The organism is Paraburkholderia sp. 40 (assembly GCF_050434105.1).
GTDB classification, from domain to species: Bacteria; Pseudomonadota; Gammaproteobacteria; order Burkholderiales; family Burkholderiaceae; genus Paraburkholderia; species Paraburkholderia tuberum.
Map to the genome: position 1 here is coordinate 113,257 of NZ_JBNPVY010000001.1, position 55,240 is coordinate 168,496.

The following is a 55,240-nucleotide window of genomic DNA, read 5'->3' on the forward strand; positions in this document are numbered from 1 at the left end:
GACAGTTGGTCGCAGCCATCTGAAATCCCCGCGCGGATTGCACAGTTGATGGAAGAGGGGCCGTTCCGGGATTTTGCTTACCTGTTTATCAGCCGCTCGGTGAACGGCGAGCTGTACATCGGTGACAAGCCGAATTTGCGCTCGATCCTGAAGTACGCGCAGGGTGGTATCGCCCCATTGCTCGAAAAGGCGCTGCGGCGGTTTTTCGTGGAAAAGGGATTGACGGACTGGGAACAGCAGGTTGCTACAGAAGCAACCCGCCAAAGTCAGCGCAACAATGCCGCGACGCTGGTCGACGGCATGATCGGGCTCTACAGCGCACGATTCGCTTCGCAGGAGCAGGGTCACGAAGCGATTGACGGCCTGATAGCGACCCACACGCATGACCGGGAGCACTACATGCGGATTATCGCGTCCGCGCTGCCGTTGCTTCAGATGCTGGCGACGGGCGAGACGGGTCTTATGCTCGCGCCGAAGGTCGATGACTTCGATGATGAGCGCGAAGTGTGGACCATCGAAAAGGTGATCCGCCAGAAAGCGATTCTGCATATTGGCCTTGATTCGCTGTCTAACAGCATTGTGGCCAAGGCTATTGCGTCGATGCTGCTCGCAGACGTGTCTGCGGTCTGCGGTTCGATCTACAACTTTTACGAGACGCCGCCCGACGTGGTGTTGATCATCGACGAGGTGGCTGAGGCGATCAACGAACAGGTGATCCAGATCCTTAACAAGGGGCGCGGGGCGGGCTTCAAGGCATTCGTTGCTTTCCAGACGCGCGCTGACCTTGAGGCAAAGCTTGGAAACGCCGCCAAAATGCTGCAGGTTTTGGGCAATTTGAATAATCAGATCATCCTTAGACTCGAAGATACCGATACGGCACAGTGGTTCTCGGACAAGGTCGGGGAGACAGCAATTCGCAACATCACGATCACCGGCAGTACGAGTACCGGCACCGAAGCCCATATCGGCGAATTCACCGGAGGCGTCTCGCGTTCGCTTCAACTGGAGAAAGCGCCGCTGATTCCAACCCGCCTGATTCACAGCCTGCCCAACCTGCAATATTTCATGCGCATATCGGGCGCCGCCGTGTACCAGGGCCGCATTCCAATCCTTCAAGGCTGAAAACCTACGCATGTCTGCCGTATTCAAAAAAATTATCCGCGAACACAAGCTGTCGTCCCGCCTGATTCCCGTTTTCACGCTGGCGCCGGAGCTTGAGCTTGCCTGCGCGCGGGTGGCCGATTTTATTGGGGAGAAGTTCATGGGTGAGGCTGAGCCACTCGTGAAAGAGATGCTCGACACAGCGATCGCCGAGTTCAAGCGCACGAGAAAGACGGGCAATCCGCACATTGCGTTCATGCAGGGACTGTTCAGTCACGCGCACCGGCTGTATGCACGGCGCTATATTGCGCGCGATGGCGAGCGCTATCACGTGTGGCCTACGATGCTCGAACCGGTCACTGATTTCGAGGCGCGCCATGCGGGCCGAGCGACGGAGATGGTCGAGGAGCGGTGTCCCGAGGTGGTCACGCAGCGCTCTGTTGCCTTCCAGCTAGCCGCGCGCGCGCTGACTGGCGAAAACTTCCGGCTCTATTTCGAGGACTACGATGTCGCTCACGCCTTTCCTGATAGCGAAGCTGTCGAGAGTTGATCCGGATCTCGCGCGACGCGCTCTATCGACGGCGCGCGCACAGGACGTGATGGATGAGTCGCGTCCCGACGAGTTTTCTCGTGGCGACGGCGCGAGAGCATACGGGATGGCGCTCTACATTGCCCGTATGCCAGTCCATTTCTACGTTGGAATGTTCGGGCTGATCCTTTTCCCGCTGTACATGCTGTCCCGAGTGGTGCCGGTGCTGATTGAATGGGGGATGCAAGCCTATGGCCGGTAGTCGCTTCGCTTCCCACGTCAAGTGGTGGTTTTTTCTCGTGCCGCTGCTGGCGCTCTTCGTCATGCCCGCGTTTCCGGACAGGTCGCTATTTTCGGTGCCGCCCGAAGAAGTGGACTCGGTACAGGCCGTCGTCGGGGTCGAACACGCTGACAAGGTGGTTACGCTGACCAATGCGCGGTTTCGTCGCTGGTTTGTGGACTCTGGCATTATCCGCGCAACACTCAATGCGTCAGGTTCGGGCGAAATCGGTGAGGCGGGTGTCTCGGAGTTCGCACACGCCTGGGTGCACAACTTCTGGCTCGAGGTCTACCGCATAATCTATCGCGCGAGCGTCATGAAGCTGTGGCTCACCGGGACTTTCGTCTTCTGTGTTGCGGCGTTCGTTGACGGCTCCGTGAGGCGCAAGATCAAGGCGTCCGCTGCCGGCTTCGCCAGCCCGCTCTCGTTCCACCTTGCCGGACACGGCATCCTGCTCGTGTTCGGGGTCGCCTTCGCGGTTCTGGCTGCCCCAATCCCTGTTCTCGCACAGTACTGGATCGCGGTGGCGGCGATTCTGGGTGCGCTGCTGTGGAAGGCTGCTTCCTCATTTCAGTAACATATTCCCCGGAAAGCTGCGGCAAACCACATAGCTTTCCGGGTTAGCACCCTGAGCCGGCTCCCGGCACTTTCGCGAATCTTCTCGCGCTATGCTGGTCCCAACTTCTCCCGTTCCTCCATACGCGCCACCTTCAGTGCGCGTGCGCGACGCCTATTCCTACTCTCTCGACGTCCGCCGACGGAAGTTGGTCGAACCGGATCAGTCTTACCCCCAAAAGCAGATTGAAATCGTCCATGTTTTGGATGCATCTCGCTCTGCGGCCCTCGTGACAATAAGGTCGTACCGCGCACGTTCGCGCGTGCTTTCCACAGGGACCCACTATGACGACCATCACGGAAGAGACGAACCTCGACGCTGCAAGTAATTCTGCGACCGCCCATCCCAACGCAGCCATTGGCGCTGCGGAGACGCCCCCCACTGCCGATGGCCCGGCTACGACCGACGGAGCGGATGGTGGGGAGATCGAGCTCGAGCTACAACAGATGGAAGATGCCGCGAACACCCTTCAGAAAGAAGGGATGATCAGCGAGGCGGAAGCGACAGAAAAGCGTGAGCAAGTGGCTCGCACGCGCAAGATGTTCCGTGAACTGTCGCCGGCGGAACGCTCAGCGATCGTGCAGCGTCGCCGCGAGATCGGCCGCGAACTCATGAACCGCCAATTGTCGGGCGCGGCCGTCGTCCAGGCTGCGGTCCGCCTGAATCACACTCGCCTCAAACCGCTGTTCGAGCAATGGTGGCCGTACCTGAACCGGATGAGCATCAACATGCAGCGCTTCGGACGCTCAACATTCGGCGCGGAGGATCAGGGCGCCGTCACAGCGTTCTTCGAGAAACAGGTCGGCGAACTCGAAGCGTATGTCGAAGAGCAGCTGAGCGTCGCTCAGGGTTTCCGTGAAAAGACCGAGACACGCCTGCGCGAGCAGGGCGATATCGTCTTTGCCCCAAGCGTCACCAAACCTTCGTTGGAAATCGGCGTAGAGGCATACTCGCGGTTCTCGATGCGCCTTCTGTCACTGCTGATGAAGTTCGACAAGGTGATGGATCACTTTGACTTTCTGGTGTGGAACGGCGTGCGCGACCAGTCCGACGTCGACGAGGAGACGACCCGCTTCCTGCGCAAATTCCATCCTGTCGGCGTGCGGGGCTACATGACCCACCTGCGCCTGATGACGACCGTCCGCGGCCGCTAACAGGGCCTTTTACCATGCTCGACGGGCTGAATCCGCAGCAGCGTGAGGTCGCAGAACTGCGCCACCACTGTGTCGCGATCGCGTGCCCAGGTGCAGGCAAGACGAAAACCATAGCGGCGAAGGCTGCGCTGTTGCTGTCCAACCCGACCGCGATCGTCGGCGCCGTCACGTTCAGCAAGGACGCGGCGCTTGAGTTGCGGGACCGAATCCTTGCGCTCGCGGGCGACAGCGCTAAAAAGCGCCTGATTGCTGGGACATTTCACTCGCTCGCGTTCAAGCAACTCGGGAAGCGGGATATTGCGACGGATGGCGATCGTCTGGGGCTGATTACGCGCGTTATCGCGGAGCTCGGACTGAACTGGAAGCCCGAGGAGGTGGTACCCGTCGTCGAGCGCATCAAGACTAATTTCGGTCGGGTCGAGGCGGGCACGCCTGACGCGCAGATCTACGCGGCCTATCAGGCAGCGCTGGAGCGCAACGGAAAAATCGACTTTCAGGACATGCTCCGTCTTGCCGTTGCCGGCATGGAAACGGGCAAGATCGCACCGTATCAGTTCACCGATCTGCTCGTTGATGAGTTCCAGGACACCGACCCATTGCAATACCGATGGGTCGAACTGCATGCGAACGCTGGCGCGCAGGTCACGGTTGTCGGCGACGACGATCAGAGCATCTACGGCTTTCGCGCTGCGCTCGGCGTCAGGGGAATGGAAAGCTTCGCGGAGACGTTTAACGCGCAACGTGTCGTGCTCGGCAGCAACTACCGTTGCCGCGGCGAGATCCTTTCCGCCGCCGATCGGGTGATCCGCAATAACACCGATCGGATCGCCAAGATTCTGCTGGCAGAGCGTGGCCCCGGCGGCACAGTTGCGACAAAGCGGTCCGACGACGAATACGCGGACGCTGTCGCCGCCGTTGAGACACTGCATCCGCTCCTCAGTGCAGGGAAGTCGTGCGCGATCCTCGCGCGCACGAACCGGATTCTCGACCCTATCGAGGCTGTACTTCGCTCACACGGGGTATTGTATTTCCGCGCCTCGGGTAGTTCTGTCCTGAACCGGCCTCAAGGGGCGCTGATGTGCAACCTGCTGCAAGTCGCGGAAGGGCGCAAGCAGAACGGTCTAGACGCAGTGCTTGGATACATGGGCATGAGCACACCGCTGCTCGGCGCCCTTCATCGCGACATGGGGCCGGTGCTTGTTCAGCGCCTGAAAAAGGATCTCGTCGACATTGGTCTGCCAGAAGACACGGCGACGGCATACCGCAGTTTCATGAAGCGTCTGTCTGAATGGCAGGAGATGTGTGAGCGACGCTTCTACTCGCTCGTACTGGACGGCGTACACGAGCTGATGATGACCTATGCAAAGAATGATCAGGCAATCCGCGCGATACAGGGCACCTACGATGTGCTGTCGCGGTTGAGCGGAACCTTTGCGGAGCGCATCGAATACCTCAAGCGCGATAACAACAAACCGGCCGATGGTGCGCTGGTGCTTACGACGATGCACAGTTCGAAGGGGCTGGAATGGGACCACGTGTGGATTTCACGCGCCGAAGAGGGCGTCGTACCTGACGAGAAGAGCACGGAGTCCGAGGAACGCCGCCTCTTTTACGTGGCGATGACCCGCGCGCGGGACGGTTTGACCATCGCGACAATCAAAAAAAATCCCGTTTCCCGCTTTCTTATCGAATCCTCCATCCAGTAGAGGCTCGCGCTCTAAGGTGAACCGAAAAGAGAATACGGGCTATCTGCCCGGCTACCGGGCGCTTTACTATCGATAACAGTGCAAACGGAAAAGAAACGGGGCGCTGAGCGCCCCTTTTTTCGTACGCACGCGAGCGTGTCAAGCGGTCCCGGCCGTGCGGGACAACTGCTGGACGTTGCTCGTGGCGTTTTCGATGGTCATATCGCTCTTACGCTTGATCTGACCTTCGAGGGAGGCACGCGGGCCAAGACGGATCGTCCCGTAATAGTAGACGTTGCCTTTTACGCGGCCGTTGATTTCCAGGACGCCACGTGCGTGCACGTCGCCTTCCACCGTTCCATCGACGCGCACATGTTCTCCCTCCACCTGGCCTTTTACCATGCCACTCTGTCCGATGTGCACGAGACCGGCATTCGAAACGATGTTGCCGTCCACAATCCCAAAGCTGCTGACGCCGTGGTCCAGGATGACATTGCCGTGGATCGAGAGACCTGCTGCCAGCAGAGTAACGTTAAGCGGTTGGGGCTTCATTGGTAGAGCCTCATCAGAAGAGTTGCACGTCGCCGGTCTTGCCGGGCTGCGCTTTGGGTTGTGTGGGAGCTGCTGGTTCGGGCGACGCCTCATTGCTTGGCGTCGTCACCTGGTGACGTGTGACATGATGCAGAGGACGCAACGCGGGACGTGTCTCTGGCTTTGCCGCTTCCTGTACGGGTGTCGCGACGGGCGCCTTCGACTGGACGGGCGACTGTTGTGGTACCGGCGCTGGCGCCGGTAGCGATCGCACTTGCGCGTCCGCCGTAGGGACGGCTTGCGGCGCCGGCGCTGCTGAGGCCACTGTCGCGGGCGAGACGGCCGCTGCCGGCCGCTGGATGCGGATCGGTGACGCCGCCGCGACATTCTCCGCGGCAGGCCGTGTCGTCGGTACCGTCCGGTCCACTACGGGAGCGGAGGTCGTTGAAGCCAGCGAGCGTGCGTCGACGTTCGAAAGTGCCGAATGGGTGACGGGCGCAACGGAGTCGAGGTCTTTCGAAGTGAGCGGGTGCGCCGGGTTGACGTCGATCGGTCTGTCGCGGGTTGGTTCGCTGGCCGATACCGGCGCTTGAGTTGCTGCCGAAGATGTCGGCGCTGCCACCGTCTCATGCATGGCGTGCCAGATGCGCGCGATGCTCATGCCGCCGACTGCGGCTACCGCCGCAATTGCGAGCGCAACAAGCGTCGGCTTCCCGACCTTGCTCAGTTTGCCGACGAATTTATCGATTCGAGCGCCGGCCGCCCCGCCGCGGTCGGGGGCGGGCAGGGCGGGCATGGCCGCTGTATGGCTGGCGAGGTCGATAATCACCGGTTGCGCGGAATATTGCGCGTGCAATGCCTGAATTTCCCTGAGGTCCATAGTCTCTCCTTTGACAGTTCGAGCGTAACCATCACGGGGCGATGTCAAGTAGCGCGGGGAACTGTCGTCGTGTGCCGAAAACGGCGAGGCGTTATTGCTCGCGTCGCTCGCCGTCAAAGTCGTACTGATCGTTGTCCGGCATGCAGATCTGTACGACCTGCTTCAATCGGCGTTCAGCGTTGTCGAGGATGCGCGCGCGGTCTTCGCCCGTGATCTTGCCTGTCATCATGCGTTCCGTCGCGCGAGCGTAGACACGGTCGTATTGCGTGAGACAGCGAACGAGCAATCCCGCCAGGGGACGGGTGATGGTCAGTTCGATCAGATCGTGCGGTAATTCAATCGGACGGACCTGATGACGCAGTAACCACTGCTCGGTCTTGCGCAGCCAATCGGAGGTCTCGCGCAATGCCGTTTCCAGCGCGCGAACCTTACCGCCGCGTGCGACGGCAATTTTTGCGGCGCAGAAGTTGTAGTCCGAGCGGATGTAGTTGCGCGCGAACTGCGACGAATAACGCAGGACGGTCTTTGCGTCTGATTCCGGGTTGATCCGCGATAGTCGCGAATCGCTGGTCAGACGATCAATGGGTTTCAGGCCACTGCCCGCTGTTGCGGCAATGGACTGTTCAGGTTGTGGAGCGACGCCTGGCGCTGGATGCGGGTCCGGCTCCGGTGTCTGTTCAAGAACGGCGGCCATATGATTATTTCGGGTGGTCTCTCTCACCGGCCATTTTGCTCGCGCACGTCAGACGATTTGTGGGTAAAAGCTGCGCTGTTTTCGTCACCTTTCTGACGTACACGGCCTGCGATTTGCGCAATACTGACTCTACTTCTCGCGTCTCTGACGCATCGACATGACCCCGGCTAGCCCGGAGTCCATCTTCTGTACAAGCCGTGCCCTGTGCATGCTCCGACCGGTTGGCCACTGGTGTGGAATTTTCTTCTGATGAGCGCCTAGCCCGCGCTCCCCATTCATTCAGTCATAAAACTCGTTGCCGGCCGCATTCATTTGCGCCGCGACATCGTTCGGACCCGGACATCGGGTGTTCTCTCTCCAGAGCCTAGTCTGGGTAGAACGATCGTAGTCGACTGAACCGTGATCCTGCGGCGGAATTGATTTTCCGACAATGGGCTGTTGCGCAGCGTGACCATGCTGCGCGAGGGCGACTTACGCCCTCGTATCTGAGCCTTGCGGCTCCCTGAGCGCCACGACCCCGGAAGGGTTGTGGCGCTCGGGTCATTTTCATCGAATCCCGAAACGCGTTCCTCACTCCGAGGGACGCGTTTTTTTTCGTCCTGTCGTTCCTGTCCCGAAGGAGGTCATCTTGCTTCCAGACCGTCTTGATGAGCGCATTGCCGAAGCGATCAGCCACACGATTGCAGAGGAGCGCACCACTGCAGATACCGCGTCGCCCGCATGGCGGGCACGGTGCGAGGTTGCCCAGATCGCGAAGTACAGCGATCCGGATCGCCGCGTCTTTCTTTCCCACATTGCCGAACGCCGCGGAGAGGCGGCAGCACACGAACTGGAGCATTCAGCCAGCGAGTTGCGCACCACGGCCATTTTCTTTCTAGCAAGGAAACCCTCATGAACGCAGTAGTCAATCTGGTCAACGGCCCTGTTCGCAGCGTCGTTGAAGAGCGGGCGTTGCGTCCGCCGGTGATCGGGCACATTCGCCCGGGCATTAAAGTCCTCACATCGAAAGCCCGTGGCAACGCGCGTGCGGTCGATCTGTACAACACGATGGTCGCAGCAGGTGATTCGTTCGATACGATCGCTTCCGTGCTCGAATCGAAATGCAACCTGAAAAACGCGCTCGTGCCGAAGAACACCGCATATTTCACCTGCCGCCGCTCGGACTTCAATAATCCGGACGTGGCCGACGAAATCCTCCGGCTCTACGGCGAGGACCGCGGTGACGGCGTGAAGCTCTACCGGTTTCCCGTACTGTTCGCGTTCAATGACTGGATGCAGAACCTGCCGAACCAGATGACCGTATACGGCACAAATGGTCGGAAGTTCTTCTCCCAGTACGAGCGCGACGGAATCCGCTATTGCATGACATATGCAAAGATCGAGCGCGATCCGCGTGCGCAACGTGCCGTCCGGCACTTCGGCGGACGCACCGTCATCCGTCGTCAGGACGAGGCGATTCCGGACGGCATCTGCGATCCGGAACAGTGCCCGCAGTATCAGGCGCGACACTGCAACCTGTCTGCGAGTTTCGTGTTCGCAGTGCCGGACATCAAAGGGCTCGGCCTTATTGAATTGCCGACGAACTCAATCTACGTTCTGCAGAAGGCCTACTCGGCGATGCAGACCGTGCAGCTTGCTCGGGGCAAACTGACAGGCACGCGATTCTGGATCACAAAGCGTGAGTTCGATATTACGCGGATCAACGAGCACGGCGAGGCAGTGAGAGCGAGCCAGATGCTCACGGTACTCGATGCAGACATCGATATCGGTGCGTTGCTCGACGCAGCCGATGATGCGCCTTCCGCGCTGGAAACGGCGAGCCGGGCGGTAGCGCTGATCGAAGCAGGCGGCAATGTCGTGCGGCTCGGCGGCGAAGTCGATGCGGCGATTTGTAACGCGGTTGCTGAAGGTGCCGTGATGGACGCGTCGGGCGAGCCGGGAACGGAAGCGGGTGCTGCTGTCGGTGCGACGGACGCTGGCGCAGCCGAAGCTGCAGCGGCGGTTTCCACCGCGTCTCCTGTAGCGGGGCAAGACACTGCGGCTACCACCGGTCCGTTGCTGCAACACGTGCTTGCCGCACAGCCGGCAACTGCCGGATCGACGGAAACGCTTGCAGACAAGCGCGACCGGATGTCCGACCTGCTGCAACGGCTTGGCCTGAGCGCCGAGGATCGCAAACAGGAGTTCCGCATCTACGCCCATACGAGGTTCGGGCGCGGCTGGACCGAGCGCGAGCAGGACGTCGACCAGATGAACGAGCGACTCGTGCAGGCACTGACCGACCGTGAAGCGTTCGATCGCGAGATCGGCGCGGCCAGACAGCCGACGTTTCTCGACTGACCTGACGTTTCTTCAATCCTTGCCAGCCCTTCGGGGCTGGCTTCCTTCCTGCTTCTTTCCTGTTTCGATTGCGAGAACATTTCAGCAAGCCCGCGTTTGCTCAAATGCTTTCGACCGCGCAACTGCGCATCGAAAAGAGCCCGCCCCGGCGGCCCATTTCCTGTCTGGTTTTCAAGGAGTCGTCCTGTGCGCAAGATCGGCAATTTCACCGCGTTTTTTGGCGCGGACGATGTGTTCAGCAACTGGCATCCCTGCCGTTTCACCTATCACGACGTTGCGTTCACGAGCGTTGAACAGTTCATGATGTTCTCCAAGGCGAAGCTCTTCAGCGACGAGAAGTCGACTGCAAGGATTCTCGCCGCTCGCGATCCGATGACCCAGAAGATGATAGGCCGCAAGGTGGCCGGCTTTGATCAGCAAATCTGGGTAGCGAAGCGCGAGTCGATTGTCTTCGTGGGATGTCGCGAGAAGTTCGCGCAGAACCCGGGGCTCAGATCCATCCTGCTTGCCACGGCGCCGACCGAACTTGTCGAAGCCAGTCCCTACGATCTGATCTGGGGCATCGGCATAGGCGAGCGCGACCCACGGCTGACTGACCGGTCGCAATGGCGTGGACAGAACCTGCTCGGCATCACGCTGATGCGGGTTCGCGATGCGCTCGCTATGAACTGATCTTCCTTTCTTCACACCCTCGCGGGTGTTCATCCATGAGGCTGCCTTCGGGTGGCCTTTGTGCTTTTTACGGAGGCGAATTTGAAACTCGCTCATTTTTCTGACCTGCATTACGCTCCGGACAATCTGGCCGAATCGGAACGCTGCTTCAGCTTTGCGGTGGGCGACGCGATCGCGGGCGGCGCACAGGTGGGTGTTATTTCCGGCGATTCGACCGATCATCGGCTCGACGCTCATGCACCGTCCCTGCACGCGCTTGCTACCCAGGTGCACCGGCTCGCTAACGCGATGCCAGTGCTGATGCTGCAAGGCACGTTCTCTCACGAACCTCCGGGCACGCTCGACAACTTTGCGTTGATGGGCGGCGCTCATCAGGTGCACGTTGCCGACCGCGTTTCCCAGGTCGCGCTGATCGACGGCCGCTTCTGGCCCTCGACAGGTCCGGTCTTTTCGGATGTCGAGTTGAAGCAGTTCATCGCCGTGAAGCCTGAAATCGTGTTCACGTGCCTTCCGACGGTCAACAAAGGCCAACTGGCCGCGAGCGTTGGCGCGCTCGCTGCCGGTACGGAACTTGGCGATGTGCTTGCCGCATATCTGGCGGCGGCAGGCCGCGTGAACACGCAGCTTCGGGCGGCGGGTATCCCGACGGTCGGTGTCTCGCACGGCACCGTCAATGGCTGCACGACGGAGCATGGCGTGGTGATGGCGGGCTTCGATCATGAATTCTCGCTCACTGCGCTCTTCGAGGCCGAATGCGATGGGTTCATGCTCGGCCATATCCACAAGGCGCAGCAGTGGGCGCGCGAGGGAAGACTGGTTGCGTATCCCGGCTCGATCGGCCGGTTTCATTACGGCGAAGAGGGCGAAAAAGGCTATCTAGCGTGGGACGTGCAACCCGGTCTGGCGAGCGCAACGCTCATCGCGACGCCATCGCGTCAGACGGTCTGTATCGATTTCGACGGTCCGCCCGATATGGCGCGCCTTGCTGAAATCGCCGCTGACGCCACCGACAAGTTCGTGCGTGTGCGCTGGCAGGTCGACGAGGAGCATCGGCAGGCCGTCGATCGCGAAGCCATCAAGGCGCTGTTTTCCGGCGCTGCGGGCCTCAAGGTCGAATCGCGAGTCCTTCCCATCGTGCGTAGTCGCGCCGAGGGCATCAGTCTCGAGACGACGGTGGAGGGAAAGCTCGCACGCTGGGCCGAACTGACTGTCGTTGATGTCGGTCCGCTTCAGGAGCGCTTGCAGTTGCTGGTCTCGTCAGAGGTGGAGGCGATCGCATCAGATGTTCTGGCGCGCATCGACTCACAACCGGACGAGCGGTCTGATCCGCAGACGCTTGCAACCGTGCTGCCGTACCCAGCGGTCGGTGCCATCGCGGCAGATGCGCCGGCAGCTTCCGCGGTGCCGTCGGCGCCCGCTGGCACTGAGCCTTCAACGCTGGACTGGCTGAATGACGATCTTTTTGCGGCATAGCCGCCATCTAGCGGGAGTGGCCTGTAAGGCGCTCCCGCGCGGGACACGAGTCGTGTTCCGGTAGCACGTCATCCGCGTGTTACCGGAACCGGATTTACCCGCGTCTCTGACGCATCGATCGCAGTTCGCTGCATCCATTTTTTTCTTTTAACCCTGGCGGGGAATCATCCCTCCAGGGGATGCACTCCGCCGATTTTTCTTCGGAGTGTCCTCATGTTTGGTCTTTATCCAGCCGGCGCCAGATGGGTCCGGCACTTTTCGGCAGCACGTGCGCCTCGCGACATCCAGAAGGTCCTCACGGTCCACGCCGGATTCAGCGCAGGCATTTTCCATCAGCCCTTCGGTGAGAGCCGCGGCGCGGTAATCGCGCAGAAGGGTCGTTTGCTGGTACTCGCGGAACGCATTGACTCAGTCAGTGCCGATCTTGCGCTGGTGCCGGACGTGCAGATGCAGAACCTGCTGTGGTCGTTCAACAGCGGTTATGCGAATCAGTGGGGCTCGCGCGAGCTCCGCGTGCTGACAGGTTGCGACAATTGGGATGCATTGCTGCGGCAGGCGAGCGCCGATTACGCACACGCCTGCAACCTCGTTGAGGAAGCTGTCTCAGGCACTCTCGAGGCGAAGGTGGACGAGAAGGTGGCCGCTGAAAAGCTCGCCGCTGAGAAGGCGGCTGCGGTAGAAGTGGCTGACGCACGTCGCCCAGCAGATCCCGTTGCCGGCACGATGTACGCCAACGACGACGATGTGCCGTGGCTGCCGTCGGACTATCTCTTCGATGCACCGCATCCGGAGGTCGCCTCATGCGCCCACTAAAGCTGACCCTGACGGGTTTCATCGGTGTGCGCGACGGTATGAAACGCGAGAGCGTCTCACTTGATCTCGCGTCGCTGCCGACGGGCCTCATCGCGTTGACAGGTCCGAACGGCGCGGGGAAATCCACAATCATGGATAACCTGCATCCGTACCGGATCATGCCTTCGCGGGCGACCAAGCTTTCTGTCGACGGATTCTCGTACTGGGACCACCTGTACGGAACGCACGCGCTCAAGGAGTTTGAATGGGAGCACGGCGGCGTCCACTACCGCTCGTCGTTCGCATTCCGCAAACCGGGGAAAACCGGCAAGGCTGAGTATTTCCTTGCATGGTGCGACCCGAGCGGCACATGGCAACCGATGCAGACCGGAGACGGCACTGTGTCTGACGGGAAAGCCGAAACCTACGATGCGTGCGTCGAGTCGGTGTGCGGCTCGCTGGAGTCTTTTTTCACCAGCGTATTTTCCGCACAGAACCGCCGACCACTCGCGTCCTATGGCGCAAGTGAAATCAAAGGGCTGCTCGCGGAGCTTCTGCATATCGACCATCTGCGCGCGCTGTCGGCGAAAGCCGGCGACGTCGTGAAGGTTCTCGGTCGCGCGCTCGATGCTACACACCAGCAGCTTGTTGCACTCGGGGCGAAGCGCGACCGCGTTATGCAGATTGATCAGGCCATCGCTTCGGATGTCCAGTCAGTCGCCGCGGCTCGGGAGAGCCGGGAGGCACTCAATGCACGTGCGGCCGCGCTGACCGATCAGCGCGCAGTTCTGGTGGCAAAACAGACTGCGAACGCGGATGCGCAGGCCCGGTTGAGGGAACTGGCCGGACGACGCAGTCAGATCGCGTCGTCACTGCAGGCACTGGTGAATGACGGCGTGGCTGACGATGGCCGCTTTGCGCAGCGACTGTCGGCCTTACGCGAGTCGATTGCCGGTCACAACGCGGTGATTGCCCAGCGTGACGCCATCCTGGGTGCCGCCGCCGCGCGCGATCGTGCCCAGGCCCGTCTGGCGAGCCTCGAAGCGCGTGTGGAGCCCATCCAGCAGGCCATCGCAGCACTGGAGGCCAAGCAGCTGGAACTGACCGCGGCCACTTCGCGCATCAACGGGCTGACGTCCGAGGGTGAGTCGAAGGCGTCGTTGCTGAAGTCTCTGGAACTGCAGGCTAGCGTGGTCGCTGCCGTTCCCTGTGCGGGTCACGCGATGCACAACACGTGCCCTCTGCTTGCCCAGGCGCGTGAAGCCGATGGGAAGGTTCCCGAGCAGCGCATTTCGCTCAACAACCTTCGTGTGGCGTTTCGCACGAGCCGTGAAGCGGTGGATCGTCTGACGCCCGAAGTGCAGCAGCTTGCAACGCGACGGGCCGAACTCAAGACGCTGTCCGGGGAGATTGCAGCCTCGCGGCGTGATCTGCAAACGGCGCTCGATCTTGCGGCGCGCAAGCCATTGCTTGATGCAGCAACCGAAGGCGTCCGCAAGGCCAGTGAAGAACTGGACGCTGTGGAAGCCGAGGCGAAGTCTGTTCGCGAGCGACGACAGGTACAGCAGGAGAGCCTGTCGTTGCAGGCGAGCGAGCTCCACGCAGAGGTTGCGCGGCTCGGTGTCGAAGACGTGACGGCCGCCATTGCTGATCTGGACCGGCAACTGACGCAGTGTCGCGACGGCATCACCGCAGCCGATGCGCGGATCGAATCGCTGATCCGTTCACAGGCAACGCGTGAAGTGGAGCGGCAGGCAATCGCAAACGAGCTGGCGGGATTCGACGCGACGCAATCGCGTGCGAACCGCATCTCCGATGAGATCGCCAGCTGGAAGCTGCTAGCGAAGGGTCTGGGCAATGAAGGTGTGATTGCCCTGACGATCGACGATGCAGGCCCGGCGCTGACGAAGATGGTGAACGACCTGTTGCTTGCCTGTTATGGCATGCGCTTCACGGTCGAGATCCAGACTCAACGCGCACTGGCAAGCGGCGAACTGCGCGAGGGATTTGAAATCCTCGTGCACGACGCTGATATCGACAGCACCAAGGCAGTGACGGTGATGTCGGGTGGCCAGAAGGTCTGGATCAACGAATGTCTGACGCGCGGCATTGCGCTGTATCTGGCCAGTAATGCGGGCCAGCCGTATCAGACGTTGTTCAGCGATGAGTCCGATGGTCCGCTGGATCCGCAGCGCAAGCTGCAGTTCATGCGGATGAAGCGGGAGGTATTGCGGCAGGGCGGTTACGAGCGGGAGTTTTTCATCTCGCAAACGCCGGATCTGGTTGCCGAAGCTGACGCCGTTATCGACGTAGAGGCGCTTGCCGTCTGAGCGTCAATTTATCTTTCAACCCTGTGGGGATCGCTCCCCACAGGGGCGTTCCCTCGCTTTTTTTCAACGAGGAACGCCATGAAACAGAAGTACGACATGTATGCACGAGCCGGAGCAGTCACCGTCTCGGTTCGGCCTGCAATGCAGCGCACGGGCACTGTTCACACCTACGTCCTGAACGGCACGCTCCTGCGTGACGTCCTCGTCGACGGCAGGTGGGTAACGCACCACGCCAGCATCCCTTTCGAATCGCGGGCCGCGTAAGCGGCCTTCCTTTTCATACCGAGTTCACTAAATGCAAAACCTGATGATGCTGCTTCTGGCAGCAGGCAGTTCGACGCTGTGTGCCTGCACGATTCAACCGCAGGCCCAGCCTCAGCCGTCGAGGCACGTATCGACGATTGTCATCCAGCAGCCGCGAGATGAGCCGGGCGACTTCATTCTTTGCAACGATGGTCGCGTGCTGGTTTTTCCGGTCGCGCACCCGAAAACCTGTTCCTGATCCGCAAGGCCTCGACTTCGAAAGAGTGTCGGGGCCTTTCGCATGGGAGAGCCTTCATGAAAAAGCAGATCACTACCGCGGCTGCAATTGGCGCGTTGCTTGCCATTGCATGCCTGTTCTGGGAGCAGCAGTCGGCGGCCGCTTTGTCCGCAACTGCAGGCAAAGCGACACGCGCACCTGGCGTAAGCCAGTCGCCGTTCGACCGGCGACTGAAAGTAGCCGTGTCCACGGGCACGCGACGCGATTCGCGTCACGGCGACTGTGTGCCGACCTAACCTCTGACGCACCTTTTACTCACCCGCCGGGGCAAGCCTCCGGACGGGGAGCCTGCCCCAGCAATCCTCTTGTGGAGCAGGCCAAATGACTTACTCTTGCACCGATTTTTTCGACGACGTGATGCGGTGTCTCGCCGATTCTGGCGCAATCGCAACCGATGAAGTTCCGGAGAACAACCTGGGCGCCGCCGCGGATCTGGCGATGGCGGCTATCGTTACGATGCATCGCGCGAGCCTGTCTTCGAATTTCGTCCGTGAGCTTCTGGATGAAGTTGAAACCCCTGGCACCGTAGCCGAAGAACATGGCACCGGAGCGCTCGCGTTTCTGTTCTACCTCCAGGCCGCGATTCTTAACGACACATTTGTCGAGGCGCGGAATCACGATGACGCAGGTCTACTTGCGCTCATCAGGCGTCTTCCGACAGGCGTCACCTGGATGACGCATATCCGGGTCGTGGAGTCTTCCTGGCCTGCACGATTGCCCTAGGGGCTCGCTCCCGCAGGGGCGTGATCCCCACTCTTTTCACTATCCCTTGCGGGGCACGCCCGCGAGGAGCTGCTCCGCATTTTTTTTTGGAGTAGCAAATGACTATAGGGCCACGCATGCCCGGCATGCCGGCGCTGCAGAAAAACGCCAATGTAGATGACGGACTGATCGTTCGAGTGGGCATCCCTCATAGCGGCGGTCGGCTCACGTTTCACGCTTTCAACGAAGGGTACCCGGCGATGGTGTCGGCGTCTGCCTTCTGGAACCGGAAGACCGGCCGCTTTCGTATCCCGCGAGCGACCGATCTGACGGAAATCGACTTCGCCCTTGATAGCGCGGGGTTCTCGGCGATGAAGCTTTTTCAGTCAAAGGGTGGCCAAAGCGGGATTGCGGGCGTCTATCCCTGGACCATGGAGCAGTACGTCGAACTGGCGTCGTCTTCCGGGGCATCCTGGGTGGCACAGCCGGACATGTGCTGTGAACCGGAGCTTGCTGCGAATCAGGATGCGATCGACTATCGGGTGAATGCAACGGCGACGTTGCTGGAAGGCATGTTGCGAGTGGTTTATGCGTGGCAGGACCAGCTTGCGGCAACTTGCAGCGCGGAGGCCGTTCAGAACACCATCCGAATTCCGGTGCCCGTTGCGCAGGGGTGGGCAGTTGACGATTATCGGCGAAGCATCGACCTGCTGCTGCAGGTGTGGCAGCGGTGGATGCCGTGGGTTGCGGCGCCGGTTCTGATCGGCCTCGGTTCGGTCTGCCGACGGCACCTGACGGATCCCCGGCATGGGCTGTTCGCCGTCCTGGAAGGGCTGGAAGCGCACCTGCCGACCGGAGCCAAACTTCACCTGTTTGGCGTGAAAGGGCAGGCCCTGGAGCGCGTCAAGATGTACGACTGGGTCGCCAGCGTCGATTCCATGGCGCCGGACTTTGCTGCGCGGGTCAAGGCGCGGCAGGCAGGGACGTCGAACACCATCGCTCATCGTGCGGCCGAGATGGATCGCTGGATGAGAAGTGCGTCGCGGCGGGCCGCGCCAGGGGTCGGCGATCAGTTCCGCCTTGCTTTCAACAGGTGAGCGCCAATAGTGTCTTGATCAGCCCGTGGGTTCCTCTGGAACCCCGGGCTTTTTTTTCGTCTACGACAGGCAGCGTCGCATACCCTCGTTCGCATGCACTCGAACTCGATCGTCCACCTGGCTCGGGAGGCGTTAGCAATAAGCCAAGCCCGAGTCGGTGGAATCGCAGGTCGCGAACCCGCTGCGTTATCAATGCGCCCAGCATGACGTAGATTCTTTAGCGACAGAGACCGGCCAGGAACGTCAGTCGACATACGACCTTGCATTCTAGACAATCGCGATCCAGAGCGAAGGCAGCCGCTGGCTAACCTACGGATTGAAAGCCGTGGTGTGTCTCACAATCGCCTCCGATTTGCACCCTATCTACGAGCTAGAAGTAGGCCCTCCAGAAGTCAGTTCGCGGCTTAGCGCGCGTGACCGCATTGATCCAGTCAGCAAGCGCCTGCAGCTCCGCTTCTGCCTGTGCGGTGTCTATCTCGCCACCTCGCCAAGCCATCCAAACCCTCTGGAACATTCGCTGCGCGACGGCAGGCGGGTGGATGCTGTCATTCCCCATCATGCCCTCAACCGTCCAGCCGCTCCATGTAGGATCCGCGGTGCCCTGCCAATCAGCACGGGCGGTGTTCGCTCCCCTAGTGATCTCCATGTGGTCCCGTTCGAGTTCGATCTCGTACGTGTCGTCATGGCCCCAACGCGGGCTGAAAATCTGCAACTCAATTGTCGGCATGCTTATCTCTCGTATGGTTGTTGTACTGCCTAATTCGCGTGGCGGTTGTTCGGCTGCCCTGATCGTTTCCAATTTACGTAGGAAACAATCGCTCGCGCAATTCCTCGCAACTACCATCAAGTCCGGGAAACAACGCACCGGCAGTTATGCCCATCAGGGCCAATTCTCGCATCACGGTCTCTCGTTCCTTCGCCGGGATGTCGATAGCGGTCAGGTACCGCCTGGCGTGAAGCTTCTCGACAAAATCAATGAACGACTCTACATCATCGACATTCGTGAGCGCGGAGAGCGCTTGCTGAGGAATGAGCCGTTCGTTTTCGATCGCCAGGAACTCCATCAGAGAAAAGTGCGGGAGGGCGGGGGCCGTAATTGAGATCGGAACTACGCTATCGCGCCACTGTGCCTGGTCAAATAGAAATATTCTTATATTGCCGGCGTTGCGCTTCTTCGAGTCACTGATGGTTATTTTTCTAAAGGCGAAGAACGCAGCAACGAATGGGGAGTAGGTCCAGTCAATTAAGGGGGTAGGAAAGCCGTGGTGTTGGGCGAGATGCAGGAACGCACCGTTCTCGTCGCTAATTTGCCTGTTGAAGATGTGGCGCGTGCGTGCGCTTAAATGGCGGTGTAACGTCGGAAGATCGTCGAGGGTGTAACGCAATAGATCCGATCGACCAGTTCGATGGAAGTGAGACCGCAAACGCCAAGGCCTTTGTTGACCACGGAAGACGTACTTTCGTGGTGGGAGCCCAGTAACATGGGTCTTAAACTCGGCCCAATTCATCGTTCGAGTAGGCAACTCAGACGGTCGAGTTGGATCGTTTCGAGTGAGCGCGGCGTTGCCTTGTCGGTTGATGTCGGAATGCCAATGCACTTCCATCTTCGAGTCTGTCCAGGTCAGTACGGCCTGTGCCTTCTTGGCGATTTCTATGTTAGGAAATACTTGGGATACCTGCTCCCACATCACCAAGTTTTGAAATTGAGGATTCACTGGGTTAAGGGAGATGGCGGCAAATGCCCGATCGGGTGCCGCGTAGATGGACCATATCTTGCCGACCATGACAGGTGTAGCGGTCTTGGGAAACATAATGACGCTGCCCACTGTCTGGCCTGACAGTTCCTCAAGATCGATTACTAGCGTTCCCTCAATTTCGGTTGCTTGAAAGCTACCGGTCCATTGCCCCACTAGAGACGGCGTCTTGGCTGTTTTTGCTTTATTCAATTTCGATCCGAGATGTGTCAGCTTGCCTTCCTCACGGAACCACGTTCGACCGGCCCTCCGTCTGTGGATCCTTCCCGTCGCAGCAGTCTACGATGAACCGTACCCAGTTCTCCATCGCCTTCCCTTGGTCAACTGGCCCTCCATTATCCCCCGGAGCGCTTACAACTGTATTTGGTCCCAACACGCAGACGGTGATGCGCCATTTGAACGACCGCTACTGGGCGAGTCGAGGGTCTCCTATGGGTCCGTCTACGGCCAACCGGGGCTAGGCAACATAGCGATAGGTTTGGCGCGAAAGCAGGCTGGCCGCATCGATTTCGACCATCCGGCCGGGCGCCAGTGGTGCGACTGTCAGGTAAGGCTCGATTCTGAGGGTCCTTGCGGGACGGCAGCGGCTGTGCCTGGCGGATATGCGCTTGTCGAGCTAGAGGGCGTCGATGCCGACGTCGAAGAAGCCATTGCATCCGGTGCAGCGGAATAGGCGCCGCTTGAGTTCGGCCGCCGTCCGCTTCCTTGTCCGTTTGAAGCCGTGCGGTCGCGCCTCTACCTCCTTCAGGCAATGCGGGCAGTCCATCAATGGCCATGGAGCTTTGAGGCCAAGCCGCACATGCCGTTCAAAATCGCCGGCCGGATCCAGGACCAACAGCCACTCCCGGAATCGCCTGACCCAGGCCTTTACGATTTCAGGCGTCGTCCCGAGTCCAGCTGCGGCATGTGCAAGCGGCCGTTGCTGCGAAAGCAGAGGCAGGAATCGATAAAGGATGTCCTTGCGCAGCATGTTCGCCAGCGGCGTTCGGGTCGCCCGCGAATATAAGCGTGCGCACGCACGGCACTGGAACTGAGGCAAAGGCGAGCGCGCGCGCTTTGCAGAGACCAGTCGAGTGTTGTCGCTGCCGCAATGCGGGCACGGGGGAGGTTCTACGTTGTCGGAGAGGATCTGGTCGACGTGGCTTTTCAGAAAGCGCGTCAGTTCCTTGTCCTCAACGTGGCGCCGCGGAAGAGGACTGTTGTGACGCAGCGGGCCGCCGAAATCAAACCGGCCTGCGTCGAGGGGTGAGAGAACCGGCGTCGGCACGGCCACCGATGCTATGCGGGGCTGCGTTCTGACGGAAGCGGATTCGACACGTGGCAGATCCGGGGCCTCTAGTCCAGCGCGTCGGCGGCGCTCCGCCGCGTTGAGCGCGAGATCAGTGGCGACGATGACTGGTATGTCACCTCCGGTCGTGCCAGCGTCGAGCGGCCACACGTAAGCGCACGACGGACACTTCGCCCGCCGTTGGTCGTCGGCGGTGAACCCGCCGTTGTTCAGTTGTCCATCATGGCCGCATTTCGGACACTCCCCGTGCGGCCGATATTTCAGGCCGAGCCTGACGAGCGGCGTCCAATGACCCTCGGGATCGTGGAGCGCGATCAGTTGCCGGAAGCGCATCAACCAGTTCGAGATGGCGGCGTATTCGACGCCCAGACGGCGCGATACCTCCTCGAGCGGCACCGGCTGGGACAGGAGCAGGAAGAACTCCGGCATTTTCTTCGCGAACCGGAGGCGGGCAATGGGGCTGCCCGTCAGTCGTGTATACAAACGACGGCAGTCGACGCACCGAAAATACGGCACTGCATGATACTCATTCGCCCGCTGGTGCAGGCGGCTGCACGCGCTCGCGCAATGCGGGCAACGCGGCACCGGAGTCGCGTCAGCCGAATGGAGCTCCGCCCAGAGGCTACCGACGAAGGCGGTAAGGGCGGGATTTTCTGTGTCGCCGTACTCCCGCGCTCTGCCGTGCGTGATTGGCTCGTGCGCGTCGAAGACAGCCTGGGGGCTAAGAGAGCGTCCCGGGCGCTTGGTGGAATGAGCTTTCGGACCTGCCATCGGGTTCTGACGATGTGAGTTGGAGCGGTGAGTGTAAAGGGTACTAGGTGCGCGTCCGGTCAATGGGCGTGGTGCTTGAAGTTGGGACGGTTACCGCTGCGCTCGGGTGCCGCGGCGTCAAGGCGCGCGTGCCCCCAAGTCCGCCTGGAAATAGGGCGAATGGGTCTGCATTCGGACGAGGACGGAAAAGTGCATCAAGACGTTCCCTTAGTCAAACGGCGCCCCGCGCGGCATTCCCGCACGATTGTTTTGACCTCTTCCCGACGAAGATTAGGATCGAACTTCCTGGCTTCGACGATGTGTGCGATGAGGTCATCGTCCACGCTAGCCGGCAACAGGAGTTGCATATCGCTCAGCGTCAGATGCACGATGGCGTCCCAGCTATCGCCAAATTTTTCATAGCATCGGGCATAGAGTTTAATGGTGTCGCGAGAAAGGCTGGCCACGTCCGCCATGTACTGATAGGCGGTACCCCTTGCCTGCTGCCGTATAGCGGGTGTGTCTCCGTCCCTGTCGACACAAGCTGCTTCGTAACGCTCGACGACGCGGAGGATGGCTCTGCCCGCCTCCATGTGGTAACGGGAAGCGCAGCGGATGCGTCCCAGATGGTCGATAAGATCTTCTCCCGCAGGGGGTGTCAGCTCGAGCGCTGCGTCCAATTCGGTGGTGCGTTCGTCTGGCTGTACCGTTAGCCCGTTCATCGTTCCCTTCTCGCATTTTGTCGACAGCCTCATCAGCTTTCGGCAGCATCCGTGAAAACTTTAAGTAGATCGTTGCGCAACTCCGACACGTCCATTTCATTCCGGGCGCGTGTCAGGCCGACATAGAGCAAGCGCTTCTCTTCGTCGGTCATCGTAGTGCGGCCGTCGTCTTCCGTCTTGAACCGGAAGTCGCCGCAGACCTTCACCCTGTTCCATTCAAGCCCTTTGGCGCGGTGAATTGTTGAAACCACATAGTCCGCCTCTGCTTCCGGCGAGGCGCGCGACAGGAGGTCGCGCAGATATGCGGTGCCCTCCCGATCGATAAGCTGAACGACCGGCAGCAGATCGCGGCCTGCGTGGGTCGCCGCGTATTGCTGGACATCCCGCCATGTTTCGAACAGCGCGAGCGACGCCGGGCTGAAGGTGCGTTGGCCCCGCATCAGGCGATCTGCGCCGTCGGCGAATGCAAGGATCTCCTCCACGTTCGCCCGCACGGCGACCTTGTGTCCACGCTGCAGTCCGTTTGCCAGCGTCCCGATGACGGTCACGTTCTTGCGGCACAGGATCGCGTCGAAGCGCCGGGTAGGGTCATGCTCCTCGAAGAAGGTCGATGAAACGTTGGCCTGGCCGCGAAGCGGTACGGGCTCTCCGAGCAGCTTCAGGATGCGCGACGCCAGCGCGGCAAAGTGCGGACCGAAGCGGAACGACTCGGTCAGCGCGCACTCACGCGCCTTGATGTATTCCATCGCGTTGACCGCGCCGCGCCACTCGTAGATCTGCTGATAGGGGTCGCCAACATAGATGACCTGCGCGTGCTCCTGGCGACGCAGGACCGACAGCATCAGACCGTCGCTGTCCTGCGCCTCATCGAACAGGATGAAATCCGCGCCGATCTGCGGCCGCGACCGCTCCCACGTCTTCAGATACGTGTCCGGCGTGATGGCGGTCTTTCCCTGCGGGTCGATACTCTCGTTCCAGTGGCGCTCCACGAAGGGCAACAGCATCGCTCGCAACTCGTCGGCCGACTGCTCGGTGATCATCTCGTCGACTGGAATGTGCCACGCCTGCGGCTCGTCCTGAGCAGACCGGCAAAAGCGAGCAGCGCCGTCGGCAACGAGCCGGCCAACCTGGAAGGCGGATAGCTCGACATTCTTGCCGATAATCGTGGGAACGCGGATGGGCCCGAGTCCGTACCTGGCGGCAAGCAGGTGAGGCGGCTCCTTCGGGAGATTCAGCCGCGCGGTCAGCGCCTTGTCGGTGGCCCGGAAGGCGACCGAATGGACCGTCTGACACATGACGTTGCGCGGAAACTTCCGCCTGGCTTCCGCCGCAATGTCCTTATTGAAAGCGAGGTACTGGCCACGCTTCGTGCTGAACCGTTCTGCAATCATCCCGAGCGTCGAGGTCTTGCCGGCGCCGGCGTACGCCTTTACTTTTACCGTCGCGCCTGAGGCCACCGTCTCGAGTGTGTCGAGCTGCTCGTCAGTCGGCTTGAGAATTTTCATGCTCTATCGAGGAGTGGTGGACAACCAACGGGTGTGATGTGCGTTGCAGGTCATCGGTACTAATACTGTCAAACATTCTGGCAGGTCGCCGTGCACACCCGCAGGCGAAAGACGGCGTAACTGCACCGCCTTTCGAGTTAGCGAGCCGGGCGACCTCGTCACACGTCTAGCGCAGTGCGTTAGTGATGTCGCGCGGGACGGGAACGGGCTCGGCATGGCTCGTCTGAACGCGGGTGCGCCCGGCGACAACCGACTCGGACCGGATCGCGACCCGTTCGCGAAACAGGCCGCGGCCCGTCGTGACATGTGTCGCCTCGTAGGGATTGCCGCGCTTGATGTAATCCCCCACATCGAAATCGATTGGAAATAGCGACGACTCACCGCCGCTCTCGACGACGAGCCGGATGGCGTTCAGCGGCACGCCGCGCAGGTGAATGTCGAGGATGCGATTGAGGATCTGGTCACGGACGATGGACGACTCCATCGGACCCTGGTAGTCGACCCTCGTTTCAAGCAGATGGACGACGGCCAGACGTTCCGTCGCTGCGGTAAAGGCAATGCGGAACTGTAGCGCGCATGGCCGGCCCGTTTCATCGGGATAGGCCATGTCCATGAAAGCAGTTCTGTAAGGCATGTAGCACTCCGAACAAAGGTTGCGCCGGAACCGATGAACCGGCACAACCAGCCTACGGAGTGGGGTGCGAAGTCAAGTCGTCAGCGCGGTGATGGTGGCGCGAAGTCGCGTGACGGTGCGCTGACTGGCGAGACCGAGCAACGCGCTCGTCTGCTCGTTGGTCCGGCCCGACAGCAACTGGCGACGCGCGAAGGTATTGCGCAACACACGCGGGCTCATGTCTGGCGCGACGAACCCGATAGCGTCCAGTGCTTCGCGCACGATCGCACCGAGCAGGACGTCGTTGATGGGCTTGTCGTCGGTCCGCGGAGCCGGAAACAGGAGCGTCCCATCCGACGCAGGATGCGCCCGCTGCCACGCGGCTAACGGAGGCGTTGAGAACGGGGGCAGGGCGACTGTGCGTTCGAGGCGTGCGCCCCGTTTTGGAACCCGCACCTGCGGCCGTATGTCGTCGATAACGATATCGCGCCAGCGAGCGCCGCGAAGTTCGGCCGCAGTGAGTCCTGCGCCGAGCAGCAGCGCGACCACCGCCCGGTTGCGGCACAGGCGGGCGTCGTCGCCGGCGTCGGGTTGAGCGTAAGCCTGCAGCATTGCGTCGGCGGCCGGATCGAGAAAGAGCGGTTCGGGCTCATCCTCTGGCCAGGCGGCCGAGAGTGCAAAAGGTGCGGCGGGATTGCTGTCACGCAGACCCACGTCGACGAGGTGGCGACATAGTCGATCGATCAGCTTGACGTAGCGCAGGCGTGTGGTCGTGCCCGGCGCGCAGCGGTTTTCGACGTCGCCAAAGAATGACTCAAGGTGCTCGGGCCCAAACGTCGCGAGTGCCACGCCGCGGGTGAGCAGATGGCGTAGGAACCGGTCGAACATCGCCTTGTGCTGCACGATCGAGCGTTGGGAGAACCGGCGGCGGTCTGCGCCGGCCGCCTCTGTCGTCTGCCAGTGGAGATAGGCGGAGTGCGGCTCGGCACTCCACAGGTGCGACTCGTTCATGGCATTGATCACCTTATATACTGAACTAGCGTCATCCCTACACCTGGCGAATCTCCGATCCGCCATCTTGCCTCCAGGAAGAGGGGCGTACCGTGCCGCCCCCATAGGCGTCGCAGATCGCACGCAGGCACGCAAGCGGACCGCCCGGGACGATCTTTGCAGCGCACGCGAGCATCAGGTTGAGGGAAAGCCCGAAGTCCTCGACCAGATAGCCGCGCTCGCAAACATCGCCGAGCGCGGTCGCAATGCACGGCACGCGCTCGCGCAACTCCGTGACATCCTCCCTGTAAGCCCAAATGGGCTTCCCAAGCGCAGCCGCAAACCCGATCTCGAATGCAGTGCCACTATCCGGCTCGCCAACGCCACGAAAGTCAGCCACATTGGCCATCACGATATCGGCGCGGCGAATGGCGGCCGCGTTGGCACGATAGATCCACGCGGCCTTGTCTTGAGGCGACAGGTTCGCCGGCGCGATCGCGTCGAGCGGATAAAGCCCCTCGAATCCCAGGCTGGTGCAAAGTCGCTGCAGCGAGCGACCGTATTCCAGTGCGTCGGGGCGAAACACGTCGAAACCCGCGAGATAGATCCGCGCCTTTCCGGCGCCGTCGTGTGCCGCAGTCATTCGGGGATGCGAAAGCGTGCGAGGTCCTGATCCTTGATCCATCGCGGCGCCCGCCCGCGCCCGCTCCACGTTTCGCCAGTCTCGGGGTCTCGGTACTTTGCGGCCACCGGGCGTCCCGCGTCCTTGCGCCGCTTGCCAAACACCTGGTCAGGCGTAAAGCCGAACTCCGCCACAGTCTCGCGGACCTTTTCGAGCGCGGACGCAGCTTCATGCTGTCGTGCCTCTGCGATGAGTTTTTCAAGCTTTTCTTTTTCCGCGAGCAGTTCCTTGTATCGTGCCATCGTCTTGAATTTCCGTTGTGGATGATGGACGATTCTACCAGGCCCGAATCGCTGTCAAGTGCCCATCCCTGACTCGCAGGCGGAGATGTGATGTTCGCTCCGGTCCTCGCCAGCGGCGGCTCAACTTCACATTTGCAATAACGACTATCGATGAAAAGAATTTCTGTCCGTCGCTCGAGCGTTCATGGTCGCGGCGTCTTTGCGTTGCAGCCGCTTAGCGCAGGTGAACTCATCATCGAGTACACCGGTACGGTTATGAGCTGGAAACGCGCGGTAACCCGCCATGCGAAATTCGGCACTGAGGGACATACGTTCCTGTTCGGGCTTGCCGACGGTCGGGTCATCGACGGCTCGATCGGCGGCAACAGCGCACGATGGATCAACCATGCGTGCGTCGCGAACTGTGAAGCCGTCGAATCCGAGGGGAGAGTACTCATACACGCACTCGCGAATATCAGGGCCGGCGAGGAACTGTTTATCAGCTATGGACTGACGACAGAAGGCCGCGCTTCGGCATCGGTACGAGCGCAGTACGCATGCCGTTGCGGTCACCGTCGTTGTCGCGGAACCATGCTCGGCCGCAGATGACGCAGCGGTAGCGTTCCGGCTGCGTGCCTTGTAACGGCGACAGTCGGTCCGTCCGATATTCAACGGTCACCCGCGCTGAACGCTTTGCTCTACGCGGCGATGCATCCAGGAAGCGCTTTCCTATGGCTTTTCGTTCGAAAGCGTAGCGATCCTTCGCGCGTGCAGGCGTTCACGAAGTAGGACCTTGGCTACAACCGGTAAGTCTGCGGCAAGCTCATTGCAACTTTTGTGAGCCAGCACCAGGTTGGCGAGTCGCCAGGAGCCGCCGTCCTTTTCTGACAAAAGATGTTCCAACGTCACGTCGCCAGTTCCAAGCGCAACGCCGCAGTAAAAGCAGTTGTCCCCGTCGCGCGCTCGCAAGCTCTTCAGGCGTGCCGCCCGCTTCTTCTGGCTCGGGTTCGCGGTATCTCGGGATCGCGGCGCGGACGGTAAAGTACCGTTTCCCGCCGGCCGCAGAAGTCTGATCGCCATCGGCTCCATGCGGATGACTTCGGCTGCCCCCTTCTCGAGCAGCGCAATCGCCCGCGATAAGGAACAGTTCGCCACCGCGGCGCCGTTCAGATCGAAGACCGCAACCGCTGACATGATCTGTCGGGCCTTAATCAGTCAACGTAGATGCTCATCCGCGGCTCGCCAGGGCGCGCTCGATCTTCTGATCGGTCTTGTACTGGCTCAGTGCGTAGACGGACCAGATTGCGGCAGGAATCCAGCCGATCAGCGTAATCTGAAGCAGCAGGCAGACTATTCCCGCGAACGGCCGTCCGATCGTGAAGAACTGAAGCCATGGGAAAATCAGGGCGAGCAATAAACGCATTTTTGTCCTTTGTTGATTGAGGTTTTCTCAGAAAGCACCGACGCCGGTCGTGAGACGAAGATGCTCCGGTAGCGGTGAGTATCAAAAGGCCTGGCTTTCTGTGTTATCGGCCGCGTCCCGCGAAACCTTGAGTTCGTCGACGGCGGGACGGGTGTCGCAGGGAGGCGCTTTAGCTGGCCGGCTTCCCTGGCGGGGCCATGTCCGCTGCTTTGGAGAGCGTAGACAAACGCCGGCGACGGTATGGAATGTGCTGGAACCACTGCGACGGCCGGGCCTCGCACAATTCCGCCAACGACCGCCCTGGCCGGAGAAGGGAGAGATTCCATGACTCATCAGGACTTTGTTCGTCAGCTTGCGATGACGCTTCGCGATATGCCGCGTGGCGTTACTGCGGAGCTCAGCGATTGCATGGTGGCGTACTGGAACGGGCACTCCGTCGTCTTCGCCTTCCTTTGCGAGCGTGGGACCGGAGCGGTAGAGGAGGAGTTCGACATTGACGATTATGTCTGGGAAGACTGGCGGCCAACCTTCGAAAACTGGCTTGCACGGCCCGTGTTCAGCGCCAGCCCGGAGGTTGAGCTCTGGCTGAGAGATGCTCCGCCGCACGAGGCCGGTGCGTGAAATGGGGCGCTGGAGTCGCGGGCGTGGAAAAGCAGTTGCCAGTCCGTTGCAATCGGAAGAGGGCGCGCTGCCGCTGCTGATTTCGCCCCAGCTAGCCACACTCGTAGACCGCGCCCCGAAAGGCGGCGACTGGTCCTACGAAGTAAAATTCGACGGCTATCGCGTGATGACGCGTATTGAACGCGGTATCACCCAGATTTTTACCCGCAACGGACACGACTGGACTGCGCGCATGCCGCGGATAGCCGATGCCTGCAACGCCCTACAGGTTGACGACGCCTGGCTTGACGGGGAGGCGGTCGTACTCGACTCGGGCGGCCGCCCCGATTTCAACGCGCTGCAGAATGCCTTCGACCGGCGCAGCACGGCCGACATTGTCATGTTCGTATTTGACATCCTCTGGTTGAATGGTGTCGATCTGCGTGAGCAGCCATTGCGTTCCCGCCGCGCGCTCCTGCGCGAACTGATGGAGCAGGCGACATCCGACGCGATACGCTTTTCGGAAGACTTTCCGCAGGACCCCGTGTCTCTTGTCGCCTCCGCATGCAAGATGAAGCTTGAGGGCATCATCGGCAAGAGGGCGGACGCGCCTTACCGTTCCGGTCGCTCGACGGACTGGATCAAACTCAAGTGCCAGGCCAGGCAGGAGTTCGTTGTAGGCGGCTTCACGCGGGCGAAGGGCGCGCGGGCGGGAGTGCAATCGCTGCTGCTTGGCGTGCATGAAAAGGACGGTTCATTGCGTTACGCGGGCAGCGTGAGGCCGTACTTTTCATCCCGCGCCGCGTCCGCCTTCCTGACGAGAGCAGACTCCGTGCGCCGCGAGGCCACTGCCTTCTACAACCCGCCGAAGCCCGAGAAGGAACGGGATTATCTGTGGCTCGATCCGTCGATCGTCGTTGAATGCTCGTTTCTCGAATGGACGCCGGGCGGCGAAGTGCGTCACCCCGTCTTCCATGCTGTGCGCGACGACAAGCCCGGGTCCGCAGTCAGCGAAGAGCCGATGGTGACCGTAGAGTGCGACGAGCCAGTGGAAGCTGACGCCGGCTCTACACGGGAAGTGGCGGGCGCCAAGGGCGCAGTGAAGATCGGCGGCATCCGGATCACCAATCCGCAGCGTGTTCTGGACGAAGTCACCGGCCACACAAAGAGGGAACTGGTCGAGTACTACTCAGCCATCGCTGAGTGGGCGCTGCCGTATCTGCATAACCGTCCGCTCGCCCTCGTTCGCGCCCCGGAAGGAATCAAGGGCGAGCTTTTTTTCCAGAAGCACAGTGAGAGAGCCCGCATTCCGGGTGTCGTCGAACTGCCTCCCGAGTTGCATCCACGTCACCCTCCGTTACTGGTCGCGGGCAGCGAACAGGCGCTCGTTGGCTTGGCACAGATGAGCGTTATCGAGATCCACACGTGGAACGCCGTCGCACCGGACCTCGAGCATCCCGATCGCATCATCTTCGATCTCGATCCGGACCCTGCGCTGCCATGGACCGCGATGCTGGAAGCCGCCAGTTTGATGAAGGTCGTGCTCGACGAGATCGGCCTGCACTCCTTTCTTAAGACGAGCGGCGGCAAAGGCTTTCACATCGTTGTGCCTCTCACTCGCCGACAGGGATGGAGCGAAACCAAGGCGTTCGCCCACGGGGTTGCGAAGCATATCGCGCACGTCGTGCCGCAGCGATTTTCGGCAGTGCTCGGCCCTAAGAATCGCGTCGGAAAAATTTTTATCGACTATTTGCGCAACAGCCGTGGGGCGAGCACAGTTGCCGCCTTCTCCGTGCGCGCCCGCCCCGGCATGGGTGTCTCAATGCCTGTCTCCTGGGACGAACTTGGGGAAATTAGCCGCGGCGATGAGTGGACAATGACTAAAACCGTCGAGCGTCAGAGATCGCTGAAAAAAGACCCGTGGCAGGGCTACTGGCAGACGCGGCAGGGCATCACGGCAGCCATGCGGCGCGCAGTGGGCCTGGCTTGAGTACGCTTGGCCGCGGCGAACGGCTGACGCGCGGCGACCGGGACGCAACCATCATGAAGTGGACATGCCATCGCGATAGGCAGGCTCCAACCCGAGGTGGACTTTCGATCTGCTCCAAAGCAGACATTCACGAGACAAACGAACGCAAGAAATTCTTGCGTTTCCATCTGACAATCAGTTGAAGTAGTAGCCGCAAATTGCGCCGGTCAGTCCGATATGCGTTTGAATCGATAGAGCGCGTAATGCTTTGCCGTTCCCGTTGGGATTGCACCAAACAGCATATTCATGTGAACTTGCATGTGTTCCTCAACCATCAGGTCGCCATGCTCGTCGAGGTAAAGCGCGGCCGACGAGTCTGTACTGTTCGGGCCGAACTCGGAGCGCCCCGTCCCACTGGCGCCACCCCATGCAATCTTTCCGTTTCGGCCCGTGCACACGAATCGGCCTTTGTCCTCCATCGAAGAGATGTACTCGACAGGTTGTCCAGTAGGAAAGGCAAGCGTCACAGTCGCCCTCCGGTCGTTCCAGGTGATTGCTCCGGACTGAGGGTATCTGCCCGTTTCCGCTGCGTGAAGCTCAGCAACCTCAAGAGCGCCTCTGAAAGGAAAGGCATAGTCGATACGCAGGCTCTGCTGAGCCTGCCGGGCAACAGCATCGCCGTCCACCAGCAACCCACGTCCCTCATATTTTCCGCTGAGATCTGGACATACGCTTGATGCGTACGACGCAGGTTCGAGGTTCTTGCCACCTGCGCCTGGATAGCTCGGTGGTGAATGCAAACATCCGCAGCAAGCGATCGATGCCGTTGCGACAAACAGTGTACGCAGCCTCAATTCTGGTCCTTTGTTATGGCGCTCGACAACCCGGGATTCTCGATGGTCTCTTCCAAGTGTGGCTGTCGCAAATGTCAATGATAGGGATTGTCAACGGTTGAGAGGCCCGCGTCGAGTGGCCGCTCCTGGCCGGCTGCCGTCCCGCAGGCAAGATATGGCTTCGTGTCGGCGTTCAGAGCGGAGGCCTGCCCAGCTTGGCCCACTGCTGCACGGACTCCCGGTCCCATTGACGCGCTGCATACGATGCCAACTTCGCGGGAACGTCGTCGCCATTCATGACGAGGCGATTTAGCATCAGCGCCAAGTCCGTGTCGGCGATACACCAATCGCCCAAGAGGTGGGATGCATCCTGGGAGAGAAGCCTGTCGGCTGCGAAGTACAGCTTTTGCACTGCCAACTCCGCTGCGGCTGTAAGAGCCGGAGCCTCCTTTTTGTAGAACACAACCTCCGTGGAGCGCTCCTGACGAATCGGCAACAGATCGCTTCTGAGCCACGCCTGGAGTTGGCGCGCCCGAGCCCGGAGATGTCGGTCAGGGGGATAAACGGGGGTTTCAGGGAAAGTATCGTCAAGATACTCAGTGATTGCCGATGACTCGGATAGCGCAAAATCGCCATGTACTAACGTGGGTACGCGCTGAGTCAGCGATTCGACGGCGTAACTCTGTTCACGATTAGCGCCGCGTCCAAGGTCAACCGCAAGCAGATCGAATGTTAGTTTCTTCTCCCGAAGCGCTACGAACACAGACATCGCGTACGGGCTTGCGAACTGCGCATCAGCATATAGACGAAGCGGTGGCTCAAGCATGACACATCCTTGGTGACCGCTTGTTGAGCAGCTCGATGGAAGGAGCCTGAAGAGGAATGGGCATTGTCAGCGATCTGAGGCGTGATGTCGAACGGCCGATTTTGGCCCGGTTAATGCCTGATCGGACGCGCCCCGTCCGGGGCGCCGTATGAGATGCTCGTTCAGACAATGTAGCGCTTCGCGCGCCCGGATGTCGGACGACGCCTCGGGGGGCGCCCTTCTGCTCACGCAAAAGCGGAAGCTGGCGCAACGCTTCTTCGTTGGCCGGGCCGATAGAAAGCGACGCGCATACGCCTTCATCGCCTCGTCGACCCTGCCCGTCTCCTCGATAGGCATTCCGTGGCTGAGTGCGCTTCGCGTCGGGAGCGGGCGACAGCAGGCTAGCAGTACGCATACTCGCCGACAGGCCCATTATTTGCTCCAGCGTCGTTAATTCGTGAAACAAGGAGGACCTATGGCAGACCAGCATAAACCCGGCGAGACCGTTAAGACATCCGGGATTTACAAGGTAGTGAAGGAGGGTGGAGGCGGCCCGGAATTCGAGGTCACCTGTGTCGAAGGGGAGCATTTTCCGCCGACCCGCTCGGGCAAAGGCGCGCACTATGAACTGGTCCACGGCGCGACGCATTCGCATAAGCACAGCGAGCTTGGCAGCGGCGACAATTAGCGAGGCTATGGAACGCCCGGATGGCCCGCGTTGAGGGAACGGTGCAGCGCGGCAGGCCGTTGATCGGTGCGGGCGCGTAGCCAGGTTCGGCGTTGCCGGGAGGGCGGCGATATGACCAGACGATGGACAGTCGTGGCGGCAATGTTCGCTTCGACCTTTCTGCTCGGCTGCGCGGTCCGCAGCATGCCGTATAACGGCCCTTACCTGACGCCGACAGAATGCCGTGACCTCGCGGCGCTAAGATCAAGCGCGCCCCCGACCATGGCGCAGCATCAGAGTGAACTGGCCGCGCTCAGAAAAGCCGGCTACGATCCGTCGCCCTGGTATGACGATCCGTATTACCCCGATGACCTGCAAGCGGCACAGCGCCTCGTGGACTACTGGTTTCAGACCGAATGTCAGCAGTCGCAGTCGGGTTGACGGGCGTGAATGTCCTGACGGTCAGGGGGCCAAGCCCGGGAACCCGATCTGCCGCCTGACATGGGCGGAAAAGCCCATAACGCGGCGAATAGCGACGCGCTCCCCAGGAAGCTCGCGGGCACGTATGAGCCGACGGTTCCGCGCTCTGCATCTGATGCATAGCCGGTGGCAGAATGATTGCCCTGATCTCAACGGAGACTGGCATGTCGATCTTGGTAGGCACTGCTTCGTGGACAGACAAGACGCTGGTCGAGTCGGGCGCCTTTTATCCTCCCGGCTGCAATAGCGCAGAAGCTCGTCTGCGGTATTACGCAAGCGTGTTCCCCCTGGTCGAAGTCGATTCCTCGTACTACGCGATGCCGAGCGCGACCAACAGTGCCCTATGGGTTGAGCGCACACCCCCTGGGTTCGTCTTTGACGTGAAGGCCTTCCGGCTGTTCACCGGCCACCAGACCGAGCCGCGATTTTTTCCGAAAGATCTTCAGGCAGCCCTTCCAAGCACCGGCAAGAAGAACCTCTACTACAAGGACATCCCGCAAGCGGTGCTGGATGAACTGTGGGCCCGCTTTTTTGAGGCGCTGCAGCCGTTACATGTGGCCGGCAAGCTAGGCTCGGTGCTTTTTCAGTTTCCTCACTGGATCACCGCGGTACCGAAAGCCAGGGAGCACGTTGAACACTGTGCGGAGCGCATGCATCCGTTCCTCACCGCATTTGAGTTCAGGCATGAGAGCTGGTTGGGCGAAAAGCACCGGGAGTCGACGCTCGCAATGGAGCGGGAACGCGGCATTGTGCACGTCATTGTCGATGCGCCGGAGGGAGTGTCAAAACGCGCACACACCGTTTGGGAGGCGACCTCTCCGGAACTCGCGATCGTACGGCTGCACGGCCGCAATGCAGACACGTGGTCGGGCGCCGAATCGGCCGCCGATCGCTTCAACTATGAGTACTCGGAGGACGAATTGCGCTCGCTCGCGCCGGACATCCAGGCGATTGCGAAGAACGTCGGACGCACGCACGTCCTGTTCAACAACTGCTATAGGGACGTCGCACAGCGCAACGCGGGAATGATGACCCTGCTGCTCAGCGAGCGACCGTAGGGGTAAGCATACTTCCTTCCAATGTAACCGTAGCTGATCAATATATGCTATGCGATGCAAGGCGGTGAAGTTACTTCGCCCACCTATCACGTCGCACAATCAGCCTTTCCGGCTTTGGAGCAGAATGTTATCTGCATAGTATTATTAACGCACAGTAACAGGAGAGCGCGAATATGTCGTGGTCATTCCAAGTGGACGACAACCATTCGATAGGGTTTGGACTTGATTCCGACGGTGCCGAGTATGTGTACGGCGATGCTTCAAGTTTTATTTTTGAGCACGAGTTAAGCACGCCGATCCCGTCGCGGCTCAAAAACGCGGTTGCTAGCTGGTCGATTCGCACGCCTGCGTCGTCCGATGCCAGTCTTGACCCCGCTGCTCTGGTCTCTACCAAGCCGTGCGCGCAGCCCCGGGGAAGGTTCACGCGATGATCCAATTTCATGGTGCCAACGAGTACAACCGTGCAGACTTAATAGGAGCCACGATCTGCGTTCCGCAAAACCGTTTTGCACTTGTTCGAAAGCAGTTGGAGATAGCGGTCACATCTCGCCTTCCCACGCAGACGATCATCGTGCTGGATTTCAATCAGTTCAATAATCACGAAGGGACAACGATCCCCACGCTGCCCACGTTTATGACCTATGGAAAGCCGGTAATGTCTAGCCGGATGCAGATCACGACTCGCAGAATCGTCGACTAGGGGAACCGTTCGCTTGAAGCTCTTTTTTAGTCAGAAACGAACAAAAACATGACGCCAAATGACCAAAGGCCTGACAGTGCCCTTGATGTTGCCCTTACTGACACTCTCTTAAAACAGGCGGTGCTTACCACGTTTAAGACCGTTGACTTATGCTCACAAATCGTGTCGCCTCGTATTGAACATGCACATGAGTTGGCGAAGTGGGGACTGAAAATTGCTCGTCGTGATTACGATAAAAATCCGGAGCGATTGATGTTGCTAATTTCTCCGTCTAGTGTGGCGAACGCTCTTGCTGTTTGGGGATCCTCGAAAAGCGACTGGATTGTTTTGAGTGATGGGCTTTTACTCGCCCTGCAGTCAAAGGCAAATCAGGTAGCGGAAAAGCTCGCGTCCGAGCAGTCATGGATACTCGAGACAGAATTGCTCAGGAGCATCCAGAAGGTTGATACGCTAACCGGGCTCGATACACCCGTGGCGTCATTTTTGTATTTTGCGGCGGTTTCGTTCTTCGTCGGACACGAGGCTGGGCATCACGTTCTCGGTCACGACGGATACTTTCGAAATGGAGCACATGCAGAGGTATCCGATCAGAATTCAACTCCGAATGTTGATTCGAAATTGACTAAACAGGCTCTCGAATTTCAGGCGGATCGTTACGGGGTGATGGTCGCACGGGTTGCGATGATTGGATGGCTGTCTCGACATTGGGACGTGCGAGAGTATTCAGCCCAGGAACGAGCTTCCTATCAGTGGATTATTGCTTTCGTAATGAGCGTTGGTGCACTCATGGCGCTTTCGGTAATCAAGCCGCGTCGTATTGATTGGGAGGCGGCCTATGGGAGGGAGCATCCGCCCGGCGTGCTGAGGATGATCCAGCTTCTGAATGCTTTGACGGAGTCAATCAAAGAAAACTTTGGGTTGCTCGGAGATAAGGAGCTGGAAACGATTCGTCTCGAGGCCATCGATCTCGTCGCCGAGACCACGCTCGTCCCAGGGTCGCCGGATCATATCCTTTTCCGAGACCGCCTCGCTCGAGAAGGAAGGCGCGCCGCATTACGTGCTATCGGATTGCTTCAAGCGATCCATGACCCGAACGCTGCCTCCTACATACAGAAGATTGCCAACACCTTTCATGAGGTGACCCCTTTGCTCAACCCGAGAAGCAGAAGATTCATTGAAGACTTGGGCGTGGCACCGCAATGACTGCAGAGGCGAAACACCTTGGTTGCTCGACAATCAACATGTATTCGGCTGGTAATGAAAAACAATACCAGCCGATCAAGCTGCTGACCCGTTCGAACGCGCTTGCCTAGATACGGGGGCTGGCCCGGGACGCAGTGGTTGCGCCAGCAAGGGCAACGCCATTGACGATGTCTTGCATTGGTGAGCGTCCGTAACAACCCACGTGCCTTGCGAACGTGACTGTCCGTTCAACTGCGATCAGCGGACATTTGCGACCCGAAGCTCGAATGTAGCTGACGGGTCGACGCCGCGAGTTCATAAATGAGTTCGTCGCCGTTCATGCAAGCGCGTCGGGTGCCGGAAAATCCTGGTAACCCGCGTCCATCGGGTAGGCGCTGTGGTCAGGATAGGTGGTATGGACTATCCGACGGTCTTGCGGATGAAAGCCGGTTGTCCTCCTGCCCATTTTCGCTTCGCAAGTAATCAGTCGGCTAGTGCCCATCATCTCGCCCAAGTATGTGCCGTCCGCGGCGAACACCTCGTCCCCCAGGAAGCGCCCAACGTTACGGCCATCGCGCGCCCACAGGTCGTCCCCGTCCCGATAGCCGAAGCTCTTGCCACCCCAAGTCCATAGCCAGTCCACTTTCCCTCCCCCGTTGTTCGAGCCCGCAGCCGCAGAACGAATCTCACCGCGATGGCTCCTGCGCACGCGCGTCGTCGAGCCACTCGAGCAGCGACGGCCGAAAAGTGAAAGCAGGGCGCATTATCCAAGCTGCAACGTTCTCCCTCATTTGCGGCAGAAGGTCCTCAGGCTCGAACGGATCCACGACGCCCCCCGGCTCGTCCGTAGAGAGGTGCGCACCGTTCAACCTAACGCCGTCCCAGTACAGCACGCTATCCCCGGTAATGTCGGCAGTGGTTCCTGGTGGTCGGTCGCGAAGGAGCATGGAAATGTTTGCGCAGGCCCTTTCCAATTCGGCGCCGAGCGGAGCACGCTTGTATTCGCGACGGCTCAATCCTGCGGTCACATATGCCAGTCTGACGAACGCAAAGGCCCGTGGACCAAGTTCCTGCTCAGCGCAGCCCGTATAGGCGCAAAAGTGCTCGAAGTCGTCCAACGGTGTATGACCGAGATCGTTTGTTGGTAGATCGCGCTTCCCGATCACAAGTTGGAGCAACTCATCAGGCTTCCCGTAACACATGGCGTCCTCCCGTCCTGTCCTTCCCGAACCGAGCAAGGCGGGTTCCTGGGGCGCGAGCGGAGCCAACTTTGTGACTCTGCCGGTCGCCGGCATTGTTTCCGCAGACCTGGGAAAGGAAGCAGCGAAGCCCGCCCGGGCTCCTGTTGCTGCGAAATGAGCGGCCCTTTGGCCTCTTATTGATGGTTTGATCCCGACGCGCGCCGCTATCCTTTACGAAGACTCTCAGGTTCTGCCACGGCCCTAAAAATGGGCAGAACATTTAGCCGACCCCTGCGGTCGGCTTTTTTTCCGGACTTTCGTGCCGTCGGCTATTCATGCGGAACGTTGAACGAAGTAACCCGTCGTCTTCACCCGCAAGCTGGTATGGAAAACGCCAAACCACGGAGGAGTAACAAGAATGGAATCAATTAATGTACCGGGCAAGATCATCTCTCAGTCGCACGATGGATGCATCGCGACGATCGGGCCGGTCTCGGCGTCGATGACCCGCGCAACGCTACAAGCGATGGTGACCGCGGTCGAAGAGATTGACAGGAAGATTGGAGCCTCCCCTCTTGCTGTCGTCGGTCCAAGTTTCGAGCTTCGCAACGGATGGATCGCAGTTGCCTGGGAGAGAGATCGGAAGTGCTACGTGTTTAACCTGCGCGGAGTAGCGTGGAACGTGTTACGCAGCGACGTAGATTCGTTCGTTCGTGATGCTGCAATGCCGTTTCTCGCGCGTGGCACGGCGAGCAAGTTACTCCAGCGCATCGAAGGCGCAGTCGATACTGGTACCGACTAACCACGCAACACGCGCTTGCCGGTACTTGCGGCTTGCATCACAGGTATGCAGAGGCCGCCTTTCCCGGTGACAGCGAATAGGGAAAGAAAGGGTGGGAAACAATGCGTCGCATGCGAGACGGGTACTTCATGGGGAAGCTCCCGCCGGCGCACGCTTGCGACTCGCTGTTAGTGGACCTGCCGCCAGGCGCGCTCCAGAGCGCCAAAGATAATCGGCACAAAATCGTGCCCCTCAAACGAGGCGGGCCGGTCGTCGTTCGGATACTCCAGCACGGCAGGCGCACAGATCATCTGCAGCAACCGGTCACTGAACCTGCCGCCAGCCGTTACCTCGGCCAGCACCTCCTCTTCCATCTGATGAAGCAGCTTCCAGGTCAGGACGCCTTTCGAGCGATGACGCTCGACAACGCGCGGTATGACTTCCTCAGCGGCCGCCTGCGCGTCAAACAGGACGTTGTAGTTCGCCATCGTTTCCTTCCTCGTTGTTTCAGTGAAAATTGCGGCTCGCCGTCGGCAGTTCGCCAAGCAGATGCGACACGTCGACGAGCCGTTGGGCGACGAGGTGCGTCACGTCACCTTCGCGTTGCCACACACCATACACAGCGAGCAGCGATGCGCCGAGCGCCTCGCGACGTTGCCGCTCGAGCACCGACTGCCAGACGATGACATTGACCGACCCGGTCTCGTCCTCCAGCGTCATGAACATCACGCCGTTCGCGGTGCCGGGGCGCTGCCGCACGGTCACAATCCCGCATCCCCGCGCGAGCTGTCCATTGCGATAACGCATCAACGCTTCAGCAGGCATCAGCCGCATGGATAGCAGCTTTTCGCGTAGCAACGCAATCGGGTGACGGCCGAGCGTGAGGCCAGTCGAGCGGTAGTCCGCGATCAGATCCTGTCCTTCCGTTGGAGCCGTCAGTGCCGGCGCCTCTTCCTCGCGTGTCGTTGCGCGTAACAGATCCTTGTCGGGCACCGCGGCGACCGCCGCCCACAGTGCCTGTCTGCGGTCCCCGGAGAGCGGCTTGAGCGCGTTCGCTGCCGCCAGCACCTGCAGGTCGTGGCGGTCGAGCTGTGCGCGGTTGGCAAGATCTGCGACGTCGCGAAACGGCCTGACCGCACGTGCCGCCTCAATGCGCCGGGCTGTTTCCTCGCGCATGCCGCGAACGACGGACAAGCCGAGCCGCACGGGCGCCATACTGCCATCGCCTTCCATCGCCGAATCCCATTCGCTGATGGTCACATCGACCGGCAGCACGCCAACGCCGTGGCGCTTCGCGTCCTGCACAAGCTGTGAAGGCGAGTAGAAGCCCATCGGCTGGCTGTTGAGCATCGCGCAAAGGAACGCCGCAGGTTCGTGACGCTTGAGCCAGCAGCTCGCGTAGACGAGAAGGGCGAAGCTTGCCGCATGACTTTCAGGAAAGCCGTACTCGCCGAAGCCCTGGATCTGGGCAAAGATCGACTCGGCGAATTCACGGTCGTAGCCGCGCTGAAGCATGCCTTCGACGATCCGGTCATGGTAGTGCTGCAGGCCGCCCTTGCGCTTCCATGCCGCCATCGCGCGGCGTAGCTGATCGGCTTCGCCGGCGCTGAAACCCGCCGCGAGCATCGCTACCTGCATAACCTGCTCCTGAAAGATCGGCACGCCGAGGGTGCGTTTCAGCGCCTGCTCGACGTCGGGGCTCGGGTAGGAAACGGGCTCGATGCCCTGACGCCGGCGCAGATACGGATGCACCATGCCGCCCTGCACCGGGCCCGGCCGCACGATCGCAACCTCGATCACGAGATCGTAGAACTCGCGTGGTTTAAGACGGGGCAACATGCTCATCTGCGCACGCGACTCGATCTGGAACACGCCGACGGTGTCGGCCGCGCAGATCATGTCGTAAGTCGCTTCGTCCTCGGGCGGGATGTCCTGCATTTCAAACGGCTCGCCGCGCTGCTGCGATACGAGCTCGAGCGCCCGGCGGATCGCCGACAACATGCCAAGTGCGAGCGCGTCGATCTTCAGCAGGCCGAGCGCTTCCAGATCGTCCTTATCCCACTGGATCACAGTGCGATCTGGCATCGACGCGTTTTCCACCGGCACGAGACGGGACAGCTTGCCGCGCGCGATCACGAACCCGCCCGTGTGCTGCGACAGATGACGCGGAAAGCCGAGCAGCTGCGCGGCAAGCGTCGCCCACTGCTGGATCATCGGCGTCTCGGGATCGAGGCCGCTGTCCACGAATCGCCGTATTAAATCCGCGCTCGAATCGAACCAGTGATGTTCCTTCGCGACGCGGTCAACGATGACGGGGTCGATGCCGAGCGCCTTACCTGAATCGCGGATCGCCGAGCGGGGCCGGTAGGTCGTCACCGCGGCCGCGAGCGCCGCGCGTGTGCGGGAGTACTTCCGGTAGATGTACTGGATGACCTCTTCGCGGCGCTGGTGCTCGAAGTCCACGTCGATGTCAGGTGGTTCGCCGCGCTCCTTTGAGATGAACCGCTCGAACAGCATGCTGCTGCGGGCAGGGTCGACTTCCGTCACGCCCAGAACGTAGCAGACCGCGCTATTGGCGGCCGATCCACGCCCCTGACACAGGATGCCCTCGTTGCGCGCGAAGCGCACGATGTCGTACACCGTGAGGAAATACGGCTCGTATTTCAGGTCCGCAATCAGCGCGAGTTCGTGCTCGATCTGCACTTGCACGTTGTGCGGAATGCCGCGTGGATAGCGGCGCTGCGCCCCCAGATAGGTTTCGCCGCGCAGGTAGGCGGTTGGCGTCGTGCCGGGCGGCACCAGTTCGTCCGGGTATTCATAGCGCAGTTCGTCCAGCGCGAACGAGCATCGATTGGCGATGTTCAGCGTCTGCGCGAGCGCCTCCGCTGGATAGACGTTGGCAAGCCGCAAACGCGAGCGCAGATGCTGTTCGGCGTTGGGCGCGAGTTCAAAGCCGCATTCAGTGACCGGGCGGTTAAGCCGGATGGCGGTGAGCGTGTCCTGCAGGGGCTTGCGCGATCGCACGTGGATAAGTACCTGACCAGTCGCAACGACGCTCAGACCATGTCGCTCTGCGACGTCTAGCACGACATTGCGGTGAATGTCATCCAGCGCCCGCGCGTGCAAGGTGAGGCCCATCCAGCAACGATTTTCGCCAAACGTGCGCGCTGCCCATTCCGCCTGCGCGTCGAGGCGCGCTTCCTTCGCCGGGAATTCCGGCGTCAGGATGATCAGGCAGTCGGGCAGGGCGCGCAGGTGCGCATATGGCGGGTCCGGATGGTCGAGATCGTGCGGATAGAGCAGGTACGTGCCCTTGGCCGTGCGCGTGCGTGCGAGCGTAATCAGTTCGGACAGGTTGCCGTATCCGTCACGATTCTGCGCGATCGCCGTGAAGGCAAGGGCAGGGGAGCCGTCCGAATTGGTCAACCGGAAATGCGCACCTACGAGCAGCTTGATGCCCGCCTCTTTCGCCGCGACGTGCGCGCGCACGATGCCAGCGAGCGAGCATTCGTCGGTGACAGCAATCGCCTCATAACCGAGTTGCGCCGCGCGCGCGGCCAGTTCCTCGGCATGTGACGCGCCGTGAAGGAACGTGAAGTTGGAGAAGCACTGCAACTCGGCATAGCCCGGCAGGCCGAACGACGGATACGACATGGCTTATCCGAAGAGACCATGCAGATACCAGCGCGGCTCATCCTCGTCGACCGCACCTATGCGTTCCCGGAAAATCCAGTAGCAGATGTGATCGTCGGCTTCCGCGACGAAGTAGTCGCGTGTGACCGGCTCGCCCTGGAACCACCCCGCCTCAACGCGCTCGCCGGACGACACGGTGCGCAGCGGCGTGCCATAGAAGGGCCGTTCGCCCCGCATCAGGAGCTTCAGCGGCTGTTCCAGCAACCATGTCGGACGCGGCGTATCGCTCGCCGGCGGCACGTACTTTGTTTTGTTGTCCGTCACGGACACCCAGCGCGCGGCGACTTCCGGCCGGTGGTCAGCAACCGGCGCCGGGCGCAGCACATTTTCCGCGCCGAGGCGCGCAACCAGCAGTTCGAGCAGCCGCGCGTGATCGGACGCGGTACCGCCCGGCTCTGGAAAGAGCGAATCCGACGCGGCTTCCGCTTCGTTCACTTCCTGTACAACCAGTTGCAGGGCAATGACCGCGGCCGAGAGTTCCACGCGCGCAAGCCTTTCCTTGAGCAGCCGTAAAAGGTGATCCTCGCGCCACGTCGGCTCCGCGAGCGAGACTTCGATCGCGGTCGGCTCGATTGCATCGCGACCGCGTTCGTGCTCGAGCAGCAGAACGATGCGCGTCACGGCAAGCTGCTTCTGCGAGAGCCAGCCGGTTAGCTGAACCACGAGCCGGCGCGCCGCGAACAGGCAGGCCTCCGCGTGATCGATGCGATCCGGCAGTTCCACGCGCGCCTGAAAGGTCGGCGGCGTCTCAAACCATTCGAACACTTCGGGTGCATCTCCATTGGCGCGGTCGAGCAGATCCAGCAACGCTGTCCCGCAACGCTTCTTCAATCCTGCGCGCGGGAGTCGCATCAGTTGTCCAACCGTTTCGCAGCCGATGCCAGTGAGCCAGTCCATATGGCGACGCGCGGGTGGCGGCAGGCCCACGGGTAATCCGGCCAGCCTGCGGTGGAGAGAATCGTGCGACAGTGCCACACTGCCGCGAGCGCGCGCGAGCAACCATGCCGCCTGTCCCGTTGGTGCAACGCTGACGGTCGCGGTCATGCCGATAGCATCCGCCACTCGACGCGCCATGCGGCGCAACGAGCGGATGCCCCCAAAGAGCCGCAGACTTGCTGACACATCGACGAGCACAGTGCTTTCCTCCGCGATGACCACCTGCGGCGAAAGATTCAATAGGCCTGTGGCGACTGCGCGCACCGTGTTGACCTCGGCCGCGCTGTCACGCTCATGCATGACCGTAGCGGGCGCAAGCGTGAGTACGCCGCTGCGGCGCATGCCCATACAGACGCCTGCTTCATGCGCACGCGCGTCCATGGCGATGACGCGCTCTTTCTCGAGCACGGCAATGCCTTCGGTTGCGTCCGAGGTTTCACGCGACCACTTCGGCCGGAACACTTCGAGGCACAGTGACGGGAGATGGACGCCTAACCACAGTTGCATTGCGTTTTACGTTGAGGATCGGAGAGGGCGTCAACGGGACGAAGAGCGGCTCATCACGTGCGGGGCCGCGGCGTTTAAGGAACTGGATATTCACACCATCCTTCGCTGCACGTATCGCAAGCCGCAACGGCGCCGGCGAGGCGTCGCGCGTCGTCGCAAGCGGTCGCAACATGAAAAAGAGCGACTCGGACGCCTGTGCGGCCAGATGCAGTCGGCGCAGCGATTCGGGCCGCACGTGGTTCTGCCAGAAAAGCAAAGCACCGCATGTGCCTGCGCGCAGAATCTGCTCCGCGGCCCACAGCGCATCGGCCGTGCGGGGCGCCTTGACCGTCATTACATTTGAAGGATCGAGTCCCCACCAGGCGAGAGCCGTCGGCTGAAGGTCATGAGGCGGCTGCAGCATGGCAACAGGCCTGGACGACAACTGCTCGAATGCAGGACGAAGCAGTCGTAATTCGCCGCAGCCCGTCTGCTGCACAAGCAGATCGGTCAGTGCGCCGCGTGGCCAGCCACCGCCAGGCAATTCCCGCGCGAGGTTCTCGTCGCCGCAATCAACGACGCGCGACCGTGCGTGCGCCAGCTGATTGCCGCGCCAGAGATCCGGGTGAATCGTCTCGGGCAGCATAACGGCATTCATGGCTCCCTCCGGTGGCAAAATAGTCGGGTAGCAGCGACGCATTGCTGCGCCGCCGCCCCCTAAGAACCGTACGGGCGAGTTTCCCCGCATACGGCTCAAGCCTCTGTAAGGCCAGTGGTTGAACTAACCCGGCGGCACAACGTACCGACAGGGCCTTCTGTACCTGCGTCATGACAGCGCGCGGTCTAGCTGCGGCCGTGGCCCGTCCGCCGTGCGCGGGAGACCCGGCTTCGGATCGCAGCACGCTGCGCGAAGTAGGGGTGCCACGTACGATCGTATGGGTTGGCGTCCGACTGGATTTTCGGATGCCGTTCGATGGGGACGCTAGCTGCCGTCCGAAGTATCCGGAGCAGGGGGCGTCCGCTTTCGTCCAGTTGTTCGGTAGAGGCGCCGAAGACCCAGCGCCGCAGACCGATCTGGTGGAAATAACGTCGCATAACCCACTCTGGAGGCTTCTTTGGGTGGCGTCGCTTCGCCCATTGCCATATGGCGTACCAGATATGGCTGTCCACCTTGGAGAAGGTTTCCTGCGCAACAATGTGGCGGTGGTAGTTAGCCCAGCCTGTTATCACTGGATTGAGGGCGTCGATCAACGAGTGTTGCGGCGCTGACCATAGCCTTCGAATGACGTCCCGGACCTTTTGCAGGAAGGACTGCACATTCTTCCGCGCCGGTTTGATAAGCAGTTTGTCGCCATATCGCCGGATGTTCTGGCCAAGGAAGTCATAACCTTCTGTGAGATGGGTGATCTTCGTTTTCTCTGGAGCGAGTTCCAGTCCCCGTGATGCGAGAAACGTGGTGACAGCCGGTGTGATGATGTCTTGCAGCACTTCCCGGTTCAAACCAGTGATGACGAAGTCGTCGGCATATCGCACGAGATTGACCTTGTGGGCCGCACGCTGCGATGCATTCTTGAAGGCGGACGATATAGCCTTGTCCAGCCCATTCAACGCGAAGTTGGCGAGCACAGGGCTGATGATGCCGCCTTGTGGTGTGCCTTCGGTTGTTTTCGCGAATGTGCCGTCCTTCAGGTAACCGGCCCTAAGCCATTTCGCCAACACGGCCTTATCCATCGGCACGTGCTGTAGAAGCCACGTATGGTCAATGTTGTCGAAGCAGCCGCGGATGTCCGCTTCAAGGATCCACTGTGCCGAAACCCGTGCGCCCCGATCCTTTGGGTTGCCGTGGTAGCGGGCGTTCAGGAAGCATTGTGCTATCGCGTCGTGTGTGGATCGTTCTTTGCGGAATCCATAGGATTGCGCATCTGAGATCGTTTCGGATACGGGATCGAGGGCGAGCAGGTGTAGGGCCTGCATCGCCCGGTCGCGCATCGTAGGGATACTCAGTGGGCGCAGCTTGCCATTACTCTTCGGGATGTAGACACGTTTAAGCGGCATCGGTTGGTAGCCGCTCCGCTTTAGCGAGTCTATCGCCATGTATTTGGCATCCGGTGTCGACCAGAGTACCTTGTCGACGCCCGGTGTACGTTTGCCCTTGTTTTCCGTAACCCGTTTAACGGCTAAAGCTTTGCCGTAGAACGAGGTGGTCAGCAGCCGTTGCAGGGCCTTGACCCTGTTCCAGCGACCTTCCTGTGTTGCCTTCACGATACGTGCCTGCATTCTTTTGACCGTGGCGTGAGCGGTGTCCCAGTCGATGCTGTGCCACGACGCGCCCCGGTCGGCCAGCGCACACGTTGACTGCCCGTTCATTTGCTTTCTCGCCTTCAAAGATTACGCAAGCTATCTCGTGATGAGAGACCAGTTGGAAGTCTGCCCACTTTCGTGTCGAGCAATGTTCCAGCTCGTATCCAGGCCATTACAGTCTGGCATTCGCTTTCTCCAACCTCCTTTACCCACTTCGCCAACAGCCTCCCTTGCGGTCGGCCTGCCCCGGAGGGCGGCGAGATGGGCTTACCCTGTTCCGCTATCACCACAAGATGGCAGCGGCTCCCTCTTTACGCCGACGACGCAGTGTCTGCGTGCATCCCCAACAGACTGAATGCACCCGGTCGCTTAGCTTTTGCCCTCAGCCTGTCAGCATCTTTGGCTGGACTGTTTTCACGACGCTTGCGAGAGTTCACTTACGTTAGCCACGCCATCCGAGCCCTTCCGCTTCCCGCATCGATGCTTGCAGGTGTCGCTTTCGCCTCGCAGCTCCAGCTAGGCTTAACGCCTCGGTCGTTGTCCTTGAAGCTCCGCACCCCACCGTTACCAGTGACGCACGATCAAGTAGGCTACTGCTGGCAGAACAGCAGGTCCTGTCCGACCAGATGCTATCGGCAGGACAGTTGCGATAGCGACTTTGCAGGTCGCACCTGTATAAAAACACAGTATATCCTGGACGGCAGCGCGGTTTGTTTGCAATTTCGGGGTCACATCACTCGGGGCCATTGCACCGATGCAGTTCCTACACTGCTTTCAGCTAAAGACATCCGATCCGGTTCGACTTTATTTCGCGGCGCTAACTGAGTTCCCAGTAAGGATCCGGGTAAGTAGAGAAAGTGGACTCGACTTAACCGCGTACGACCGCGGTCTCGCGATCTCATAACAAGCGAAAGTCGGCGATACCTCAATGGCTGGCGTGATGGATGCGGCGTACCTCGCGCGCTAGTTCGCGAGCTTCATGTAACATTTCGCGCGTGCAATCACATTGAGTTGGTCTGATTCGAACATGCAAATCCGCCCCCTGTCCCATCTCTGTTTCCTTGCTGCGGCCGTATTGGCGGCTGCGTGCTCAAGCAAGTCGACGCCCAATGAAGAAAACTTCGCTGCGGCCGTCAACCAGAAACTTGCGGCCAACCCCGTTCGCTGCTTGCCACCAACAGATTGGCCCGCGACGGCCGAGCCCGCCGATCACGGCAACCCCTATGCTTTTTACGACGCGGGAGTGGGCTTCGTGCAGGCGGGCATTGCAACGATGAAAGAGGAAGGCCCAGACTACTCCACCAACTTCCGCAAGAAGGCCATTTTCGCGCTTACCGATGAAGGCAAAAAGCAGCTGGTCCTGGACAAGCGCCAGCCTTTCCCGGGCAAGGATTACGGCCGATTCTGCTATGGAAAGGTGAAGCTCATAGAGGTTTTGAAGTGGGACGAACCCACGAAAATCGGCAGCGAAACCGTCACAACCGTCACTTACTCCTACGAGATGGTCGACGTGCCGAAGTGGGCGGACAATAAGCAACTTCAAACGTCGTTCCGCGTACTTGGCACCGACGTAACCGGCAAGGGTCAAGCGAACCAGGGCGTTTCGCTCGTTGACGGTCATTGGCAGCCTGCAGGCTGATTGTCACCCGGTGACGGGGACGTCTGTACGCTGGTCGAAATAGCGCCCGTGGGCCGCATAAGCGTTAGCGCCAATCAATACGACAATGCAACGATGAGGCGAGCGGCTATGCCGTTTGCGATCTCTTTCCCGTTCGCCCCACCTCAAGGATGCGCGCCGGGTAGCAGACGCGTATCCAAGGCAAACCGCTCGTCGTTTCGAAGCCTGAAAGTTCCGGCTGCCGTCGCGGTGTCGATCAGAAGATTCCACGAATGGCCGCTGACAACACTGGGGATCAAGACCAGCGGATGCTCGGACAACAGTGCGTCACCAAACGCCTGCTGATTGGGACTGACGGTGCCGGACTGAAGCCAGTTAGGATTGGGAATGGCCGATTTATGGACCACATAGACAGGTGCCGCATCAATTTCCACTTCCAGCAGTCGATGCGGGACTGTGTCCAGCACATTGAAACCCTTGTGCACGGCCACTTCAAGGATGGTGGTGGCCGGGTCGAGCGACGCGTAAATCACACGTCGCCCCTTTGAGGACCAACGACCTCCGACCTGAAAGGCGCCTTCTGCTGTGTCCCACGTGGGCACGTACTTTTCGCGCTCCAGTCGCCAGGCGGCGAAACCGCTGCTGCCCAAAGCAGCCGGCAGCGGCGTCAAGCGTAAACCCCGTAGTCCATTCTGGTGAGCAACGCCTTGACGAGTTCTGTTCCTTCGGAGCTTTGCAGCAGGTCGATCGGCCGTCGCTGATCCAGCGCCAAGGCTGGTTTCAGGAGCCAGCGTTCGGCCTCCTCCTGGGAACCAAGCACGTCGATCGCGTGCTCCGTTATAGCGGCGAGCCGAAGCAGTCGATCACTGGCGTTGCTGTCGAGCCGCCGGTCCGCGTCCTTCCCCCGCTGAAGCGTTCTCTCACTTACGCCGATGGCCTGCAGAACAGCATCCTTCTGGACCAGTTCATAGGAATCCATCATGGTTCGCGCGAGAAGAACCGGCAGACCGCGGGTGACCATATCGTGCACCAGGAGCGGCTCCATGTCGGCGAACCGTTCGAGCCCTTTCGCGCCCAGGCGGTCGATGTGCGAATCCGACGGTTTCGCACGCTCCACGTCATCATGCCGTGACTCGCCCCGCGAATGAATCAACAGCCCGATTTCATGCAGTAACTTCCCGAAGCGCGCCGCTCCGAGGGAAGAAGGTGCTCCTAGGGGTTTCTCGACTGTAGCTACCATACGGGACTCCTTTCCGTCATCTGTCGTCTAATTATACGACAGGTGTCGCTTGCATTCAATGCGGAGCTCGACACGCCAGCGCGGAGACCGGTAAATGCTGCACCCTGGCGTCGGCCGGCATCTGTCAGTGACGTCGAGGACAGCGCCGCGGCTCGCGGCATGCCTCTGCGCCAAGCCCCTGCGCGTGTCGTCCCATGTGCCGTCGGCAGGCGGAGATCTGCCGAGATGCGTCGATCTCCGTTCCGCGCTGCCTGCGCGTCACGGCCGGACAGAGAGCACGTCGCAGGTATTGGGGTTGGCCGCCTGTGGTCCGCACGAATTTGCGCCCTCCTCTCGAGGGGCGGCAAATGAAGGGTATGAAAGCCACAACTTTCATGCCCTTCGTTCCACGCCCCTCCTAGCCGGCAATGAAGGGGCGGATAGCCCACAGCCGATCGCCCCTTTCGCGTAAAGTAACTGGATAGTTCACTTCTGTTGGTAATCTTAATTATGTCAAATCCGGAATCGATTCACTGGGCGAGATTCCGGTTCGCCCGGACCGACGTGGGTGGTCGTTACCAATGCACTGGACTTGCCGCTGCATGACCGGACACGCGGTCACGCTTCGGTTGGTGAAGTTGCGCGCCGGCGACATTCGCGTGGCGAGCAGTATTTCAAGGCGCTGTTAATAAGTCTATCAAATGATCTACGCAGCGCTCTGCGGCATTGGACTAGCGTATGTGTCGAAGCATCTCGCTGAGACGCAGTTTCAGGCTAGGCGCCTGAGTTGGGTACTCGAAGACTGGTTTCCGACGTTTGTCGGGCAATCGCGGGCCGTCGAACTGGTGGTCGACGCGCTCAAGTCCGGTTACCGGCGCTGAAGAGCGCAGCAAATAGCCGCATCTCCGTCGCTGTCTCATAGCCTGGTCGTATCAGTCGTTAGCTGCCGTATCGCAACGATTCAACAATCAAGGCAAATGCGGGCGACGTTTGCCGACGACTCGCATAGTAAAGATGGTACCCCGGCACCATCGGGCACCAATCGTCAAGGACACTGCCAAGACGACCGTCGGCGATATGAGGTTCCGCGAGATCGTACGGCAGATAAGCAAGTCCGTACCCTTCCACCGCGGCCTCGAGCATTTGAGGTGTCGTGTTACAGATAAATTGGCCATGTACATTCACGTGCAGCGTGTCCCGTCTCTTCCCGAATTCCCATGCATATAACCCGCCACGCGTCGGAAGACGAAGATTGATGCAACTGTGGGCGGCCAGATCGCGTGGATTCGCCGGATGTCCATTCGACGCAAGATAAGCCGGCGAACCCACGACTGCCATTCTGAAATCGGGGCCTATCCGCACGGCAATCATGCCCTGCGCGATGAGGTCGCCGCTTCGCACGCCCGCATCAAATCGCTCGGCAACGATGTCGACCATGCCGTAATTAATGTTGATTTCTACCGAAATATCGGGATAACTGCGTAGCAGCTCTTTGAGCTTCGGCCAGAGAATCGTATCGGCCGCATGATCGTGAGCCGAGATTCGGATCAGGCCCGACGGCTTATCCCGCAATGCGCTCAACGACTCCAGTTCGGCGTCGATCCGCTCGTAGTACGGCCCGACGTTTGTCAACAGTCGCTCACCCGCTTCGGTGGGTGACACGCCGCGCGTCGTCCGGGTCAGCAAGCGAAGCCCCAGCTTTTCCTCGAGGCCACGCATCGAATGGCTCAAGGCGGACTGCGATACGCCGAGTTGAGCGGCAGCGCGGGTGAAACTTCGCTCGCGGGCGACGACGAGAAAGGCTCGCAGGACATTAAGGTCGACGTTCGGCATTATGAATCCGGCTCATATCAGTTAGCGAAGTCTAGCAGCTACCGGTGGGGCCGGGTGAGCAGTAAAGTTCAGTCAACGGCCACGTGGCGCATATGGGTGCCACGGGCGAACCTCTGAACAGGAGCAGTAAATGGAAATCGAAGTCAAGCGTTGCGGCAGCGTTGCCTCGGTCAAGGGACCCGCCGACTGGTTTACGGGTACCGTCCGTATAGACGCGATGTTTCAGCCGAACGAAACGACTCGTGCGTCGGGCGGCAGTGTGACATTCGAGCCGGGTGCGCGTACGGCCTGGCACGAGCATCCACGCGGCCAAACCCTGATTGTGACGGCCGGCAGTGGCTACGTGCAGCGCTGGGGTGGCCCGCTTGAGGCCATCCGGCCAGGCGACGTTGTGTGGGTCCCGGCGGGCGTGAAGCACTGGCACGGCGCATCGGCCGAAACCTTCATGACGCATATCGCCATCCAAGAGGCGCTCGATGGCAAGGCGGTCGATTGGCTCGAACACGTTGCCGACGAACAGTATCCGGGCTCCGTTGCCGCACGCTAAAAGTGAGTCATCGATGCCGCACGTAATTGTGAAGATGTGGCCCGGCAAATCGGAACAGCAAAAGCAACAGCTTTCCGATGGCATCACGAAGATGGTGGCCAGCATCCTCGGCTATGGCAAGGAGTCCGTCTCCGTTGGCATCGAGGTTGTGCAGCCATCGGCCTGGGTCAAGGATGTCTACAACCACGACATCCGCGACAAGTGGGATACGCTGTATCAGAAGCCGGGCTACGATCCATCGCAGCTCTGAGCGCTGGAATCCAGCGGCCGAAAGGGTACCGTTCCAGCCGCGGATCGGCCCGCGTTTCTCATGAAGCGCCCGGCGGCAGATATTGATTGAGACCGTGCGGGGAATTGCCATGACGGAAAATATCAAGGACTATGCGCGGGGGATGAGGAGCCGTGTGAGGCTACTCGCCAATACAGCCTCCGTGGTCGCGTATGTACCGCCGTGGCGACAACATTTGCTCGAGGCCAACCCCGGTCTGTCGGTTGATCTTGAGGAAAGGCCGAGCAGCGGAATTGTCGAGGCGCTGGTTCACGAGCGAGCGGAATCTGTGTCGCCGCTGATGCTGCGGACCTTCTCGCACTTCAAACGCGTCTCGTCGCGCAAGATCGGCTCGTTGTCTTGCTGCACACCTGCATACATCTCAGAGCAGCACTCAATTCGAGCGATTGAACTTCCGATTGGGCGGGTGAGCTACTGGCCATTTTCACGTAGCCATACCTGGCAACCTGAACGTAATGTCCGGCAAAAGCTTGTCCCAGCGGAAGCCGACTTCGTCGCGCACAGATCAATCGATAACCGCAGCACAAGCATCCGTCGGCGCCGCTGCCACATGACCAACGACCGGCACGACCGTCAACCCCGCCGACGCCACACGGCACGGCGCGGCAACCAGGCCGCAACCGCCCAGCGTGATGCAAAGAATGGCTAACGCCGCATAAACAGAAGATTTCATCACAAGCTCCATATCAGTTTCGCTGGCCCAGAGCGGACCGCGTCGCCATAGCAATATCCTTTGCCACGGACGCGAGGGCTCGACTATGTGCGTTGACGAGCGCATCGTAGCCAGGCCCCCGTATGGCCTCGTGTACAACGCTGCGTCCGTCAATCGAATTCCCCTTCGGCGGTCGCACCGACCAGATCACGGCCAATGTCACCGCATCACCATCTATCGGTGAATCAAAGCTCTGCACATCAACGGACACCCCGTAGCCGCTACCAGTCGTACGCTGCGGATAGACAGACACGACCGAACCTGGGATCCGTTGCGTGAGATCCTCGGCGAGTGCACGTCCAACCTGACTCTTCAGCGGATCGGCCCATCGGGCGAACTCGTCGATGGACACTCTGTTCGCGTCGATGGTCGAGACGATTTGCGGGCGATCGACCAGATCGGGAACCGTGACCGGGCCGATCGCGATCGCGATCGCTATCGGCTTGACAGCCGGCGTCGGCTCGCCAACCTGGACTGGACTCAGCGTATAAAAACGTGTGGTGGGCGACGTCGTGCATCCCACTGCGAAGACGCTCAAAACGATTGTCGCGAAGGCGAGCACTCGATACAGGCTCATGGTTTGTCCTCAGTCTTGCCGCGGATCAGCGCTTCGGGGTGCCGTTGGAGATATTCAGCCAGCGAACGGATTGAGGCCGCCGCCTGCGACAGTTCATGCATCGTCCCGGCGGTGCCCTGCTGTAAGGGCGAGTCGCTTTGCAACGCGCGATTCGCCGTCGACAGTGCGTCTCGAGCCGCGGCGAAGGTCGCTTTGGCGTCCGGCGCGATATCGGTATTGATGGTTTTCAGCAGCGTGTCGGCATCGCCGAGCGTTTTGCGCAGGTCCGTGCTGAGCCCCTCGAACGGGATCGCATTGAGCTTGGCGACGAGACTCGTGATGGATTGCTGCAGGCCTTGGAGATTACCCGCCACCGTCGGCAGTTGCGACGGCCTCTTGCTCCAGTCCACCGCCGTCTTGGGGGCGCCTGGAAAGAAGTCGAGCGCGACATACAGTTGTCCGGTAAGAAGACTGCCGGTTCTTAGCTGTGCCCGCAGCCCTTTCGATACCAGGTAGTCCGCGAACCGCTTTCTATCCGCCGGTGTGTTTCCAGCGTTGCGGTCCCAGTGATCGCGCGAAATCAGACGCTCCGGATAAATGTTCACATCGACGGGAATGCTGAACTCCCTGGTCGCCGGATCGAGACGCGCGCGGATCGCGGTGACCTCGCCAATGACGATCCCCCGGAAGTCGACCGGAGCGCCAACCATCAACCCCCGCACCGACTCCTTAAAGTTCAACACGTATTTGTCGATGATGGTGTCGTGCGGCTTCATCGCCTCGACGCGTGCCGCGAAAAGTTCGTACTCGTGCAGCGCGTCGGCTTCCGTGCCCCGGGTCGATTCTGGTGGGTTCTCGAACGCAAGGCCGCCGATGAGCATAGACACCATGGATTCCGTGTCGATCGTGACGCCGGTCGTGTCCAACTTAACGTCCACGCCGCTCGCATGCCAGAAGCGGGTGTCATTCGTCACGTATTTATCGTAAGGCGCATTGATGAAGACATGTATTGTCATTCCGGCGCCGTCGGGGTCGAGGGCGTACGAGACTATCTGCCCGACCTGAAGTCGCCGAAAGAAAATCGGCGAACCGATATCGAGCGAGCCGATATTTTTGCTTGTGAGCACAAACTCGCGCCCAGGCGTGCCAATGGCGAGGACCGGCGGCGACTCCAGACCGACGAAATCGCGTCGAGCCTCGCGCGACGTGCCGATGTCCGTGCCGATGTGGGAACCGGAAATCAAGGTACTGATGCCCGACACCGTGCCGCCGGCGATGCGTGGCCGAACGACCCAGAAACGGGTATCGTCGACAAGCATGCTGGCCGCGCTGCGGGTCATTTCGGCACTGGCAAGCACGGTCTTGTGATCGTCGGAAAGCGCCAGACTTTTGATCACGCCGATATCGACGTCCTTGAACTTGATCTTCGTCTTGCCGGCCTCGATGCCGTCGCCGGTGGCAAAGCTGATGGTGATGGTCGGCCCTGTTCGCATGATCGACTGCACGAGCAGGCCGCCCGCGATCAGGATGGCCACGAGTGGAACGATCCACACAATCTGTACGCGCCGTCTCGACGGCTTCACAGCGACTGCTGTCGGAAAATCGGCCGCGTCTTCCCTGTCTTTCTGTCCCGACAACTTATTCACCTTCCCACTCCACTGCATCCCAGATAAGCCGGGGATCGAACGACAACGCGGCAAGCATGGTCAACACGACCACCGCTCCGAATGCAATCGCGCCAGGACCGGCATCGATCGTAGCAAGCGAACCGAACTGTACGAGCGCAACCAGCATGGTGATGACGTAGATATCCAGCATCGACCAGCGACCGGCAAGTTCTAACGCCCGGTACATACGCGTTCGTATTCGCGGGACGACCGAAGAGCGCAACTGGGTGCTCCACGCGAGATAGGTGAGCAACAGGATTTTGATCATAGGCACCACAACGCTGGCAATGAACACGACGATGGCAAGCACCCACGAACCGGAGGTCCAGAGCGACGCGACGCCGCTCAGGATCGTGTCGGATTTGGTGCCGAACACCGTACTGGTGACCATGACCGGCAACAGAACAGCCGGGATGTAGAGGACCATCGCGGCCGACAGGAATGCCCAGGTACGGGCAAGACTATGAGGCTTGCGAAGATGCAACACTGCGTTGCAGCGTGGGCATATCCCGCCCTGGAAGTGAGCGAACGGCTTCGACACCAGGCCGCAGTCATGGCATCTGAATAGACCGGTGCGAGCCGCGGTCGGCGTTGCCTCATTTTTTCCCGGCACGAGCGACAAGACATTGTCATCCGGCCCGCTGTCGATACGCGTGCATATATCGGCCGGATTGAACGAGACAGCGGCGGCTGCGAGCAGCACCATCACCGCGCCGAATGCCCAGATCCCGAAACCGGGAACGACGGTCGCGAAATGCTCGAGTTTGACGAGCGCGACCAGCATGGCGAGCATCAGCACTTCGACCATTCCCCAGGGCGCAACCTGTCTGAGCACGCGCAGAGCGAGTTCGGGGCGGTACGGCGAACGCCCCAGATGCAACGGCAACAGCAGATAGATCACCGCCGCGATGTTCAACGAAGGCGTCAGGATCGTCGTCACGAAGACCAGACTTGCCAACGGCCACATTCCGTCACGCCACAGCGATGCGACCGTGCCTAACAACGTCGTATCGACGAATGCGCCCTTGACCCAAAGCTCGACGATCGAACAGCAATTGGCGACCGCGAACAGAACTGCCGCAGCCAGGGTGAGCGCCAACGCGCGATCGTACGTCGCCGGCAGGCTCCGATAGAGGACCGCATCGCAACGTCGGCAGCGCGCGGTACCGCGTTCGGATAGCGGCGCCCTCCACTGGAGCAGATCACATCCGTGACACGCGATAAGCCTGGCTTCATCCATCTTTGACATCCCAGTTTCGAACTCGCCCTACTCTGGGCACCTCCTACCAGGCGCCCGACTCACACTGCTAGACGAAGTCTCACATACCGTATAGACGGTTTGTTTTTAGTCAAAAATTCTGGTCCGAATTCGATCCCTGAACTCGACCGAACATCGCCCGCCGGGCGTCATCGGGAGAGAAGCTGCGCTAGAACGGCGGTGAACTCACAGCATGACGTCAGCCTGCGGACCGCGCGGAACGACGTTTTGAAGACAACGTCCGCGACTCCCAGCTCTTTTCGTCGAGGAGCCTCTCGAAGAGTCGCTTGCGAGCCGATTCGCTCAACGTCGACATGCCCAGCATTGCGTGAAATGCGATACCGCTGGCAGCGAAATACCGCAGCAGCGACAAGTCCGGGTCAGCCGCGCCATCTTGCACCGCCTGCATGACTGCTTCGTCAGTCGTCTTGATCTCTTCGAGCAGGGCCGGACTCTCGATCAGCGCGGCGAGACTGGCCCGCGCCACGGAATTCGGCTGCTTGA

General features: G+C 60.4%; 61 protein-coding genes and 1 pseudogene (2 of these 62 running past the window's edge). 31 read left to right on the top strand and 31 right to left on the bottom strand.

Features of this window, described 5'->3' with window-relative positions; all coding sequences use genetic code 11:
• The 6 genes from traD to OKW28_RS00595 form a co-directional block, all read left to right on the top strand.
• Positions 1-1,122: the 3' portion of a conjugative transfer system coupling protein TraD gene (gene traD / locus OKW28_RS00570; protein WP_128597468.1), read on the top strand. Its footprint begins 750 nt before the window's first position; the window shows 1,122 of its 1,872 coding nt (coding positions 751-1,872); its start codon lies beyond the left edge, outside the window; the stop codon is at positions 1,120-1,122.
• A gap of 10 nt (positions 1,123-1,132) precedes the next feature.
• On the top strand, positions 1,133-1,651 hold the full coding sequence (locus OKW28_RS00575) for a hypothetical protein (RefSeq protein WP_429442979.1): 519 nt from the start codon (positions 1,133-1,135) through the stop codon (positions 1,649-1,651).
• Complete coding sequence (locus tag OKW28_RS00580; protein WP_429442982.1) at positions 1,608-1,892, top strand: hypothetical protein; 285 nt, start codon at positions 1,608-1,610, stop codon at positions 1,890-1,892. Before OKW28_RS00575 ends, OKW28_RS00580 begins: the two co-directional genes overlap by 44 nt.
• Positions 1,882-2,487, top strand: a complete 606-nt coding sequence (locus tag OKW28_RS00585; protein WP_429442984.1) for a DUF4400 domain-containing protein — start codon at positions 1,882-1,884, stop codon at positions 2,485-2,487. The genes OKW28_RS00580 and OKW28_RS00585 overlap by 11 nt, the downstream gene beginning before the upstream one ends.
• 323 nt (positions 2,488-2,810) lie before the next feature.
• Positions 2,811-3,680, top strand: a complete 870-nt coding sequence (locus tag OKW28_RS00590; RefSeq protein WP_429442987.1) for an ATPase — start codon at positions 2,811-2,813, stop codon at positions 3,678-3,680.
• A 14-nt stretch (positions 3,681-3,694) separates the two neighbouring features.
• The gene (locus OKW28_RS00595; protein ID WP_429442989.1) at positions 3,695-5,386 is read left to right on the top strand and encodes an ATP-dependent helicase; all 1,692 of its coding nucleotides are present in this window, start codon (positions 3,695-3,697) and stop codon (positions 5,384-5,386) included.
• A 138-nt stretch (positions 5,387-5,524) separates the two neighbouring features.
• Here the strand turns inward: OKW28_RS00595 and OKW28_RS00600 are convergent, their stop codons facing one another.
• The 3 genes from OKW28_RS00600 to OKW28_RS00610 form a co-directional block, all read right to left on the bottom strand.
• Complete coding sequence (locus OKW28_RS00600) at positions 5,525-5,917, bottom strand: bactofilin family protein (RefSeq protein WP_429442992.1); 393 nt, start codon at positions 5,915-5,917, stop codon at positions 5,525-5,527.
• A gap of 13 nt (positions 5,918-5,930) precedes the next feature.
• On the bottom strand, positions 5,931-6,776 hold the full coding sequence (locus tag OKW28_RS00605; RefSeq protein ID WP_429442995.1) for a hypothetical protein: 846 nt from the start codon (positions 6,774-6,776) through the stop codon (positions 5,931-5,933).
• Between the two features lie 91 nt (positions 6,777-6,867).
• A complete protein-coding gene (locus tag OKW28_RS00610; protein WP_204523663.1) occupies positions 6,868-7,470 on the bottom strand; it encodes a DUF1845 domain-containing protein in 603 nt (200 codons plus the stop codon).
• Positions 7,471-8,098: 628 nt separating this feature from the next.
• Here OKW28_RS00610 and OKW28_RS00615 point away from each other — a divergent pair.
• The 11 genes from OKW28_RS00615 to OKW28_RS00665 all read left to right on the top strand — a co-directional run bounded on the left by OKW28_RS00615 (position 8,099) and on the right by OKW28_RS00665 (position 17,417).
• Positions 8,099-8,365: a DUF7696 family protein gene (locus tag OKW28_RS00615; protein WP_429442998.1), complete on the top strand. Its 267-nt coding sequence runs from the start codon at positions 8,099-8,101 to the stop codon at positions 8,363-8,365.
• Positions 8,362-9,810, top strand: a complete 1,449-nt coding sequence (locus tag OKW28_RS00620) for a hypothetical protein (RefSeq protein WP_429443001.1) — start codon at positions 8,362-8,364, stop codon at positions 9,808-9,810. Before OKW28_RS00615 ends, OKW28_RS00620 begins: the two co-directional genes overlap by 4 nt.
• 186 nt (positions 9,811-9,996) lie before the next feature.
• Complete coding sequence (locus OKW28_RS00625; RefSeq protein WP_429443004.1) at positions 9,997-10,482, top strand: NADAR family protein; 486 nt, start codon at positions 9,997-9,999, stop codon at positions 10,480-10,482.
• An 81-nt stretch (positions 10,483-10,563) separates the two neighbouring features.
• Positions 10,564-11,955, top strand: coding sequence for a metallophosphoesterase family protein (locus OKW28_RS00630; RefSeq protein WP_429443007.1), 1,392 nt, complete (start codon positions 10,564-10,566; stop codon positions 11,953-11,955).
• A 213-nt stretch (positions 11,956-12,168) separates the two neighbouring features.
• Positions 12,169-12,768: a hypothetical protein gene (locus tag OKW28_RS00635; RefSeq protein WP_429443010.1), complete on the top strand. Its 600-nt coding sequence runs from the start codon at positions 12,169-12,171 to the stop codon at positions 12,766-12,768.
• Entirely contained in the window at positions 12,756-15,077 is a 2,322-nt protein-coding gene (locus OKW28_RS00640) for an SMC family ATPase (protein ID WP_429443013.1), read from the top strand. The genes OKW28_RS00635 and OKW28_RS00640 overlap by 13 nt, the downstream gene beginning before the upstream one ends.
• Positions 15,078-15,155: 78 nt before the next feature.
• Positions 15,156-15,341, top strand: a complete 186-nt coding sequence (locus OKW28_RS00645) for a hypothetical protein (RefSeq protein ID WP_429443016.1) — start codon at positions 15,156-15,158, stop codon at positions 15,339-15,341.
• A gap of 31 nt (positions 15,342-15,372) precedes the next feature.
• Entirely contained in the window at positions 15,373-15,579 is a 207-nt protein-coding gene (locus OKW28_RS00650; protein WP_429443018.1) for a hypothetical protein, read from the top strand.
• A 56-nt stretch (positions 15,580-15,635) separates the two neighbouring features.
• The gene (locus tag OKW28_RS00655; RefSeq protein ID WP_429443020.1) at positions 15,636-15,854 is read left to right on the top strand and encodes a hypothetical protein; all 219 of its coding nucleotides are present in this window, start codon (positions 15,636-15,638) and stop codon (positions 15,852-15,854) included.
• An 85-nt stretch (positions 15,855-15,939) separates the two neighbouring features.
• Positions 15,940-16,341: a hypothetical protein gene (locus OKW28_RS00660; RefSeq protein WP_429443022.1), complete on the top strand. Its 402-nt coding sequence runs from the start codon at positions 15,940-15,942 to the stop codon at positions 16,339-16,341.
• A gap of 125 nt (positions 16,342-16,466) precedes the next feature.
• Positions 16,467-17,417: a DUF7221 family queuine tRNA-ribosyltransferase-like protein gene (locus OKW28_RS00665; RefSeq protein ID WP_429443025.1), complete on the top strand. Its 951-nt coding sequence runs from the start codon at positions 16,467-16,469 to the stop codon at positions 17,415-17,417.
• Between the two features lie 370 nt (positions 17,418-17,787).
• Here the strand turns inward: OKW28_RS00665 and OKW28_RS00670 are convergent, their stop codons facing one another.
• The 9 genes from OKW28_RS00670 to OKW28_RS00710 form a co-directional block, all read right to left on the bottom strand.
• A complete protein-coding gene (locus OKW28_RS00670) occupies positions 17,788-18,144 on the bottom strand; it encodes a hypothetical protein (RefSeq protein ID WP_429443028.1) in 357 nt (118 codons plus the stop codon).
• A 73-nt stretch (positions 18,145-18,217) separates the two neighbouring features.
• Positions 18,218-19,363 (bottom strand): FRG domain-containing protein, encoded by a 1,146-nt coding sequence (locus OKW28_RS00675; protein WP_429443030.1) that lies wholly within the window; start codon positions 19,361-19,363, stop codon positions 18,218-18,220.
• Between the two features lie 424 nt (positions 19,364-19,787).
• Positions 19,788-20,888, bottom strand: coding sequence for a DUF746 domain-containing protein (locus OKW28_RS00680; protein WP_429443033.1), 1,101 nt, complete (start codon positions 20,886-20,888; stop codon positions 19,788-19,790).
• 536 nt (positions 20,889-21,424) lie between these two features.
• Positions 21,425-21,931 (bottom strand): hypothetical protein, encoded by a 507-nt coding sequence (locus tag OKW28_RS00685; protein WP_429443036.1) that lies wholly within the window; start codon positions 21,929-21,931, stop codon positions 21,425-21,427.
• Between the two features lie 32 nt (positions 21,932-21,963).
• Positions 21,964-23,436 carry a 3'-5' exonuclease gene (locus OKW28_RS00690; protein WP_429443039.1) on the bottom strand — a complete coding sequence of 491 codons (1,473 nt, stop codon included), beginning with the start codon at positions 23,434-23,436 and terminating at the stop codon, positions 21,964-21,966.
• 166 nt (positions 23,437-23,602) lie between these two features.
• Complete coding sequence (locus tag OKW28_RS00695; protein ID WP_429443042.1) at positions 23,603-24,049, bottom strand: hypothetical protein; 447 nt, start codon at positions 24,047-24,049, stop codon at positions 23,603-23,605.
• A 93-nt stretch (positions 24,050-24,142) separates the two neighbouring features.
• On the bottom strand, positions 24,143-25,060 hold the full coding sequence (locus tag OKW28_RS00700; protein WP_429443254.1) for a tyrosine-type recombinase/integrase: 918 nt from the start codon (positions 25,058-25,060) through the stop codon (positions 24,143-24,145).
• A gap of 37 nt (positions 25,061-25,097) precedes the next feature.
• A complete protein-coding gene (locus OKW28_RS00705) occupies positions 25,098-25,682 on the bottom strand; it encodes a nucleoside 2-deoxyribosyltransferase (RefSeq protein WP_429443045.1) in 585 nt (194 codons plus the stop codon).
• Positions 25,679-25,963, bottom strand: a complete 285-nt coding sequence (locus tag OKW28_RS00710; RefSeq protein WP_128597431.1) for an H-NS family nucleoid-associated regulatory protein — start codon at positions 25,961-25,963, stop codon at positions 25,679-25,681. The genes OKW28_RS00705 and OKW28_RS00710 overlap by 4 nt, the downstream gene beginning before the upstream one ends.
• A gap of 150 nt (positions 25,964-26,113) precedes the next feature.
• Between OKW28_RS00710 and OKW28_RS00715 the strand changes: the two genes are divergently transcribed.
• The gene (locus OKW28_RS00715; RefSeq protein ID WP_128597432.1) at positions 26,114-26,551 is read left to right on the top strand and encodes an SET domain-containing protein; all 438 of its coding nucleotides are present in this window, start codon (positions 26,114-26,116) and stop codon (positions 26,549-26,551) included.
• Positions 26,552-26,671: 120 nt separating this feature from the next.
• On the opposite strand, the gene OKW28_RS00720 is transcribed toward OKW28_RS00715, so the two are convergent.
• Both OKW28_RS00720 and OKW28_RS00725 read right to left on the bottom strand, forming a co-directional pair.
• On the bottom strand, positions 26,672-27,136 hold the full coding sequence (locus OKW28_RS00720) for an HNH endonuclease (protein ID WP_201703443.1): 465 nt from the start codon (positions 27,134-27,136) through the stop codon (positions 26,672-26,674).
• Positions 27,137-27,170: 34 nt separating this feature from the next.
• On the bottom strand, positions 27,171-27,365 hold the full coding sequence (locus tag OKW28_RS00725; protein ID WP_027800237.1) for a YqaE/Pmp3 family membrane protein: 195 nt from the start codon (positions 27,363-27,365) through the stop codon (positions 27,171-27,173).
• Between the two features lie 324 nt (positions 27,366-27,689).
• On the opposite strand from OKW28_RS00725, the gene OKW28_RS00730 reads away from it, so the two are divergent.
• A complete protein-coding gene (locus tag OKW28_RS00730; protein WP_429443050.1) occupies positions 27,690-27,986 on the top strand; it encodes a hypothetical protein in 297 nt (98 codons plus the stop codon).
• 1 nt (position 27,987) lies between these two features.
• Positions 27,988-29,955: a DNA ligase D gene (ligD, locus tag OKW28_RS00735; RefSeq protein ID WP_429443053.1), complete on the top strand. Its 1,968-nt coding sequence runs from the start codon at positions 27,988-27,990 to the stop codon at positions 29,953-29,955.
• A 206-nt stretch (positions 29,956-30,161) separates the two neighbouring features.
• Here the strand turns inward: ligD and OKW28_RS00740 are convergent, their stop codons facing one another.
• Both OKW28_RS00740 and yfcF read right to left on the bottom strand, forming a co-directional pair.
• The gene (locus OKW28_RS00740; protein WP_429443055.1) at positions 30,162-30,626 is read right to left on the bottom strand and encodes a hypothetical protein; all 465 of its coding nucleotides are present in this window, start codon (positions 30,624-30,626) and stop codon (positions 30,162-30,164) included.
• A 334-nt stretch (positions 30,627-30,960) separates the two neighbouring features.
• Positions 30,961-31,593: a glutathione transferase gene (yfcF, locus tag OKW28_RS00745; RefSeq protein WP_429443057.1), complete on the bottom strand. Its 633-nt coding sequence runs from the start codon at positions 31,591-31,593 to the stop codon at positions 30,961-30,963.
• Between the two features lie 454 nt (positions 31,594-32,047).
• Between yfcF and OKW28_RS00750 the strand changes: the two genes are divergently transcribed.
• From OKW28_RS00750 to OKW28_RS00775, 6 genes are all read left to right on the top strand, one after another.
• Positions 32,048-32,260 (top strand): hypothetical protein, encoded by a 213-nt coding sequence (locus tag OKW28_RS00750; protein ID WP_128597437.1) that lies wholly within the window; start codon positions 32,048-32,050, stop codon positions 32,258-32,260.
• 141 nt (positions 32,261-32,401) lie between these two features.
• A complete protein-coding gene (locus OKW28_RS00755) occupies positions 32,402-32,680 on the top strand; it encodes a DUF4148 domain-containing protein (RefSeq protein WP_429443060.1) in 279 nt (92 codons plus the stop codon).
• Positions 32,681-32,883: 203 nt separating this feature from the next.
• Positions 32,884-33,777 (top strand): DUF72 domain-containing protein, encoded by an 894-nt coding sequence (locus OKW28_RS00760; RefSeq protein WP_429443062.1) that lies wholly within the window; start codon positions 32,884-32,886, stop codon positions 33,775-33,777.
• A gap of 173 nt (positions 33,778-33,950) precedes the next feature.
• Positions 33,951-34,208 (top strand): hypothetical protein, encoded by a 258-nt coding sequence (locus tag OKW28_RS00765; protein ID WP_429443064.1) that lies wholly within the window; start codon positions 33,951-33,953, stop codon positions 34,206-34,208.
• Positions 34,205-34,477: a hypothetical protein gene (locus OKW28_RS00770; RefSeq protein ID WP_429443066.1), complete on the top strand. Its 273-nt coding sequence runs from the start codon at positions 34,205-34,207 to the stop codon at positions 34,475-34,477. The genes OKW28_RS00765 and OKW28_RS00770 overlap by 4 nt, the downstream gene beginning before the upstream one ends.
• Positions 34,478-34,525: 48 nt before the next feature.
• A complete protein-coding gene (locus tag OKW28_RS00775; RefSeq protein ID WP_429443068.1) occupies positions 34,526-35,680 on the top strand; it encodes a hypothetical protein in 1,155 nt (384 codons plus the stop codon).
• Positions 35,681-35,996: 316 nt separating this feature from the next.
• Here OKW28_RS00775 and OKW28_RS00780 read toward each other — a convergent pair whose 3' ends face one another.
• Together OKW28_RS00780 and OKW28_RS00785 are read right to left on the bottom strand one after the other, a co-directional pair.
• A complete protein-coding gene (locus OKW28_RS00780) occupies positions 35,997-36,302 on the bottom strand; it encodes a hypothetical protein (RefSeq protein ID WP_429443069.1) in 306 nt (101 codons plus the stop codon).
• Positions 36,303-36,345: 43 nt separating this feature from the next.
• Positions 36,346-36,861 carry a hypothetical protein gene (locus OKW28_RS00785; RefSeq protein ID WP_429443071.1) on the bottom strand — a complete coding sequence of 172 codons (516 nt, stop codon included), beginning with the start codon at positions 36,859-36,861 and terminating at the stop codon, positions 36,346-36,348.
• A 397-nt stretch (positions 36,862-37,258) separates the two neighbouring features.
• Here OKW28_RS00785 and OKW28_RS00790 point away from each other — a divergent pair, with 397 nt between their 5' ends.
• Positions 37,259-37,642 carry a hypothetical protein gene (locus OKW28_RS00790; protein ID WP_128597457.1) on the top strand — a complete coding sequence of 128 codons (384 nt, stop codon included), beginning with the start codon at positions 37,259-37,261 and terminating at the stop codon, positions 37,640-37,642.
• 167 nt (positions 37,643-37,809) lie between these two features.
• On the opposite strand, the gene OKW28_RS00795 is transcribed toward OKW28_RS00790, so the two are convergent.
• From OKW28_RS00795 to ltrA, 5 genes are all read right to left on the bottom strand, one after another.
• The gene (locus tag OKW28_RS00795) at positions 37,810-38,109 is read right to left on the bottom strand and encodes a DUF2471 family protein (protein WP_429443073.1); all 300 of its coding nucleotides are present in this window, start codon (positions 38,107-38,109) and stop codon (positions 37,810-37,812) included.
• A gap of 19 nt (positions 38,110-38,128) precedes the next feature.
• A complete protein-coding gene (locus tag OKW28_RS00800; RefSeq protein ID WP_429443076.1) occupies positions 38,129-41,275 on the bottom strand; it encodes an error-prone DNA polymerase in 3,147 nt (1,048 codons plus the stop codon).
• Between the two features lie 3 nt (positions 41,276-41,278).
• On the bottom strand, positions 41,279-42,757 hold the full coding sequence (locus OKW28_RS00805; protein WP_429443078.1) for a Y-family DNA polymerase: 1,479 nt from the start codon (positions 42,755-42,757) through the stop codon (positions 41,279-41,281).
• Positions 42,687-43,394, bottom strand: coding sequence for a translesion DNA synthesis-associated protein ImuA (imuA, locus tag OKW28_RS00810; protein ID WP_429443257.1), 708 nt, complete (start codon positions 43,392-43,394; stop codon positions 42,687-42,689). The genes OKW28_RS00805 and imuA overlap by 71 nt, the downstream gene beginning before the upstream one ends.
• A gap of 185 nt (positions 43,395-43,579) precedes the next feature.
• Positions 43,580-45,103, bottom strand: coding sequence for a group II intron reverse transcriptase/maturase (ltrA, locus tag OKW28_RS00815; RefSeq protein ID WP_429443081.1), 1,524 nt, complete (start codon positions 45,101-45,103; stop codon positions 43,580-43,582).
• A 961-nt stretch (positions 45,104-46,064) separates the two neighbouring features.
• Between ltrA and OKW28_RS00820 the strand changes: the two genes are divergently transcribed.
• Positions 46,065-46,676 (top strand): hypothetical protein, encoded by a 612-nt coding sequence (locus tag OKW28_RS00820; RefSeq protein ID WP_429443083.1) that lies wholly within the window; start codon positions 46,065-46,067, stop codon positions 46,674-46,676.
• A gap of 143 nt (positions 46,677-46,819) precedes the next feature.
• On the opposite strand, the gene OKW28_RS00825 is transcribed toward OKW28_RS00820, so the two are convergent.
• On the bottom strand, positions 46,820-47,326 hold the full coding sequence (locus OKW28_RS00825) for an RES family NAD+ phosphorylase (RefSeq protein WP_429443085.1): 507 nt from the start codon (positions 47,324-47,326) through the stop codon (positions 46,820-46,822).
• Positions 47,323-47,895 (bottom strand): type II RES/Xre toxin-antitoxin system antitoxin, encoded by a 573-nt coding sequence (gene parS / locus OKW28_RS00830; RefSeq protein ID WP_429443087.1) that lies wholly within the window; start codon positions 47,893-47,895, stop codon positions 47,323-47,325. The genes OKW28_RS00825 and parS overlap by 4 nt, the downstream gene beginning before the upstream one ends.
• Before the next feature lie 671 nt (positions 47,896-48,566).
• Here parS and OKW28_RS00835 point away from each other — a divergent pair.
• Positions 48,567-48,755: pseudogene (locus tag OKW28_RS00835) on the top strand (LysR family transcriptional regulator); the annotation flags it as partial.
• Between the two features lie 58 nt (positions 48,756-48,813).
• On the opposite strand, the gene OKW28_RS00840 reads toward OKW28_RS00835, so the two are convergent.
• Positions 48,814-49,707, bottom strand: a complete 894-nt coding sequence (locus OKW28_RS00840) for a LysR family transcriptional regulator (RefSeq protein ID WP_429443089.1) — start codon at positions 49,705-49,707, stop codon at positions 48,814-48,816.
• 136 nt (positions 49,708-49,843) lie between these two features.
• Between OKW28_RS00840 and OKW28_RS00845 the strand changes: the two genes are divergently transcribed.
• A complete protein-coding gene (locus OKW28_RS00845) occupies positions 49,844-50,254 on the top strand; it encodes a (R)-mandelonitrile lyase (protein ID WP_429443260.1) in 411 nt (136 codons plus the stop codon).
• 13 nt (positions 50,255-50,267) lie between these two features.
• Positions 50,268-50,504, top strand: a complete 237-nt coding sequence (locus OKW28_RS00850; protein WP_429443091.1) for a tautomerase family protein — start codon at positions 50,268-50,270, stop codon at positions 50,502-50,504.
• A gap of 544 nt (positions 50,505-51,048) precedes the next feature.
• Here OKW28_RS00850 and OKW28_RS00855 read toward each other — a convergent pair.
• From OKW28_RS00855 to OKW28_RS00875, 5 genes are all read right to left on the bottom strand, one after another.
• Complete coding sequence (locus OKW28_RS00855; RefSeq protein ID WP_429443262.1) at positions 51,049-51,216, bottom strand: DUF6726 family protein; 168 nt, start codon at positions 51,214-51,216, stop codon at positions 51,049-51,051.
• A gap of 13 nt (positions 51,217-51,229) precedes the next feature.
• On the bottom strand, positions 51,230-51,832 hold the full coding sequence (locus tag OKW28_RS00860) for a PqiC family protein (RefSeq protein ID WP_429443094.1): 603 nt from the start codon (positions 51,830-51,832) through the stop codon (positions 51,230-51,232).
• Complete coding sequence (locus tag OKW28_RS00865) at positions 51,829-53,475, bottom strand: intermembrane transport protein PqiB (RefSeq protein ID WP_429443096.1); 1,647 nt, start codon at positions 53,473-53,475, stop codon at positions 51,829-51,831. The genes OKW28_RS00860 and OKW28_RS00865 overlap by 4 nt, the downstream gene beginning before the upstream one ends.
• Positions 53,450-54,718, bottom strand: a complete 1,269-nt coding sequence (locus OKW28_RS00870; protein WP_429443098.1) for a paraquat-inducible protein A — start codon at positions 54,716-54,718, stop codon at positions 53,450-53,452. The genes OKW28_RS00865 and OKW28_RS00870 overlap by 26 nt, the downstream gene beginning before the upstream one ends.
• Before the next feature lie 217 nt (positions 54,719-54,935).
• A protein-coding gene (locus OKW28_RS00875) for a TetR/AcrR family transcriptional regulator (protein WP_429443100.1) crosses the window boundary here: on the bottom strand, positions 54,936-55,240 show its 3' portion. 295 nt of this gene lie beyond the right edge of the window; the window shows 305 of its 600 coding nt (coding positions 296-600); its start codon lies beyond the right edge, outside the window; the stop codon is at positions 54,936-54,938.

Bases quoted from the DNA above. Each gene is read 5' to 3' on its own strand.
- yfcF (WP_429443057.1), bottom strand. From the start codon at position 31,593: ATGCTTGAGCCACCGCTTCGTCTATATGCTGATGCGCAGTTCGCAAGC.
- OKW28_RS00670 (WP_429443028.1), bottom strand. From the start codon at position 18,144: ATGCCGACAATTGAGTTGCAGATTTTCAGCCCGCGTTGGGGCCATGAC.
- OKW28_RS00860 (WP_429443094.1), bottom strand. From the start codon at position 51,832: ATGAGCCTGTATCGAGTGCTCGCCTTCGCGACAATCGTTTTGAGCGTC.
- OKW28_RS00865 (WP_429443096.1), bottom strand. From the start codon at position 53,475: ATGCAGTGGAGTGGGAAGGTGAATAAGTTGTCGGGACAGAAAGACAGG.
- OKW28_RS00720 (WP_201703443.1), bottom strand. From the start codon at position 27,136: ATGTCAGCGGTTGCGGTCTTCGATCTGAACGGCGCCGCGGTGGCGAAC.
- OKW28_RS00765 (WP_429443064.1), top strand. From the start codon at position 33,951: ATGTCGTGGTCATTCCAAGTGGACGACAACCATTCGATAGGGTTTGGA.
- OKW28_RS00585 (WP_429442984.1), top strand. From the start codon at position 1,882: ATGGCCGGTAGTCGCTTCGCTTCCCACGTCAAGTGGTGGTTTTTTCTC.
- OKW28_RS00725 (WP_027800237.1), bottom strand. From the start codon at position 27,365: ATGCGTTTATTGCTCGCCCTGATTTTCCCATGGCTTCAGTTCTTCACG.
- OKW28_RS00785 (WP_429443071.1), bottom strand. From the start codon at position 36,861: ATGTGTTACGGGAAGCCTGATGAGTTGCTCCAACTTGTGATCGGGAAG.
- OKW28_RS00635 (WP_429443010.1), top strand. From the start codon at position 12,169: ATGTTTGGTCTTTATCCAGCCGGCGCCAGATGGGTCCGGCACTTTTCG.
- OKW28_RS00595 (WP_429442989.1), top strand. From the start codon at position 3,695: ATGCTCGACGGGCTGAATCCGCAGCAGCGTGAGGTCGCAGAACTGCGC.
- OKW28_RS00790 (WP_128597457.1), top strand. From the start codon at position 37,259: ATGGAATCAATTAATGTACCGGGCAAGATCATCTCTCAGTCGCACGAT.
- OKW28_RS00870 (WP_429443098.1), bottom strand. From the start codon at position 54,718: ATGGATGAAGCCAGGCTTATCGCGTGTCACGGATGTGATCTGCTCCAG.
- OKW28_RS00820 (WP_429443083.1), top strand. From the start codon at position 46,065: ATGCAAATCCGCCCCCTGTCCCATCTCTGTTTCCTTGCTGCGGCCGTA.
- OKW28_RS00680 (WP_429443033.1), bottom strand. From the start codon at position 20,888: ATGCCGGAGTTCTTCCTGCTCCTGTCCCAGCCGGTGCCGCTCGAGGAG.
- OKW28_RS00650 (WP_429443018.1), top strand. From the start codon at position 15,373: ATGCAAAACCTGATGATGCTGCTTCTGGCAGCAGGCAGTTCGACGCTG.
- OKW28_RS00770 (WP_429443066.1), top strand. From the start codon at position 34,205: ATGATCCAATTTCATGGTGCCAACGAGTACAACCGTGCAGACTTAATA.
- OKW28_RS00605 (WP_429442995.1), bottom strand. From the start codon at position 6,776: ATGGACCTCAGGGAAATTCAGGCATTGCACGCGCAATATTCCGCGCAA.
- OKW28_RS00840 (WP_429443089.1), bottom strand. From the start codon at position 49,707: ATGCCGAACGTCGACCTTAATGTCCTGCGAGCCTTTCTCGTCGTCGCC.
- parS (WP_429443087.1), bottom strand. From the start codon at position 47,895: ATGGTAGCTACAGTCGAGAAACCCCTAGGAGCACCTTCTTCCCTCGGA.
- OKW28_RS00580 (WP_429442982.1), top strand. From the start codon at position 1,608: ATGTCGCTCACGCCTTTCCTGATAGCGAAGCTGTCGAGAGTTGATCCG.
- OKW28_RS00850 (WP_429443091.1), top strand. From the start codon at position 50,268: ATGCCGCACGTAATTGTGAAGATGTGGCCCGGCAAATCGGAACAGCAA.
- OKW28_RS00600 (WP_429442992.1), bottom strand. From the start codon at position 5,917: ATGAAGCCCCAACCGCTTAACGTTACTCTGCTGGCAGCAGGTCTCTCG.
- OKW28_RS00775 (WP_429443068.1), top strand. From the start codon at position 34,526: ATGACGCCAAATGACCAAAGGCCTGACAGTGCCCTTGATGTTGCCCTT.
- OKW28_RS00800 (WP_429443076.1), bottom strand. From the start codon at position 41,275: ATGTCGTATCCGTCGTTCGGCCTGCCGGGCTATGCCGAGTTGCAGTGC.
- OKW28_RS00750 (WP_128597437.1), top strand. From the start codon at position 32,048: ATGGCAGACCAGCATAAACCCGGCGAGACCGTTAAGACATCCGGGATT.
- OKW28_RS00700 (WP_429443254.1), bottom strand. From the start codon at position 25,060: ATGAACGAGTCGCACCTGTGGAGTGCCGAGCCGCACTCCGCCTATCTC.
- OKW28_RS00695 (WP_429443042.1), bottom strand. From the start codon at position 24,049: ATGGACATGGCCTATCCCGATGAAACGGGCCGGCCATGCGCGCTACAG.
- OKW28_RS00640 (WP_429443013.1), top strand. From the start codon at position 12,756: ATGCGCCCACTAAAGCTGACCCTGACGGGTTTCATCGGTGTGCGCGAC.
- OKW28_RS00575 (WP_429442979.1), top strand. From the start codon at position 1,133: ATGTCTGCCGTATTCAAAAAAATTATCCGCGAACACAAGCTGTCGTCC.
- OKW28_RS00620 (WP_429443001.1), top strand. From the start codon at position 8,362: ATGAACGCAGTAGTCAATCTGGTCAACGGCCCTGTTCGCAGCGTCGTT.
- ligD (WP_429443053.1), top strand. From the start codon at position 27,988: ATGGGGCGCTGGAGTCGCGGGCGTGGAAAAGCAGTTGCCAGTCCGTTG.
- OKW28_RS00690 (WP_429443039.1), bottom strand. From the start codon at position 23,436: ATGAAAATTCTCAAGCCGACTGACGAGCAGCTCGACACACTCGAGACG.
- OKW28_RS00755 (WP_429443060.1), top strand. From the start codon at position 32,402: ATGTTCGCTTCGACCTTTCTGCTCGGCTGCGCGGTCCGCAGCATGCCG.
- OKW28_RS00590 (WP_429442987.1), top strand. From the start codon at position 2,811: ATGACGACCATCACGGAAGAGACGAACCTCGACGCTGCAAGTAATTCT.
- OKW28_RS00795 (WP_429443073.1), bottom strand. From the start codon at position 38,109: ATGGCGAACTACAACGTCCTGTTTGACGCGCAGGCGGCCGCTGAGGAA.
- OKW28_RS00855 (WP_429443262.1), bottom strand. From the start codon at position 51,216: ATGAAATCTTCTGTTTATGCGGCGTTAGCCATTCTTTGCATCACGCTG.
- OKW28_RS00655 (WP_429443020.1), top strand. From the start codon at position 15,636: ATGAAAAAGCAGATCACTACCGCGGCTGCAATTGGCGCGTTGCTTGCC.
- OKW28_RS00760 (WP_429443062.1), top strand. From the start codon at position 32,884: ATGTCGATCTTGGTAGGCACTGCTTCGTGGACAGACAAGACGCTGGTC.
- OKW28_RS00685 (WP_429443036.1), bottom strand. From the start codon at position 21,931: ATGAACGGGCTAACGGTACAGCCAGACGAACGCACCACCGAATTGGAC.
- OKW28_RS00705 (WP_429443045.1), bottom strand. From the start codon at position 25,682: ATGACTGCGGCACACGACGGCGCCGGAAAGGCGCGGATCTATCTCGCG.
- OKW28_RS00610 (WP_204523663.1), bottom strand. From the start codon at position 7,470: ATGGCCGCCGTTCTTGAACAGACACCGGAGCCGGACCCGCATCCAGCG.
- ltrA (WP_429443081.1), bottom strand. From the start codon at position 45,103: ATGAACGGGCAGTCAACGTGTGCGCTGGCCGACCGGGGCGCGTCGTGG.
- OKW28_RS00660 (WP_429443022.1), top strand. From the start codon at position 15,940: ATGACTTACTCTTGCACCGATTTTTTCGACGACGTGATGCGGTGTCTC.
- imuA (WP_429443257.1), bottom strand. From the start codon at position 43,394: ATGAATGCCGTTATGCTGCCCGAGACGATTCACCCGGATCTCTGGCGC.
- OKW28_RS00805 (WP_429443078.1), bottom strand. From the start codon at position 42,757: ATGCAACTGTGGTTAGGCGTCCATCTCCCGTCACTGTGCCTCGAAGTG.
- OKW28_RS00710 (WP_128597431.1), bottom strand. From the start codon at position 25,963: ATGGCACGATACAAGGAACTGCTCGCGGAAAAAGAAAAGCTTGAAAAA.
- OKW28_RS00715 (WP_128597432.1), top strand. From the start codon at position 26,114: ATGAAAAGAATTTCTGTCCGTCGCTCGAGCGTTCATGGTCGCGGCGTC.
- OKW28_RS00730 (WP_429443050.1), top strand. From the start codon at position 27,690: ATGACTCATCAGGACTTTGTTCGTCAGCTTGCGATGACGCTTCGCGAT.
- OKW28_RS00665 (WP_429443025.1), top strand. From the start codon at position 16,467: ATGCCGGCGCTGCAGAAAAACGCCAATGTAGATGACGGACTGATCGTT.
- OKW28_RS00645 (WP_429443016.1), top strand. From the start codon at position 15,156: ATGAAACAGAAGTACGACATGTATGCACGAGCCGGAGCAGTCACCGTC.